The organism is Serratia sp. BIGb0163 (genome assembly GCF_024809935.1).
Taxonomy (GTDB): Bacteria; Pseudomonadota; Gammaproteobacteria; order Enterobacterales; family Enterobacteriaceae; genus Serratia; species Serratia quinivorans.
The window spans coordinates 1-45321 of sequence record NZ_JANUDZ010000013.1 but is presented as its reverse complement, the minus strand read 5'-3'; the positions used below and the strand labels follow the sequence as shown (position 1 = coordinate 45321).

The 45321-nt window shown below is 56.4% G+C and carries 42 protein-coding genes; 9 read left to right on the top strand and 33 right to left on the bottom strand.

The annotated features are described in order from the left end of the window. Positions 1-87: 87 nt before the first annotated feature. The 5 genes from hemG to M2406_RS26040 form a co-directional block, all read right to left on the bottom strand. Positions 88-621: a menaquinone-dependent protoporphyrinogen IX dehydrogenase gene (gene hemG / locus M2406_RS26060; protein ID WP_126501219.1), complete on the bottom strand. Its 534-nt coding sequence runs from the start codon at positions 619-621 to the stop codon at positions 88-90. Between the two features lie 22 nt (positions 622-643). Continuing rightward, positions 644-2095, bottom strand: a complete 1452-nt coding sequence (gene trkH / locus M2406_RS26055) for a Trk system potassium transporter TrkH (RefSeq protein ID WP_012004734.1) — start codon at positions 2093-2095, stop codon at positions 644-646. Between the two features lie 34 nt (positions 2096-2129). After that, on the bottom strand, positions 2130-2744 hold the full coding sequence (locus tag M2406_RS26050; protein ID WP_115183416.1) for an IMPACT family protein: 615 nt from the start codon (positions 2742-2744) through the stop codon (positions 2130-2132). Further along, positions 2744-4075, bottom strand: a complete 1332-nt coding sequence (pepQ, locus tag M2406_RS26045) for a Xaa-Pro dipeptidase (RefSeq protein WP_259191902.1) — start codon at positions 4073-4075, stop codon at positions 2744-2746. Before pepQ ends, M2406_RS26050 begins: the two co-directional genes overlap by 1 nt. A gap of 117 nt (positions 4076-4192) precedes the next feature. Next, positions 4193-5389 carry an MFS transporter gene (locus M2406_RS26040; protein WP_259191901.1) on the bottom strand — a complete coding sequence of 399 codons (1197 nt, stop codon included), beginning with the start codon at positions 5387-5389 and terminating at the stop codon, positions 4193-4195. A gap of 233 nt (positions 5390-5622) precedes the next feature. Between M2406_RS26040 and fadB the strand changes: the two genes are divergently transcribed. Further along, a complete protein-coding gene (gene fadB / locus M2406_RS26035) occupies positions 5623-7812 on the top strand; it encodes a fatty acid oxidation complex subunit alpha FadB (RefSeq protein WP_012004730.1) in 2190 nt (729 codons plus the stop codon). Between the two features lie 10 nt (positions 7813-7822). Continuing rightward, positions 7823-8986, top strand: a complete 1164-nt coding sequence (gene fadA / locus M2406_RS26030; protein WP_012004729.1) for an acetyl-CoA C-acyltransferase FadA — start codon at positions 7823-7825, stop codon at positions 8984-8986. A gap of 170 nt (positions 8987-9156) precedes the next feature. Here fadA and fre read toward each other — a convergent pair whose 3' ends face one another. From fre to pepE, 3 genes are all read right to left on the bottom strand, one after another. Then, on the bottom strand, positions 9157-9858 hold the full coding sequence (gene fre, locus M2406_RS26025) for an NAD(P)H-flavin reductase (protein ID WP_259191899.1): 702 nt from the start codon (positions 9856-9858) through the stop codon (positions 9157-9159). Between the two features lie 50 nt (positions 9859-9908). Then, complete coding sequence (gene ubiD / locus M2406_RS26020; protein ID WP_115184902.1) at positions 9909-11405, bottom strand: 4-hydroxy-3-polyprenylbenzoate decarboxylase; 1497 nt, start codon at positions 11403-11405, stop codon at positions 9909-9911. An 88-nt stretch (positions 11406-11493) separates the two neighbouring features. After that, positions 11494-12219 (bottom strand): dipeptidase PepE, encoded by a 726-nt coding sequence (gene pepE / locus M2406_RS26015; RefSeq protein ID WP_012004726.1) that lies wholly within the window; start codon positions 12217-12219, stop codon positions 11494-11496. A 244-nt stretch (positions 12220-12463) separates the two neighbouring features. Between pepE and rfaH the strand changes: the two genes are divergently transcribed. Continuing rightward, positions 12464-12952, top strand: coding sequence for a transcription/translation regulatory transformer protein RfaH (gene rfaH / locus M2406_RS26010; protein ID WP_012004725.1), 489 nt, complete (start codon positions 12464-12466; stop codon positions 12950-12952). Between the two features lie 46 nt (positions 12953-12998). On the opposite strand, the gene hemB is transcribed toward rfaH, so the two are convergent. The 12 genes from hemB to udp form a co-directional block, all read right to left on the bottom strand. Further along, entirely contained in the window at positions 12999-14021 is a 1023-nt protein-coding gene (gene hemB / locus M2406_RS26005; protein ID WP_012004724.1) for a porphobilinogen synthase, read from the bottom strand. 14 nt (positions 14022-14035) lie between these two features. After that, complete coding sequence (gene tatD, locus M2406_RS26000) at positions 14036-14818, bottom strand: 3'-5' ssDNA/RNA exonuclease TatD (protein WP_259191897.1); 783 nt, start codon at positions 14816-14818, stop codon at positions 14036-14038. A gap of 52 nt (positions 14819-14870) precedes the next feature. Continuing rightward, complete coding sequence (gene tatC, locus M2406_RS25995) at positions 14871-15641, bottom strand: Sec-independent protein translocase subunit TatC (protein ID WP_012004722.1); 771 nt, start codon at positions 15639-15641, stop codon at positions 14871-14873. A gap of 3 nt (positions 15642-15644) precedes the next feature. After that, positions 15645-16211, bottom strand: coding sequence for a Sec-independent protein translocase protein TatB (gene tatB / locus M2406_RS25990; protein ID WP_115183420.1), 567 nt, complete (start codon positions 16209-16211; stop codon positions 15645-15647). 3 nt (positions 16212-16214) lie between these two features. Further along, entirely contained in the window at positions 16215-16478 is a 264-nt protein-coding gene (gene tatA, locus M2406_RS25985; RefSeq protein ID WP_006323098.1) for a Sec-independent protein translocase subunit TatA, read from the bottom strand. An 80-nt stretch (positions 16479-16558) separates the two neighbouring features. Further along, positions 16559-18190 (bottom strand): ubiquinone biosynthesis regulatory protein kinase UbiB, encoded by a 1632-nt coding sequence (ubiB, locus tag M2406_RS25980; RefSeq protein WP_017891313.1) that lies wholly within the window; start codon positions 18188-18190, stop codon positions 16559-16561. After that, positions 18187-18795, bottom strand: coding sequence for an SCP2 domain-containing protein (locus tag M2406_RS25975; protein ID WP_017891312.1), 609 nt, complete (start codon positions 18793-18795; stop codon positions 18187-18189). The genes ubiB and M2406_RS25975 overlap by 4 nt, the downstream gene beginning before the upstream one ends. 13 nt (positions 18796-18808) lie before the next feature. Continuing rightward, positions 18809-19564, bottom strand: coding sequence for a bifunctional demethylmenaquinone methyltransferase/2-methoxy-6-polyprenyl-1,4-benzoquinol methylase UbiE (gene ubiE / locus M2406_RS25970; RefSeq protein ID WP_012004718.1), 756 nt, complete (start codon positions 19562-19564; stop codon positions 18809-18811). 79 nt (positions 19565-19643) lie between these two features. Next, positions 19644-21191 (bottom strand): DNA recombination protein RmuC, encoded by a 1548-nt coding sequence (gene rmuC, locus M2406_RS25965; RefSeq protein WP_115183421.1) that lies wholly within the window; start codon positions 21189-21191, stop codon positions 19644-19646. 140 nt (positions 21192-21331) lie between these two features. Beyond that, complete coding sequence (locus M2406_RS25960) at positions 21332-21862, bottom strand: DedA family protein (RefSeq protein WP_012004716.1); 531 nt, start codon at positions 21860-21862, stop codon at positions 21332-21334. A gap of 87 nt (positions 21863-21949) precedes the next feature. Continuing rightward, complete coding sequence (locus M2406_RS25955) at positions 21950-22732, bottom strand: tyrosine-protein phosphatase (protein ID WP_115183422.1); 783 nt, start codon at positions 22730-22732, stop codon at positions 21950-21952. Between the two features lie 170 nt (positions 22733-22902). Next, entirely contained in the window at positions 22903-23664 is a 762-nt protein-coding gene (gene udp, locus M2406_RS25950; protein ID WP_012004714.1) for a uridine phosphorylase, read from the bottom strand. A 506-nt stretch (positions 23665-24170) separates the two neighbouring features. Between udp and M2406_RS25945 the strand changes: the two genes are divergently transcribed. After that, positions 24171-25007 carry a dienelactone hydrolase family protein gene (locus tag M2406_RS25945; protein ID WP_017891309.1) on the top strand — a complete coding sequence of 279 codons (837 nt, stop codon included), beginning with the start codon at positions 24171-24173 and terminating at the stop codon, positions 25005-25007. Between the two features lie 104 nt (positions 25008-25111). On the opposite strand, the gene metE is transcribed toward M2406_RS25945, so the two are convergent. After that, the gene (gene metE, locus M2406_RS25940; RefSeq protein WP_218218094.1) at positions 25112-27388 is read right to left on the bottom strand and encodes a 5-methyltetrahydropteroyltriglutamate--homocysteine S-methyltransferase; all 2277 of its coding nucleotides are present in this window, start codon (positions 27386-27388) and stop codon (positions 25112-25114) included. 105 nt (positions 27389-27493) lie between these two features. Here metE and metR point away from each other — a divergent pair, with 105 nt between their 5' ends. Next, the gene (gene metR / locus M2406_RS25935; protein WP_012004711.1) at positions 27494-28444 is read left to right on the top strand and encodes an HTH-type transcriptional regulator MetR; all 951 of its coding nucleotides are present in this window, start codon (positions 27494-27496) and stop codon (positions 28442-28444) included. 33 nt (positions 28445-28477) lie between these two features. On the opposite strand, the gene M2406_RS25930 is transcribed toward metR, so the two are convergent. Further along, positions 28478-29341 (bottom strand): carboxylate/amino acid/amine transporter, encoded by an 864-nt coding sequence (locus M2406_RS25930; protein WP_012004710.1) that lies wholly within the window; start codon positions 29339-29341, stop codon positions 28478-28480. A 152-nt stretch (positions 29342-29493) separates the two neighbouring features. Here M2406_RS25930 and M2406_RS25925 point away from each other — a divergent pair, with 152 nt between their 5' ends. Beyond that, on the top strand, positions 29494-29823 hold the full coding sequence (locus M2406_RS25925) for a hypothetical protein (protein ID WP_259191895.1): 330 nt from the start codon (positions 29494-29496) through the stop codon (positions 29821-29823). On the opposite strand, the gene ugpQ is transcribed toward M2406_RS25925, so the two are convergent. The 11 genes from ugpQ to M2406_RS25870 form a co-directional block, all read right to left on the bottom strand. Then, entirely contained in the window at positions 29820-30566 is a 747-nt protein-coding gene (gene ugpQ, locus M2406_RS25920; protein ID WP_259191903.1) for a glycerophosphodiester phosphodiesterase, read from the bottom strand. The two genes, M2406_RS25925 and ugpQ, sit on opposite strands and share 4 nt — an antisense overlap. Continuing rightward, complete coding sequence (locus M2406_RS25915; RefSeq protein ID WP_012004707.1) at positions 30566-31639, bottom strand: sn-glycerol-3-phosphate import ATP-binding protein UgpC; 1074 nt, start codon at positions 31637-31639, stop codon at positions 30566-30568. The genes ugpQ and M2406_RS25915 overlap by 1 nt, the downstream gene beginning before the upstream one ends. 4 nt (positions 31640-31643) lie before the next feature. After that, complete coding sequence (ugpE, locus tag M2406_RS25910) at positions 31644-32489, bottom strand: sn-glycerol-3-phosphate ABC transporter permease UgpE (protein ID WP_012004706.1); 846 nt, start codon at positions 32487-32489, stop codon at positions 31644-31646. Further along, positions 32486-33373 (bottom strand): sn-glycerol-3-phosphate ABC transporter permease UgpA, encoded by an 888-nt coding sequence (ugpA, locus tag M2406_RS25905; protein WP_012004705.1) that lies wholly within the window; start codon positions 33371-33373, stop codon positions 32486-32488. The genes ugpE and ugpA overlap by 4 nt, the downstream gene beginning before the upstream one ends. A gap of 114 nt (positions 33374-33487) precedes the next feature. Beyond that, a complete protein-coding gene (gene ugpB / locus M2406_RS25900; protein WP_259191894.1) occupies positions 33488-34807 on the bottom strand; it encodes a sn-glycerol-3-phosphate ABC transporter substrate-binding protein UgpB in 1320 nt (439 codons plus the stop codon). Positions 34808-34998: 191 nt separating this feature from the next. After that, entirely contained in the window at positions 34999-36186 is a 1188-nt protein-coding gene (locus M2406_RS25895; RefSeq protein ID WP_017891302.1) for a PLP-dependent aminotransferase family protein, read from the bottom strand. 42 nt (positions 36187-36228) lie between these two features. Next, positions 36229-36930, bottom strand: a complete 702-nt coding sequence (livF, locus tag M2406_RS25890; protein ID WP_012004702.1) for a high-affinity branched-chain amino acid ABC transporter ATP-binding protein LivF — start codon at positions 36928-36930, stop codon at positions 36229-36231. 3 nt (positions 36931-36933) lie between these two features. Then, complete coding sequence (gene livG / locus M2406_RS25885; RefSeq protein ID WP_012004701.1) at positions 36934-37701, bottom strand: high-affinity branched-chain amino acid ABC transporter ATP-binding protein LivG; 768 nt, start codon at positions 37699-37701, stop codon at positions 36934-36936. Next, on the bottom strand, positions 37698-38981 hold the full coding sequence (locus tag M2406_RS25880) for a high-affinity branched-chain amino acid ABC transporter permease LivM (RefSeq protein WP_135314713.1): 1284 nt from the start codon (positions 38979-38981) through the stop codon (positions 37698-37700). The genes livG and M2406_RS25880 overlap by 4 nt, the downstream gene beginning before the upstream one ends. Next, positions 38978-39904, bottom strand: a complete 927-nt coding sequence (gene livH, locus M2406_RS25875) for a high-affinity branched-chain amino acid ABC transporter permease LivH (protein ID WP_012004699.1) — start codon at positions 39902-39904, stop codon at positions 38978-38980. The genes M2406_RS25880 and livH overlap by 4 nt, the downstream gene beginning before the upstream one ends. 116 nt (positions 39905-40020) lie before the next feature. Next, positions 40021-41136 carry a branched-chain amino acid ABC transporter substrate-binding protein gene (locus M2406_RS25870; RefSeq protein WP_012004698.1) on the bottom strand — a complete coding sequence of 372 codons (1116 nt, stop codon included), beginning with the start codon at positions 41134-41136 and terminating at the stop codon, positions 40021-40023. Between the two features lie 406 nt (positions 41137-41542). Between M2406_RS25870 and panM the strand changes: the two genes are divergently transcribed. Genes panM through M2406_RS25855 form a run of 3 tightly spaced genes read left to right on the top strand, consistent with a single transcriptional unit; the run spans position 41543 to position 45193 of the window. Continuing rightward, on the top strand, positions 41543-41935 hold the full coding sequence (gene panM, locus M2406_RS25865) for an aspartate 1-decarboxylase autocleavage activator PanM (protein ID WP_012004697.1): 393 nt from the start codon (positions 41543-41545) through the stop codon (positions 41933-41935). Next, the gene (locus M2406_RS25860) at positions 41932-43149 is read left to right on the top strand and encodes a DUF3142 domain-containing protein (protein ID WP_259191893.1); all 1218 of its coding nucleotides are present in this window, start codon (positions 41932-41934) and stop codon (positions 43147-43149) included. Before panM ends, M2406_RS25860 begins: the two co-directional genes overlap by 4 nt. After that, complete coding sequence (locus M2406_RS25855; protein ID WP_259191892.1) at positions 43136-45193, top strand: hypothetical protein; 2058 nt, start codon at positions 43136-43138, stop codon at positions 45191-45193. Before M2406_RS25860 ends, M2406_RS25855 begins: the two co-directional genes overlap by 14 nt. Positions 45194-45321 lie beyond the last annotated feature (128 nt).

The window sequence follows — 45321 nt, the reverse complement described above, 5'->3', positions numbered from 1 at the left end:
GTTCTCAGAAGGCCGCAACCCCTAAATGCAAAAAACTTTTCAAGCGCGGATTATTTCAACAAAGCGCTGCACAAGTCAGCGTTTTCGTCACTTTTCATACTGAATATGACCAAACTCCTGGGCAAAACGGTCCACCTGCTGCCAGTCTGTGTACTCCACTTCTTTACTGGTATCTGTTTCGCCCCCCGTCATACGCATAATAAGTTGAATCATGACTCGATCGAACCAGCGATAACGTGGATAGCGAAGCGCGCCGGCAAACACGGCACAGTGTTTGGGCTGCCAGGGAGAGGACAACAGGAACTTGCGGGTATAGGCGTTGGTCTGTGGCGAACGCTTGTCTGCCTTACGGGCGGTCAGGTTAACGCTAAAAAACGCGCTCGGCATCTGGTTCAACTGCTCAGCATGGCGCTTAACAAACTTTTCCAACGTCGGATGGAAATGGCCATAGCGTATTGAGGCACCTATCAGCACCTGCTGATACTGGCTGAGGTCGACATTGTCCGCCTGTAGTAAATCGATCACGTCACAACGCAGCGTATCCTGCAATTTGTTTGCTATATAAGAAGCAATAGAACGTGTTTGCCCATCACGGCTAGAATAAAGAATCAGTGCCTTCACGGCGTTACTCCTTCTATCAGGATCATTCACGCCAGAACGTCGGCGTAAACAGAACCAGCAGTGTAAAGACCTCAAGGCGCCCGAACAGCATCGTCAGAACCAGGATCCACTTCGCCGGTGCAGGCATAGTAGTGAAGTTATCCGCAACCACTCCCAGCCCTGGTCCAAGGTTGTTCAGCGTCGCCGTTACGGCAGCAAAGGCAGAGAAATCATCAACGCCGGTGGCGATAATTGCCAGCATGCTGACGATAAACACCAGCGCATAAGCAGAGAAGAACCCCCATACCGCCTCCAGGATACGTTCCGGCAGCGCGCGGTTACCCAACTTGATAGTGTAAACCGCATTAGGGTGCACCAGCCTTTTTAGCTCACGCGAGCCCTGTAAATACAGCAGCAGAATGCGAATCACCTTCAGGCCGCCACCGGTCGAGCCGGCACAGCCACCAATAAATGCAGAACACAGCAACAGCATCGGCAGGAATAGCGGCCATTTGGCAATGCTGTCGGTGGTAAAGCCCGCCGTTGTCGCCATCGACACCACCTGGAAGAACGCCTGATTGACCGTTTCCATTCCGGTTTTGTAGACACCATGCCCCCACAGCACGGCGGTACACACCACCACCAGCGTCAACTGCACGGCAATAAACATGCGAAACTCAGGATCACGCCAATACACTTTTAGACTGCGGCCGCTCAGCAAGGCGAAGTGCAAGCCATAGTTACAACCGGAAATCAGCAGGAAAATAGCAATGATAGTGTTGATGGTCGGACTGGCGTAATAACCGATGCTGGCGTCGTGGGTGGAGAAACCGCCAATAGCGATGGTCGAGAAACTGTGGCCGATGGCGTCAAACACTGACATGCCGGCCCCCCAAAGCGCCAGCGCACAGGCAATAGTCAACAGAACGTAAATCAGCCACAGGGTTTTGGCCGTTTCGGCAATGCGTGGGCGCATTTTATTATCTTTCAGCGGGCCTGGCATTTCTGCGCGGTACAGCTGCATGCCACCGACGCCGAGGATCGGCAGTATCGCCACTGCCAACACAATGATCCCCATCCCGCCCATCCATTGCAGCATCTGCCGATAGAACAAAATGGCTTTGGGTAGTGAGTCCAGCCCCACCAGCGTGGTAGCCCCGGTGGTGGTTAAACCGGAAAACGATTCGAAGAAGGCATCGGTCAGCGAAAGATTAGGCCGCTCCGAAAATAAAAACGGTAATGCCCCGACGCTGCCCAGCACCGTCCAGAACAGCACTACAATCAGAAAACCTTCTCGTGGCTTCAGCTCATGCTTTTGTTTACGGTTAGGCCACCACAGCATCAGGCCGATGGTTACCGCCACAAAGAAGGTCTGGCTGAATGCCCGCCCCGCCCCATCGCGGTATATCAATGCCACCAGACCAGGAATAAACATCGTCCCGGAGAACAGGATGACCAGCAAACCAACGATACGGGTTATAGCGCGAAAATGCATTTCAGCACGATCCTTAGCAATTCAGTTGGGGGAATTATTGCGAAATGGGGGTTAATTGCAAATTACCGCGACTAAGATCACGTAATTTATTCCCAAACGCTTCAACGCCGGTGACCGGTAAAGCCAAATGCAGCATGACGGAAGCACCATATTCCCCCTGCACTATCCGCCCTTCAGTTTGCTGCAATAAATTCTCTACCAATGCCAACTGCGCATAGTCACATTGCAAAGTATATTCGGCCTGCGGGATTTTGTAGCTCACGGCCAATTGCTTTAATGCCTGCTGCACGCCACTGCCGTAGGCTCTCACCAAACCACCGGTGCCCAACTTGATACCGCCGTAGTAACGCACTACCACGGCGGTGATTTCGCCGATTCCACTGCCCATCAGTTGGGCCAGAATGGGTTTACCAGCCGTGCCGGAAGGTTCGCCGTCGTCGGAAAAGCCCAACTGTTGTGAGTCAGTCGGTGATCCTGCGACAAATGCCCAGCAATGGTGCCTGGCCGCAGGGTGTTCATCACGAACCTGCTGAATAAACGCCTTTGCAATATCAACCCCACTGGTCGGTGCCAGCAGGGTGATAAAACGGCTCTTCTTTATTTCTTCGCTGACACTGACGGGGCCTGCCGGGATCGGGTAAGGCTGCATCAGGCCAGGTTCAGATCGCGCGTCATGTTCTCGATACGCTTTTCGTGGATCACGATATTGTCTTCAATACGGATACCACCATAAGGTTTCAGCGCATCGATGCGATCCCAGGCAAAATGTTGACTGAATTCGCCGCTGCGCCATGGCGCCAACAAGGAATCAATAAAATACATGCCGGGCTCAATGGTTAACACCATGCCAGGTTGCAACACGCGGGTGCAGCGCAAGTAAGGGTATTTGGAAGGGGCGGCCAGATGGGTGCCCTGTTCATCTTGCATAAAGCCGGCAGAGTCATGCACCTGCAAACCTAGCGGATGGCCCAGACCGTGTGGCAGGAATGGCGTGGTCAGCCCCTGCTCAACCATGGCCTCTTCACTGATGCCGGTCACCAGCTTGTGACTCTTGAGCAATTTGGCGACGCGTTGATGCATTTGCACATGGTAATCGGTGTAACGCACACCGGCTTTGATGGTATCCATCAGTGCCAGTTGTTCACCGTTAAGATCTTTTATCAGCTGCGCGAAATCACTGCCGCTCTGGCCAGCATAGGTGCGAGTCAGGTCGGCGGCGTAACCGTTATATTCGGCACCGGCGTCAAGCAGGAAGCTTAGCATTTCGGACGGAGGCTGATGATCCAGCGTGGTGTAATGCAGCACCGACGCATGCTCATTCAGCGCAACAATGTTGTCATAAGGTACATCGGTGTCGCGATGCCCCGTGGCGGTGAGGTAAGCCTGGTTGATATCAAACTCACTCATGCCGGACAGGAAAGCCTCATGAGCGGCACGGTGCCCCATAACAGCAGTTTTCTGCGCTTCGCGCATGCAGGCCAGCTCGTAGCCCGTTTTGATAGAGCGATGGAAATCGAGGTAATTCAATACCGCTTTCGGGTTGACGTTTTCTGCCAGGATACCGAGATCGCGGGCACGTTGCTGCGCATAACCAATATAGCCCACACGCTCACGCTGGGCAGGAAGCTGCTGCACGATATCATCAGCATTGGCCAGCGGCATCAGTTCAACGGACCTGGTCCAGAAACTCTCCGGCAGTGGCTCAACGCTATGCCAGTAATCGACCGGCGAATAGAACCACAGCTTCGGTTTGTTAACGCCATCCACCCACAGCCAGCAGTTGGGTACCGAGGTAACCGGCACCCAGGCCTTAAAGTGCGCATTCACTTTGAACGGATAGCTGCGATCGTCCTGGAATATCCGTTGCAGTTCCCCAGAGTGAATCAGCAACGCATCCAGTTTGTTGCGCGTTAACACTTCACGCGCCCGTTTTTGCAGTTCTGCCAGGTGGTCGTTATACAAAGAAGCCAGCGTTTCCATCACAATACCCTTATACATACCATTAGAACGGAATGAGTCATCTTAGCACACCGTTCAGGTGCACCAACCCCATCAGCTCTGGCATGCGGAGCGGTTCGCAAATCGCTGTAAACGTCGTTACATCCTTAGCTTAACAATTAACCAGGCGATCAGACCAAGCAACGCGATAGCAGCCGCCCACAGGCCGTGATGTTCGAGTAGAACCGCGCCGGCTGCAGCTATGCCTGCCAGACACTGTTGCAGAAAGCCGCATAACGCCATGGCGTAGGCGCCCTGCTGTTTAACATCGCTGACCGCCATCGCCATGCTATTGGGAAACAACACCGCCTGGCCAAAAATCGTCAAACAATACAAAGCGATGAAGACTGTCGTACCGGAAAGCCCCACCAGTACACCGCTCCACCACAGCACCATTATTGCAGCAGTGGCAACGGCAACGATACTCGTCCCCGCCTGCATCAGCCGCTTACCGCCAAAGCGCGCAACCGTCCGGTTTACCGTCATTGCTCCAGTAAAGTAAGCCACGCCGATCACCAGCCCCAGAGCCCCAAAGGCGGTAACGTTCAGGCCAAACCCCTGCTGCATGATAAACGGACTCACTTCCTGCAGAGTGACGGTGGTAGCAAACCCCAATCCACCGACAATGGCAGGCCAGAAGAACCCCGGACGACGCAGAATGTGCCAATAGGTTGCCGCCATGGCCGGGCGCCTGCCTGCTCCGCGGCCCGCTTCCAGTGGCAACGTCAGCATCAGTAACCATATCGCCAGCCCGGTCAGCCCCATCACCACAAACCCCATTTGCCAGTGCGAATACTGACTGAGCAGCCCACCGATAAACTGCCCACCGCCCAACGCGGCGATAAAGGCTATCGACAGCACCGAAAGGCGCCTTGCCAGCTCATCACCGCTCCAGTTATCACGAACAATAATGCGCGCGATGATTGCAGCACCACCGGCGGCAACCCCCTGCAGTGCCCGCAGCACTAATAACTGAGTACCGTTACTGCAAAATGCCAGCAGAGCACTGCAACTGATAAACAACGCCAGAGACAATGTCAGCGGCAGGCGACGGCCAAAACGATCGGCCGCAGCCCCCCAGAACAACACCGGCAAGGCGGCTCCTATCACGAATATCGATATAGAAAGTTCGGTGGCGCGGCGCGTCATTGCCAGTTCCTGCATCACCGTCGGTAATGAAGGCAAATACACCGTCGTCGCCATCTGAGCCATAAACACCAGCAGACAAGCCAGCGTCATGGTTCTGGCGGGAATACTCCAGAAACCACTGTGTTTTACACATACCGCTTTACTCATTTCACACCTCTGCGTGGGCAGCGCTTTGCTCTGGCAAGTGTATGAGTGCTTTTACACGCCGACAAATCACCATAAAGCATAAAATATAACTTCGTTTTAAATCAAAACACTAACTCAGAGTCATGTGATCAGACCAGCAAAAATGCAATCTCTTGTTTGCATATTGTTAACATAAAAACCACACTCCTCATCATCTGGTCATACCAGATCAAACGCTGATTCAGGAGATAGACATGCTCTACCAAGGCGAAACATTACAACTGCACTGGCTCGACAACGGCATCGCCGAGCTGGTGTTCAATGCCCCAGGCTCGGTAAACAAGCTCGATACCCGCACCGTTGCCAGCCTGGGCGAAGCGCTCGCGGTGCTGGAAAAGCAGACCGAGTTGAAAGGCCTGCTGCTGCGTTCTACCAAGGCCGCCTTTATTGTCGGCGCCGACATCACCGAATTCCTTTCGCTGTTTGCTGCCCCGGCTGAAAAGCTGCAGGAGTGGCTGAACTTCGCCAATGCGATCTTTAACCGGCTGGAAGATCTGCCGGTGCCGACCATTTCGGCCATTAACGGCTATGCACTCGGCGGCGGCTGCGAATGTATTCTGGCGACCGACTTCCGCGTTGCGTCTCCGGATGCGCGTATCGGCCTGCCGGAAACCAAACTGGGTATTATGCCGGGCTTCGGCGGTTCCGTTCGCTTGCCACGCCTTTTGGGTAACGACAGCGCACTGGAAATTATTGCCGCCGGTAAGGACGTCAGTGCCAAAGATGCACTGAAAGTCGGCCTGGTGGATGCGGTCGTCGCACCAGAAAAGTTGGTGGAAGCCGCGCTGAAAATGCTGCAACAGGCGATTGAGGGCAAACTGGACTGGCGCGCCTATCGCCAACCAAAGCTCGAGCCGTTGAAACTCAGCCCAATCGAAGCGGCCATGAGCTTCACCACCGCCAAAGGCATGGTGATGCAAACCGCTGGCAAACATTATCCGGCGCCGATGACCGCGGTCAAAACCATTGAGGCCGCCGCCAGGCTGGGCCGTGATGAAGCACTGAAACTGGAAACCGCCAGCTTTGTGCCATTGGCCCGCTCCAAAGAGGCGCGCGCGCTGGTCGGCATCTTCCTCAATGACCAGTTTGTGAAAGGTCAGGCGAAGAAGCTGGCGAAGGGTATTGAAGCACCGAAACAGGCTGCGGTGTTGGGCGCCGGTATCATGGGTGGCGGTATCGCCTACCAGTCGGCTCTGAAAGGCGTGCCGGTTGTCATGAAAGACATCAGCGACAAATCCCTGACTCTCGGTATGAATGAAGCCGCCAAACTGCTGAACAAGCAGTTGGAACGCGGCAAGCTGGACGGCATGAAGATGGCCCAGGTGCTATCGACCATTCAACCGACGCTGGATTACGCCGGTATCGAACGCGCTCAGGTGATCGTCGAAGCCGTGGTCGAGAATCCAAAGATTAAGGCGGCAGTATTGTCCGAAGTGGAAGGCCTGATCGGTGAAAATACCGTACTAGCGTCCAATACCTCGACCATTCCGATTAATCACCTGGCGAAATCGCTGAAGCGCCCACAGAACTTCTGCGGCATGCACTTCTTTAATCCGGTACACCGCATGCCACTGGTGGAAATTATCCGTGGGGAGCAGACCAGCGACAGCACCATCGCGGCCGTGGTGGCCTATGCCAGCCGTATGGGCAAAACGCCGATTGTGGTTAACGACTGCCCAGGGTTCTTCGTCAACCGTGTACTGTTCCCGTATTTTGCCGGTTTCAGCATGTTGCTGCGCGACGGTGCGGACTTCCGCCAGATCGACAAAGTGATGGAAAAACAGTTTGGCTGGCCAATGGGCCCGGCTTATCTGCTCGACGTCGTGGGGATTGATACCGCGCACCACGCCCAGGCGGTGATGGCGGCCGGTTTCCCTGAGCGCATGGGTAAAGATTACCGCGACGCCATCGACGTGATGTTCGATAACCAGCGTTTTGGTCAGAAAAACCAGTTGGGCTTCTATCGTTACAGCCAGGACAACAAAGGCAAGCCGCGTAAAGACAACGATGAGCAAACCGATGTGCTGCTGGCCGAAGTCAGCCAACCGCGTCAGACCATCAGCGACGAAGAAATTATCGCCCGCATGATGATCCCGATGATTAACGAAGTGGTGCGCTGTCTGGAAGAAAACATTATTGCCAGCCCGGCCGAAGCCGATATGGCGCTGGTCTACGGCATCGGTTTCCCTCCGTTCCACGGCGGGGCGTTCCGCTATCTGGATACGCTTGGCACCGCCAATTATGTCGAACTGGCCCAGCGTTATGCGCATCTCGGCGCTTTGTATCAGGTGCCTGCCGGCCTGCGCGCCAAAGCCGAACATAATGAAAGCTACTACCCGGTGGCAGCGCCGCTGTCCGATGTCTCCACTGGCCAACCGGCATGAGGTCATAAAGATGGAAAACGTAGTTATTGTTGATGCCGTACGCACGCCGATGGGCCGCTCCAAGGGCGGCGCCTTCCGCCAGGTACGTGCTGAAGATCTTTCCGCTCACCTGATGCGCGCCGTACTGAGCCGTAATCCGTCGCTGGATGCCGCCGAAATTGACGACATTTACTGGGGTTGCGTGCAGCAAACGCTGGAGCAGGGCTTTAACATTGCCCGTAACGCTTCGCTGCTGGCCGAGATCCCGCACAGTGTTCCGGCGGTCACCGTCAACCGGCTGTGCGGCTCCTCCATGCAGGCACTGCACGATGCCGCACGCGCCATTATGGTCGGCGATGCACACGTCAGCCTGATTGGTGGCGTAGAACATATGGGCCACGTACCGATGAATCACGGTGTGGATTTCCACCCGGGTCTGAGTCGCAGCGTGGCAAAAGCCGCCGGAATGATGGGGCTGACCGCCGAGATGCTGGCCAAGATGCACAATATCAGCCGCCAGATGCAGGATGAGTTCGCAGCACGCTCGCACCAACGCGCACATGCTGCCACCCTGGCCGGCTATTTCAAGAATGAAATCATCCCAACCACCGGCCACGACGCCGACGGTGTGCTGACCCGCTATGACTTCGACGAAGTCATCCGCCCGGAAACCACCGTTGCCAGCCTGGCAGCACTGCGTCCGGCCTTCGATCCGGTCAACGGTACCGTGACCGCCGGGACTTCTTCGGCATTGTCCGACGGTGCCTCTGCCATGCTGTTGATGAGTGAATCACGCGCCAAAGCGCTTGGCCTGAAAGCCCGTGCCCGCATTCGTTCAATGGCCGTTGTCGGTTGTGACCCTTCCATCATGGGTTACGGCCCTGTGCCTGCCAGCAAGTTGGCGCTCAAACGTGCCGGCCTGAGCGTACAGGACATCGACCTGTTTGAACTGAATGAAGCCTTTGCCGCCCAGTCACTGCCGTGCATCAAGGATTTGGGACTACTGGACAGCATCGACGACAAAATCAACCTGAACGGCGGCGCCATTGCTCTGGGCCACCCATTAGGCTGCTCGGGCTCACGTATCTCGACTACCCTGCTGAACAATATGGAACGCCGCGACGTACAGTTTGGTTTGGCGACCATGTGTATCGGTTTGGGTCAGGGGATTGCTACCGTTTTTGAACGCGTTTAGCTGTGTCTATTAGGGATGACTGCGTCAACACTTCAAACCGCAGCATTCCACCAAGTTTAGTTGCCGTACTTCCCGCCTGTCAGGGGCGGGTTTTTTTATGCCTGAATTCTACTGACGCCCCAATAAAAAGGGGCAGCCATTGGCCACCCCGTTTGCTACTGCTTCGCGCCTCAGATAAACGAGAAGGCGTCGCCAAACATATGCGCTTCCAGCGCGCCACGTTCGGCGCAGAAACGTTCGCGAGCGATTTTGGCCATCTCGAAGCGGCCGGCAATATAAATGTCGTGCTCTGCCAGCGTGCCGAAGTCCTGCAGCACCGCGCTGAGCACTGTGCCGCTGCGGCCGCGCCACTCCTCTTCCGGCTGTTCAACCACCGGAATGACTTTCAGATTAGGATGCCGTAACGACAGCGCTTCCAGCTCGCTCAAGTCATACAGATGCTTCAGTTCGCGTCCGCCCCAGTAGATGGAAATATCACGATCCGGCTGCTGCTCCAGCGCGGCCAACAGAATCGAGCGCGCGTAGGAGAAACCAGTACCGCCGGCGATCAACACCAGCGGACGGCTGCCTTCTTCACGTAGCCAGGCGTCACCGTGTGGGATATCAACGGTAATCGCCTGCTCTTTCAGAATGCGATCCATTACCGCCATGGCGTACAGATTCAGCTCCGAAGCGCCAATATGCAGCTCAATGTAATCCTGGTCTGACGGAATGGAGGCCAGTGAGAACGGACGCTTGTCGCGCTCATCCATCACCACCATCAGATACTGTCCTGCCTTGAAAGAAAACGGTGCCTCAGGCACCAAGCGTACCCGATAAACCGTATCGGTAATGGCCTCTACGGAGGTCACTTTACAGCTCAATATTGTCATGCGTTCCCTCTGTCGGGTCATCAATGCAAAACTGAGAACAAAGCCTGGCGCTAAAGCGTCGGTTCTCTGTCACTGAAAATTGCGAGCTCATCCCAGATTTCATCGACGCGCGCACGCACCTTTTCATCCATCTGAATCGGACGGCCCCATTCGCGCTGGGTTTCACCCGGCCATTTATTGGTGGCATCCAGCCCCATCTTCGATCCCAAACCGGAAACCGGTGAGGCGAAGTCCAAATAATCGATCGGCGTATTCTCCACCAAAACGGTATCCCTTGCCGGATCCATTCGGGTGGTGATCGCCCAAATCACATCATTCCAGTCGCGTGCGTTGACGTCATCATCGCAGACGATCACAAACTTGGTGTACATAAACTGACGCAGGAACGACCAGACCCCCATCATTACGCGCTTGGCGTGACCGGCATACTGTTTCTTGATAGTCACCACTGCCAGGCGATATGAGCAACCCTCAGGCGGCAGATAGAAATCGACAATTTCCGGGAACTGCTTTTGCAGGATAGGAACGAAGACTTCATTGAGCGCCACGCCCAACACCGCCGGCTCATCCGGCGGACGGCCGGTATAGGTCGAGTGATAAATGGCATCACGACGCTGGGTGATGTGGGTGATGGTGAATACCGGGAAGTGGTCAATTTCGTTGTAGTAACCGGTGTGATCGCCATACGGGCCTTCAGGCGCCATTTCTCCCGGTTCGATATAGCCTTCCAATACGATTTCCGCGCTGGCGGGCACTTCCAGATCGCAGGAGATACACTTGACCACTTCGGTTTTGTTGCCGCGCAGCAGCCCGGCAAAGGCATATTCAGACAGGGTATCCGGCACTGGCGTGACCGCGCCGAGAATGGTGGCGGGATCTGCGCCCAGCGCAACCGCAACCGGGAAACGCTCACCGGGATGCGCCTGGCACCATTCCTGGTAATCCAGCGCGCCGCCGCGGTGCGACAGCCAACGCATGATGACTTTATTCTTGCTCAGCACCTGTTGGCGATAAATACCCAGGTTCTGCCGCTCTTTTTGTGGCCCGCGGGTCACGGTCAGGCCCCAGGTGATCAAGGGTGCGGCGTCTTCCGGCCAGCAGTGCATCACCGGGATACGGCTGAGATCGACGTCATCCCCCTGCCATACCTGCTCCTGACAAGGCGCTGAACCCAACACCTTGGTCGGCATGTTCAGCACTTGCTTGAACTTCGGCAGTTTATCGAACAGATCGCGAAAGCCCTTTGGCGGCTCCGGCTCTTTAAGGAACGCCAGCAACTTGCCGACCTCGCGCAACGAGCTGACGTCTTCCTGGCCCATCCCCATCGCTACGCGACCAGGAGTACCGAACAGATTGCACAGCACCGGCATGTCGTACCCTTTCGGGTTTTCGAACAGCAACGCCGGGCCGCCCGCACGTAAAGTACGATCGGCAATTTCTGTCATTTCCAGATAGGGATCAATCGGCTGGCTGATGCGTTTTAGTTCCCCTCTCTTTTCCAGCAACGAGAGGAAATCGCGTAAGTCACGGTATTTCATGCTGATCATTATAACGGCCAGTGAGAAGGGCATTATAAGCCCTCTTCACGGTTGTTGCTGCACTTTTGTTAAACACCGGTAAAGACCTTACCGGCACTCAGTGGCACGTGAACGGCACCAGCGGGCGTAATGCCTGCGTATCCTGATACTCTTGGGTCTCTACGCCGTGGCGGAACACCTTGAAGCCTTGGTCTCTGGCACTGAAATAACGCAAGTCATTGCCCTCAACGTGCAACAGACTGCCCTCGCGCAGCGCCACCACAGATTCGCTCGGATTAACTGCACAGAACTCCGCCAGGCGCTCATCACGGGTTTCGCCCATGTGGCCACTGATATGGGCGTCAATGTAATGCGGGTTAATCTGCACCGGGAACAGGCTCAACGCCGGCAACACTACGCTGTTGCGTACCGGCATATCATTGGTGGTACGGATACTTGGCGTAGCCACGTTACAACCGGCGCTCCAGCCAACATAGGGGACGCTACGTTCACGAACAGCCCGCTGGATCGGGACAATCAGGCCCTTTTCATGCAGCATTTGGTTCAGCATCCAGGTATTGCCGCCGCTGACCAGGATACATTCCGCCTGTTCAATCGCCGCAGCTGGGGACTCGGCATGGTGAATGCTGGTGACCTTGATGCCCAGAGTTTGCGCCAGTTCCTGCGCGCGCTGATCGTAATCACTACGGATCATGGCATAGGGGATAAAGACGGCGGACGTGATGCCACGGCGGGCGATCATCGCCAACAGATGGCTCTTGGCATAGCCCAGCAGTTCACTCTCACCGGACAGTTTGCCGTTGCTCAACAGAAATAACTCCATTTCTCCCCCTCAATCAAAAACGATGAATACCGTCACATCAGGCGACAGCGCCCCAAGGCATACTGCGACGGTAGCAAATTTTTAGCCCTCTGTTATACCCAAGCCGTGCGGATAAGTGTGTGACCCCTCGCTAATTGCCAAAGATTCATGCAGATAGCGGCTGTTACATGCTGAAACTTGCATCACTATGTATCCGTAATGGCTTTTGATATGCTTACCGGCTGACAGAAAGGCATGTGAAATTATGGAATCCTGGTATCTATTGTATTGCAAACGCGGCCAGCTCTTACGGGCGCAGGAACATCTCGAGCGGCAGGAAGTGAACTGCCTTAGCCCGATCATTACGCTGGAAAAGATCGTTCGCGGCAAACGCATCGCGGTCAGCGAGCCTCTGTTCCCCAACTATTTGTTTGTGGAATTCGATCCGGAGCGTATCCATACCACCACCATCAGTGCAACACGTGGTGTCAGCCACTTCGTGCGCTTTGGTTCGACGCCGACCACTATCCCGCAGAAGGTAATCGAAGAGTTGCAGACACACACCTGCGAAACCTATGTCGACCCGGAAACGCCGCAACCCGGCGATAGTGTGTTGATCGTCGATGGGGTGTTCGAAGGGCTGCAGGCGATTTACACCGAGCCGGACGGCGAAGCGCGCTCAATGCTGTTGCTCAACCTGATCAACAAACAGGTCAGCCAAAGCGTGGACAACCGACAGTTCCAAAAACTGTAATGTAAAAAAGGCGCCCAAGGCGCCTTTATCATTGGATACTCGCGCCTTAGCGCTGCATCGCGTCGTCATGCATCCACTGAGCTACCCGCTTGGCGAAGTAGGTCAGCACACCATCGGCACCGGCACGCTTGAAGCACATCAACGACTCCATCACCGCCGGTTGTTCCTGCAACCAACCGTTTTGAATCGCCGCCATGTGCATCGCATATTCGCCGGACACCTGATAGGCGAAAGTCGGCACACCAAAGGTGTCTTTCACCCGGCGTACCACGTCCAGATACGGCATGCCCGGCTTCACCATTACCATATCTGCGCCTTCCTGCAGATCCTGCGCAATTTCCTGCAGCGCTTCGTCGCTGTTGGCAGGGTCCATCTGGTAGGTTTTCTTGTTGCCACCTTTCAGATTGCCGCTGGAACCAAGCGCATCACGGAACGGGCCATAGTAGCAAGACGCATATTTGGCAGAGTAAGCCATGATCTGAGTGTTAATCAGGCCCTGATGCTCCAGTTGATCGCGGATCGCACCAATACGGCCATCCATCATGTCGCTTGGCGCCACGATTTCCGCACCGGCTTCAGCATGGGACAGTGCCTGACGCACCAAAATCTCTTTGGTGATGTCGTTAATAACATAACCTTGCTCGTCAATGATGCCGTCCTGACCGTGGGTGGTGTAAGGATCGAGCGCCACATCAGTCAAAATCCCCAGCTCTGGCACCGCGTCTTTCAACGCACGTACCGTACGCTGCACCAGACCGTCCGGGTTATAAGCTTCTTCTGCGTGCAGTGACTTCAGGCCAGGCTCAATCACCGGGAACAGGGAGATCACCGGCACGCCCAGCTTGGCGATGGCTTCCGCTTCTTTAACCAGCAGGTCGATGCTCATGCGCGATACGCCAGGCATGGATGCCACGGCTTCCTGACGGTTACTACCTTCCATGACAAATACCGGGTAGATCAGGTCGTTAACCGTCAGTTGGTTCTCCGCCACCAGGCGACGACTGAAATCATGACGGCGCACGCGGCGCATACGGCGACCTGGGAAGGTGCCCGGAAATGCATAGCTCATAGTTTTCTCCTAACTCATTCCAGCCGGAATAGCCGGCGGGCGTTCTCATCGATTTTTTGCCCCAGCCATTCGGGATCTTCTTGTCGCCAGGCGGCCACCTGCCGGACGATATGAGGCAAAAAACAGGGTTCGTTGCGGCGAGATGTGGGTTTCGGAAGTAAATCCCGGGGCAACAGATAGGGGGCGTCGGTCTCCAGCAACAGACGGTCCGCCGGGATCTGCGGCAGCAACGCGCGCAGTTCCAGGCCACGCCGCTCATCGCAGACCCAACCGGTAATACCCACCGACAGGCCTAACGACAGGCAGCTTTCCAATTCTTCGGCGGTGCCGGTAAAACAGTGCACCACGGCCGCGGGCAGTTTATCCAACCACGGCGCCAGCAGCGCTGCAAAACGTGCGTGTGCATCACGACAATGAAGAAAAACCGGCATCGACAACTCTGCCGCCAGCGCCAGCTGTGCACTGAATGCCGCCTCCTGCTGCTCTGGAGTAGAGAAGTTGCGGTTGAAATCCAGTCCACATTCACCAATAGCCACGACCTGTGGCCGGGAGGCTAACTCGCAGATTTGTTCTGCGACTCGCTCGTCCCAACTGCTGGCATGGTGAGGATGCACACCGGCGGTGGACCAGCAAAAACCCGCATGCTGTTGCGCCAGTTCACTGGCAGCCAGGCTTTCCTGCAGATCGGTACCGGTAATCAGCAGCCCTGTTACTCCTGCAGCACGGGCGCGCTCCACCACCGCCGGGCGGTCTTTGGCAAATTGTGAGCTGGTGAGGTTTACGCCGATATCAAACATGATGTTCCCAAAGTAAAAGCCGCCCATCGGGCGGCTTAGAAACAAACAGAAATTAAGGTGCCGGGGGTTCGTCACCCTCGTCTTCTTCTTCTGGCTGCGGACGACGCTTACCGGTGTAGAAGCGGGCAAAGAACACGCCCACTTCAAACAGCAGATACATCGGGATCGCCAGCAGGGTCTGCGAGAACACATCCGGCGGGGTCAACAGCATACCGACCACGAAAGCGCCGACCAGAACATAAGGTCGTTTCTTTTTCAGATCTTCCGGTGAAGTGACGCCACTCCAGCACAGCAGAATAATGGCAACCGGCACCTCAAAGGCCACGCCAAACGCCATAAACAGCGCCATGACGAAATCGAGATAGTTATTGATGTCGGTCGCTATCATTACCCCGGCCGGTGCGGTCTTGGCAAAAAAGCCGAACGCCAGCGGGAAAACGATAAAGTAGGCAAACGCCATGCCGAGATAAAACAGCAGGCTGCTGGAGACCAGTAAAGGCATCATCAGGCGACGTTCATGTTTGTATAACGCCGGTGCGATGAAGGACCACACCTGATACAGGATCACCGGAGCAGACACAAACACCGAAACGATCATGGTCAATTTGATCGGGGTAAAGAACGGTGAAGCCACGTCGGTGGCGATCATGCTCGCCCCGGCGGGCAACTGCTTGATCAGCGGTGCTGACACCAGTTGGTAAATATCATTGGCGAAAAAAACCAGCACCAGGAAGATCGCCAGTATGCTGATAATCGAGTTTAACAACCGCTTACGCAGTTCTATCAGGTGACTGATAAGGGGTTGGGTATCTTCAACAGCCATGTTTTAACGATCGCCACTAGGTTGGTGAGACGCTGGGGTTTTATCCGCAACAGGTTCTGGGGTTGCCTGAACGCCCGAAACGACCGGTTGTTTAACCGGCTCGACCACGGGTTGTGCAACCGGCGGCGTTACCGAAACCACCGGCTCCGGCACGACAGCCGGGGACGATGCCACGGCCGCAGCCTCTGCCGGCGTCACGCCGTCATGAATGGCTTCAGGATCGGTGACCAGAGGGTTATGGATGGTGTGAGCAGGTTCGGTTTTGTTGTCACTGTCACCCAGATAAGAACGTTTCAGCGATTCCGCCGCGTCTTTCAGCTCATCCATCGACGCCTTCAGCTCCGGCGACAAATTCTGCATGCCCGCCTTCTCTACCTTTTTCAGGCTGTCCTGCAATTCCTGCAGCTTCAGTTCCTGAGAAAGTTCGTTCTGCACCGAAGCCGCAAGCGAACGCAGCGCGCGGATCCAGCCCGAAACTGTTCTTACCGCTACCGGCAACCGTTCCGGCCCGAGTACCACCAGGCCGATAACCAGAACCAGCAGCAGTTCACTAAACCCAATGTCAAACACGGTTTATACCTGCTCTTTGTTCTTCGACTCTTCCGTTTTCACTTCCGGCTGCTTATCGGTGATAGGCTTGGCCGTGAAGTCAGCGTCATCCAGGCTGCTTTTTTCAGCCGTGTTGGTCGGCGGCGTGTTGTCATCGCCGATAGCCTTTTTGAAACCTTTGATTGATGCACCGAGATCAGAGCCCAGCGTACGGAGCTTTTTGGTACCAAACAGCAGCACCACGATCACTGCGATGATCAACAATTGCGTAATACTAATACCGCCCATTGCAATTACCTCTATTTTTACAGGGTTTTTTCAAAATCCGTCGCATTATACGGCAGATTTTACCAGAGTTTCGAATCAATTCAGGTGGTTCGCTTCCAGCCAATCACCCAGGATACGATACCGGCCGCTATCAGCCACGCAGGGAACACTTCAACATCCCCCAACAGCAAAATCGTACCGCTTACTAACAGTGTAGCGCCAACGCCAAACAAATAACGCGATTGTCCCTGGCGAACGCGCTGGGCCTGCATCTGATTGGTCAGCTTATCAACGCTTTGTTGCAACAGTTTATGCTGCTGCAGGCTATCGTAAAATAATTCAGGCAGTTCGGGCAGTTTCTCGGCCCAAAACGGCGCTTTTTCTTTCAGTGCGCGGATCACTGCCGGTATACCGACCTGATCGCGCATCCAACTTTCCAGGAACGGCTTCGCAGTGGTCCACAAATCCAGCTGTGGATAGAGCTGCCGGCCCAGACCTTCAACATACAGCAAGGTCTTCTGCAATAACACCAGTTGGGGCTGCACTTCCATATTGAAACGGCGTGCGGTATTGAACAGGTTCAACAGCACGTTGCCGAACGAAATTTCCGACAGTGGCTTTTCGAAGATGGGTTCACACACCGTGCGAATAGCGAATTCGAAATCTTCCACGTTGGTGTCGCGCGGTACCCAGCCAGAATCAACGTGCAGTTCTGCAACCTTGCGATAGTCACGATTGAAGAAGGCAATAAAGTTTTCCGCCAGATAGCGTTTATCGTCTTTGTTCAACGAGCCGACAATACCGCAGTCAATGCCGATATAGCAGGGATCTTCAGGATGCTCATAGCTGACAAAAATATTACCGGGATGCATGTCCGCATGGAAGAAGCTATCGCGGAACACCTGGGTAAAGAACACCTGAACCCCGCGTTCGGCCAACAGTTTCATGTTGGTGCCCTGCTTTTCCAGCGTTGGAATATCCGAAACCGGAATTCCGTAGATGCGCTCCATGACCAACACGCTTTCGCGGCAGTAATCGGAGTAAACCTCCGGCACATACAGCATCGGGCTACCGTCGAAATTGCGTCGCAGCTGGATGGCGTTGGCCGCTTCACGCAGCAGGTTCAACTCGTCCAGCAAGGTCTTTTCATATTCGCGCACCACTTCACGCGGACGTAAACGACGGCCGTCCGGCATCAGCTTTGGCACCCAGGCCGCCAAACGATACATCAGGCGGACGTCAGCCTTGATGATCGGCCGAATATCGGGCCGAATCACCTTCAGAACCACTTCCTGCCCGGTCGTTTTTAGCCGTGCGGTATGCACCTGAGCTATCGATGCCGAAGCCAGCGCCTGCTGGTCAAAATCATCAAACCAGGTTTCCAGCGGGCCGCCCATCGCCAACTCAATATGCTTGCGCGCCAGTGCACCATCGAAGGGGGCAACCCGGTCCTGCAACAGAGTCAGTTGATCGGCGATCTGTGGTGGGAACAGATCGCGGCGTGTTGACATCATCTGGCCAAACTTGATCCATACCGGCCCCAGTTCCTGCAAGGCCAAACGCAGACGTTCACCCAGCGGTTTGTCTGCATGGCGGTTTGGCATCCAGAACAGCAGACGGCGCCCCACGCGCAGCGGCAACGTCAAGCGCATCTGGGGGATCAGTTCATCCAGGCCATAGCTGAGAAAAACGCGGACGATCAAATACAGGCGGCGTAGTTCGCCAGGGGTCATCGTTTACCCTCCAACTTGTCCATGCGAGCAATCAGCGCTTCGAGGTTGCGAACGGTGGCATCAACTTCCTCGTTAAACCACACAACTTCCAGTGGGCCTGGCGCCACGCGCCACTCTTCCGTCAGCGTTTCCGCTACATAATGCTGTTGACGCTGAAAGCCTGTCTTCAGCAGATTCGCGCCCTTACCGAGCGCCTGCGTGATACCCTGCGCGGCAATATCGCCGATGTAGGGGGCCAACCATTCAGCCGGATCCCACTCTGCCAGATCGAGCAGCCCAACCAGTTGTTGAACCACCTGAATATCACCTTCGACAATCAGTTCACCGCTGCGCATCAATGGCGAAAGTTGCTGGCGATCCCGCAGCTTCAGCAACACCGAGATGCGGCTGCGCACCGTGCAGTCAGCAGTATCTTCAGACTGACCAAGCACATCGACACGCTGCTCACTGAACAGCAACACCAACGGTGAGGAAAGCTCCTGCAATTCAATACGCAGAACCTTACCCGCCAGGCGCAAACGGGCGGCTTTCATGCTGCGATCGCGGAACAGCAGGCTGTTGAGCGATGTTTCCAGCACGCCGGTCAACAACGGGGTTAACAGCATCGGCATGTCCATATCAGAACTTGAAGCCGCGATGCAGGGCCACAATGCCGCCGGTCAGGTTAAAATAGGTCACGTTGTCAAAGCCGGCAGCCCCCATCATACCTTTCAGGGTTTCCTGATCGGGATGCATGCGGATAGACTCAGCCAGATAACGGTAACTTTCCGGATCCTTCACCACCAGCTCCCCGATTTTCGGCAGCACGTGGAACGAGTAGGCGTCATAGGCTTTACTTAACGGCGCCAGCAGCGGCTTGGAGAACTCCAGCACCAGCAAACGGCCGCCCGGCTTAAGCACGCGGAACATGGAACGCAGCGCCTTGTCTTTGTCGGTCACGTTGCGCAGGCCGAAGGAAATGGTAATGCAGTCAAAATAGTTATCCGGGAACGGCAGCGCTTCGGCATTGGCCTGCACATAGTTGACGTTACCGATAATGCCGCGGTCGCGCAGCTTCTCGCGCCCCATCTTCAGCATGGAATCGTTAATGTCCGCCAGTACCACCTGCCCCTGCTCACCGACCATGCGGGAGAACTTGGCGGCCAGGTCACCGGTACCACCGGCCAGATCCAACACCCGCTGCCCACGGCGAACGCCGCTGCAGTCAATGGTAAAACGCTTCCAGATACGGTGGATACCAAACGACATCAGGTCGTTCATCACGTCATACTTTGCAGCTACCGAATGAAAAACATCTGCCACCATGGCCTGCTTCTCGTCTCTAGCTACGGTGCGAAAACCGAAGTCGGTGGTTTCCTGCGGTTGATCTGCCATTGTCCTGCCTGCTATTCAGTCAATTTAGTGTGGATGAGTGTACCAGAACCCTACGCAATACCCCACCTCGCAGCCGCTGTCATGCCTGCGATGCGGAGCGGGGTTCCTCTGCGGAGTCGTCGTCTTCCGCCCCGGGCAACGCGTCAACTTCATCAAAGCCCGTCGCCTCGCATTCTTCATCATGCTGCGCACTGGCCTGCTGAGCCAGCAGCGGGTTAATCGGTCTTTTCACCTCAACCCCCAAAGCGCGGAACCCCTCGGTCTGGCCGATAAGATTACCACGGCCTTCGCTCAGTTTATTCATCGCCTGGCGATAACTCCCCTGGGCCTTGTCCAGGCTCTGCCCCAGCGCCGACATATCGTCAACAAACAGCCGCATTTTGTCATACAACCGCGCCGCTCTGTCGGCAATGCGTTGGGCATTCTGGCTCTGATGCTCATAGCGCCAAAGATTGGTGATGGTGCGCAACGCCACCAGCAAGGTCGTCGGACTGACCAGCATGATGTTGTGTTTGAGCGCTTCGCTGATCAGCTCCGGCTCACGGTCGATGGCCAGCAGGAAAGCCGGCTCGACCGGAATAAACATCAGTACGTAGTCCAGCGAACGCAGGCCGGGCAACTGCTGGTAATCCTTGCGTCCCAACAGGCGGATATGGCCACGCAGCGAGCCAATATGCTCACTCAGCGCCGCCTCGCGTTCCACTTCATCTTCACTGTTGAAGTAACGTTCGTAGGCCACCAGCGACATTTTCGCATCGATGACCACGTCCTTACCCTGCGGTAAACGAACGATGACGTCGGGCTGCATACGGCTCTGATGATCCAGCCGCACATTGACCTGGGTTTCGTATTCGTGTCCTTCGCGCAGGCCGGAGGCTTCCAGTACCCGACTTAACACCACCTCACCCCAGTTACCCTGAGTTTTGTTATCCCCTTTCAGGGCCTTGGTGAGGTTAATCGCCTCGCGTGCCATTTGTGCATTGAGCTGCTGCAGGTTACGTATTTCGTGGGTCAGCGTATGGCGTTCACGCGCTTCCTGGCCAAAACTGTCCTGTACCTGGCGGCGGAAACCATCGAGTTGCTCACGTAGCGGCAGTAACATGCGGTCCAGGCTTTGCTTATTCTGCTCGTCAACCTTGCGCCCGCTGTGTTCAAAAATGCGGTTGGCCAAATTTTCAAACTGGGTGGTGAGGCGCTGTTCGCTGTTAATCAGCAGACGCTGTTTCTCTTCTGCCGCCATACGGGTCTCTTCCAGGCGGATAGTCACCTCACGCAGCTCGGCCTCCTGAGCGCTGTTAACCTCACGCTGGGCGCGCAGTTCCTGATTCAGCAACTCGCATTCGTTGCGCCAGTGATTGAGCTGTTGAAGTTTTTCGTGCCCGGCGGCCAGCTGGCTGTGCAAATTGCGCAGTTCCAGATCGGTCTGTCGCATTTGTTGTTCATTACGCTGCAGCGTTTCTTGCCGGGCTGCTGTTTCCTGCTGCGCCTGCTGTAGCGATTGTTCCAGCAGCCGTTGCTCGGTTTCATGCTGTGCCTGCGCCTGCTGCACACGCAAACTGGCAATTAGCCACCCCAACAGCAGGCCAATTGCCACCCCGCCCATACCGTAAACCAAACTGGTATCCACCCTGCCTCCTGTTACACCTGACCGTTCCGGCGTTTTATGCGCCTGTTGCCCGTCACGTTAAGGGGATGCTGTATGGATGTCCAGTCTGTTTTTGCCCCAACGGCGCAAAATTGCGAAACGCTACGCAAGTCAGACCAGAACTAGCCAAACCACTGGCTTAACCACTTGATGCCAAACGCCCCCGGCGCGAGAATGCCAAACGCCCAGATCATCGCTGAAGTGATATTCGCCACCTGGAAATAACGCTGGGGCATGCCGCAAATGCCACCAACCAATGGCACCACGGCGCGCAACGGGCCGAAGAAGCGGCCGATGAAAATGCCCAGTACGCCCCAGCGTTCAAAAAACGCATGGCCACGCGTGAGTAGCTGTGGATTGCGGGAAAGGGGCCACATATGCGCCACCCGGTCTTGATAGTGATAGCCAATCCAGTAAGAGAGCCAGTCGCCGAAAAAGGCCCCGGCTGCGGCGGCGGCCCAGATAGGCCAGAATGCAATGCCGCTTTCGCCTATCAAGGCTCCCAGCGCCAGCAGAATCACCGTGGCCGGCAACAGCAGCGACAGAAATGCCAGCGATTCACCGAACGCCAGGAAGAAGATAATCGGGATGGCCCAGGCTTCATGCTGCCGCACGGTGTCGCTGACCCAGTGGATAATGTCATTGAGGCTCAATATGGGCTCCTGATGCGGGATTTATGGCCCCAAGGATACGCAATGCCGGCCGGGGCCGATTAAACCCCGGCTAAACACCCGTGCAGTTTACTCGAGGTAGAACGCCTGCAGTGCTTCACGCTGGTTTTGGCCCAGTCCGTACTCGGCCTCCAGCCAGCGATCGGTTGAACCATATTGGTCACGGATGCAGTTCAGGGCGGTCATCAGGAATTCTTCACGGGCGCTGAGCACATAGGCAAATTGCCCCAGTGCCGAAGCGTTAAGGCGAATCGACAGTTGATCCAGCATCTGTTCGCGGAAGGTCGCCAGCGTGGTTTCGGTCAGCAGGTAATCTTCCACTACCGTCGCTTCATCTGCCCCCAGCGCAAACAACACCAGCGCCGAACCGACCCCGGTACGATCCTTGCCTACCGCGCAGTGCTGGACGATGGCACCGTTATCGACATTGCTCAGCAATTGGGCCAACTGCTTATACGCCGCATTACCGAAAGGCAGTCGACGGTAAAGTTCCAGCATAAAGGCCTGTGCGTCGAAACCGGCCAGCGTTTCGCTGGTCAGTTTTTCCAGGTTGGCATTCACCTCATTGCTCAACGGATTGGCCGGGAAATGATGATAATCGGCGCCGTTCCACAGGACATCAGGCTTGGCCTGAACTTCATCGGCGTCACGGTAATCCAGCACCGAACGCACCGGCACACCGGCCAGGAAGGTGCAGTCGTCTTCGGTCAGACGCTCCAGCGAGCCTGAGCGGAACAGCAGACCACGCTTGATACGGCGGCCATCGGCGACGCTATTGCCGCCAAGATCGCGAAAGTTAATGCCGCCATCAAGCGGCGCCAATGAAGGATGAAGCAGGATCTGGGCAGTCATAGACGTCCTCGTGGTTATTGTCTGAAAAACGCAACCTGAGAGCAGCGGAAAAACCGGGCTCAACGGGTAAAGAGGCGGCCAGAAAGATGGCGCTGATGAGGTTAACCGTAACAGATTACGGCCGAATGGAGAAACGGGCCGCGTCGGCGACCCGTTGAACTGCGAGGTAATTACAGCAGGCGGCGCGCTGCATCAACCACGATCTGCACCGCTTTGCTTTCGGTGTTTTTCATGGTTTCTGCGTTCGGGATTTCCTGCTGGGTGCGGTTAACAATCACACCGGCAACCATACCGGCACGCAGGCCCTGGCTGGCACACATGGTCAGCAAGGTAGCGGATTCCATTTCATAGTTCATCACGCCCATCGACTGCCATTCTTCCATCGAGCCTTTGAAGCGGCTGACGACGCGGCCGGAGAAGGTATCGTAACGTTCCTGGCCAGGGTAGAAGGTATCAGAAGACGCGGTCACGCCAATGTGCGTGGTGGCGCCGGCAGCCTTGGCGGCTTCGACCAGTGCCGTGGTACAGGCAAAGTCAGCCACGGCCGGGAACTCCATCGGTGCGAAGTGCAGGCTGGCACCGTCGAGACGAACCGCGGCGGTGGTGACCAGGACATCGCCGACATTGATGTTCGACTGGATCGCACCGGTGGTGCCGATACGCAGGAAGGTACGGATCCCCAATTGCGCCAGTTCTTCAACGGCGATAGAGGTAGACGGGCCACCAATGCCGGTAGAGCAGACGATCACCGCCTTGCCGTCCAGCTCTGCACGCCAGGAGGTAAATTCACGATGGGAAGCCAGATGCACCGGATTTTCCATCAGCTTGGCAATTTTCTCTACGCGCTGTGGATCGCCAGGAACGATGGCAAGCTGGGCCCCTTGTAAATCTTTTTTAGTGAGGCCGAGATGAAAAACGTCAGATTGGGACATGCGAGACTCCTCATGGATCATGTTTATTGGGAGGAACAAAAAAGTACTCTACTGAAAATTGCCATTCAATTTCGTGACAACCATCACTATGAATAAAGAAACAGAATGCAATCTACATAACTTTTGTGATTAAAGTCACAAAAACACACCAGAAGCTGGAATGGTTGTCTCAGATGCCCCAAGTCTAGTCGACAAAATGCACCGCCGTTTTTCACCCTGTCTCCTGAGCGCAGAGCTGATTTCCTGATGAAACTATTGACGCCGCCACAGAAAATAACCTTATTTTATCGGTGACTTAGCCACAATAAAGGGAGCTAACGCACCTTATGGTATTAATGCAGGTCAACATGCGTAATAGCATGATAAAAAGGCAACAAAAACGCGCTAAAGCCAGATAATTATTCGTTTTTTACAGACTTGGCCGAAAATGCTCCACCCGGTGCCAATAACGGGTAATCTTTCCTATAGTTAATCTCAGCGCTTTTCTCGATTGCACGGAGACCGCAATGAAAACCGATCAAGTGATGACATTAAAACAGGCCCAGGGGGGATTCACCCCGGCCGTTACACCCTTGGCTGCTTCAACCATTATCACCGACGAACAAGGCATTCATGCCGGGGAAACCACCATTCCTTCACAGGGTGACAATCTGCCGGCCTATATCGCCAAACCTGCCGATAGCAGCGGCCCCTTCCCGGTGGTGCTGGTGGTACAAGAGATTTTTGGCGTGCATGAGCACATTCAGGACGTGTGTCGTCGCCTGGCCAAACAGGGCTATCTGGCGATAGCACCGGAACTGTATTTCCGTCAGGGAGATGCCCGGGATTACACCGACATCGGCGAACTGTTCCAAAAGCTGGTGACCAAAGTGCCGGATCGTCAGGTGCTGGCGGATCTGGATCATGCCGCTCATTGGGCCACGCGCCACGGTGGCGATGCCGGCAAGCTGGCGATTACCGGTTTCTGCTGGGGCGGGCGTATTAGCTGGCTGTATGCGGCACATAATCCGCAGTTGAAAGCGGCCGTCGCCTGGTACGGCAAACTGGTGGGCGAAAAAACGCTGAACTCGCCAAAACATCCGATCGATGTCGCTACCCAACTCTCTGCGCCGGTGCTGGGATTATATGGCGGGCAAGACACAGGTATCACGCTGGATACGGTGGAAAGCATGCGTCAGGCGCTGCGTGCGGCCAACGCCGATGCCGAGATCGTGGTCTATCCCGACGTCGGCCATGCCTTCAATGCCGACTACCGGCCAAGCTATGATGCCGAAGCGGCCGCCGACGGTTGGCAACGCATGCTGGCATGGTTCACCCAACATGGCGTTCCGGGCGTTAAGTAAACCTCACCTCACGGCTGCCTGACCAGACAGCCGCCTGCGACATAAAAAAGGGCGCCGAAGCGCCCAGATTGTCAGATCAAAACATCATTGCACCACGGCGGCAATCAGGCCTGCTGCTCGCGCAGGCGCTGTGCAGCCAGCACCATGTTGGCCAGCGACTGACGGGTTTCCGGCCAGCCACGGGTTTTCAGGCCGCAGTCCGGGTTAACCCACAGGCGTTCTGCCGGGATGTTCTGCGCGGCTTTACGCAGCAGCGCTTCGATCCATTCCACACTTGGCACGTTTGGCGAGTGAATGTCATACACACCCGGACCGATTTCGTTCGGGTATTCAAACTCTTTAAAGGCTTCCAGCAAATCCATATCGGAACGCGAGGTTTCGATAGTGATCACGTCAGCATCCAGCGCCGCAATCGAATCCATGATGTCGTTGAACTCGCAGTAACACATGTGGGTGTGGATCTGAGTATCATCCTGCGCCACGGCGGCATTCAATTTGAACGCGTCCACCGCCCAATTCAGGTAGGCAGCCCAGTCGGATTGACGCAGCGGCAGACCTTCACGCAGTGCCGGTTCGTCAATCTGGATGATGCCAATGCCGGCTTTTTCCAGATCTTCCACTTCATCACGCAGCGCCAGGGCGATTTGTTTGGCAATCACTTCACGGGTCACGTCTTCACGCGGGAATGACCAGCAAAGAATGGTTACCGGGCCGGTCAACATGCCCTTCACCGGCTTGTCGGTCAGCGACTGAGCATACTTCGCCCACTCTACGGTGATGGCTTCCGGTCGGCTGATATCGCCGATGATCACCGGCGGTTTTACGCAGCGGGAACCGTAGCTCTGTACCCAGCCGTTTTGGGTGAAGACGAAGCCGTCGAGGTTTTCACCGAAGTATTCGACCATGTCGTTACGCTCGGCTTCACCATGCACCAATACGTCCAGCCCCAGACGCTCTTGCTCAACGATCGCCTGTTTGATGTGCTCGCTAATGCTGGTGCGGTAGTTGTTGCCGTCCAAACGCCCCTGCTTGAAGTCCAGACGCAGGCCGCGAATTTCGGTGGTTTGCGGGAATGAACCTATGGTAGTGGTCGGCCAGGCCGGCAGGTTAAAGCGTTCACGCTGTGCCTGAGCACGCTCGGCGTAAGGACGCTGACGTTCGCTGTCCTGCGCGGTAATAGCAGCCAGGCGTTGACCGACCTGCGCATTATGCACACGGCTGGACTGACGACGGGCACGGATTGGCGCGCTGTAGGCGTCCAGTTCAGCCTGTTTTGCTGCGCCCGGTGCGTTCAACGCCGCACTCAGCAACGCCAGTTCGCCGCATTTTTGCAGGGCGAAGGCGAACCAACTCTTCACTTCTTCGTCCAGCCGGGTTTCCACACTCAGATCGATCGGGCTGTGCAACAGTGAACAGGAAGTGCCGATCCACAGCGGGCGACTGCCCACTAATGGCTGCAAACGTTCAAACCAATTGCTCAGGTCGGCACGCCAGACGTTGCGACCGTTGATTACCCCCAGTGACAGCAGCCACTCTTTCGGCAGTGCCTTGTTCAATACCGCGATATCGTCGTGACCGCCAACCAGGTCAACGTGCAGCCCCTGCACCGGTAACTCACGGAGAGTGTCAAGATTGTGGCCAACGCTGTCGAAATAGGTAGTCAGCAGCAGTTTTACCTGGCCCTGCAGCGCGTCATAAGCCGGTTTGAAGGCGTTCAGCCACGCCTGCGGCAATTCCAGCACCAGCGCAGGCTCGTCGATCTGCACCCATTCAACGCCGCGTTTTGCCAGCTCGGCCAGCACCTGCTGATAAACCGGCAGGATATCGTTGAGCAGCGACAGGCGGTCAAACGGCTCACCCTTCACTTTGCCCAGCCACAGGTATGTGACCGGCCCCAGCAGCACGGGTTTGATTTTGTGGCCCAGCGCCAGCGCTTCGTCAACTTCGTCCAGCAATTGGGTCCAGCCCAGTTTGAACTGCTGGCCCTTATGGAATTCCGGCACCATGTAATGGTAGTTGGTGTTAAACCATTTGGTCATTTCCGCCGCTGCTGCCGGTTCACCGGTCGGTGCGCGGCCACGGCCCAGGCGGAACAACGTATCGAGATCGATTGTGCCGTCCGCATTTTGATGACGCGCCGGCACGTTGCCGAGCAGCAGACTGGTGGTCAATACATGGTCGTACCAGGCGAAATCGCCGACCGGCACCAAATCCACCCCGGCCTGTTGTTGCTGTTGCCAATGGCGAGCGCGCAGCTCGCGGCCAACTGCCAACAGTTCTTCCTGCGTTGAGTTACCTGCCCAGTAGCTTTCCTGAGCTTTTTTCAGTTCACGTCGTAGCCCAACGCGAGGAAAACCCAGTGTGTGATTTAGAATTGCCATCGTCATATTCCCCATTTAGCCGTCCAGATGTTTACACATCCATAATCCGCAGGTACTGTATTAACCACAAGCGCAATTTATTCACTGTCACTGTGAAGGACTCTCATGATCGAACTGAAACACTTACGGACGCTGCAGGCTCTGCGCAATACCGGTTCGCTGGCGGCCGCGGCGGCCCAACTCCATCAGACGCAGTCTGCTCTTTCGCATCAGTTCAGCGATCTGGAGCAGCGCCTGGGCTTCAAGCTGTTCGTTCGTAAAAGCCAACCGCTGCGCTTTACCGCGCAGGGAGAGATCCTGTTACAGCTGGCAGAGCAGGTTCTGCCGCAAATTCAGCAGGCATTGCAGACGTGCCACGAACCGCATCAGGCCACGCTGCGTATCGCCATTGAATGCCACAGCTGTATTCAATGGCTGACACCGGCGCTGGATAACTTCCGTCAGAGTTGGCCGCAGGTGGTGATGGACTTTAAGTCCGGCGTCACCTTTGATCCGCAACCGGCCTTACAGCAAGGCGAGCTGGATCTGGTGCTGACCTCCGATATTCTGCCGCGCAGCGGTCTGCATTATTCACCGATGTTTGATTTTGAAGTGCGACTGGTGCTGGCGCCGGATCACCCGTTGGCCAGCAAGCTGCATATTGAACCCGAAGATTTGATCGATGAAACGCTGATGATTTATCCGGTACAGCGTCAACGGCTGGATATCTGGCGTCATTTCCTGCAGCCGGCGGGCATCAGCCCGGCGCTGAAAAACGTCGATAACACCCTGCTACTGATCCAGATGGTGTCCGCGCGGATGGGGATTGCGGCGTTACCGCATTGGGTGGTGGAGAGTTTTGAGCGCCAGGGATTGGTGGTGACCAAAACCCTGGGCGATGGCCTGTGGAGCCGTCTGTATGCCGCAGTTCGCGATGGTGAGCAGCGCCAGGCGGTAACCGAAGCCTTTATCCGTTCGGCACGCCAGCACGCCTGCAATCATCTGCCGTTCGTCCGGGACGCCGCCCGCCCAAGCGCCGGTGTTGCCAGCGTCAAACCGCTGGCCTCACAACCCTGACGACCAGGGCTGCCTGCGCTTGGGCGGCCCGGTTTATTTACTGATTATTTTGGGTGCCACCCAACGGCGATGTACCCACAGCGAAGCAACAATCACCGCCCCACCGATAATAAAACTTGGCCAGTGCGGCTGTTGCTGCCAGATGGCCAGATTCACCAGCAGCCCGGCAGGCACATGCATGTTATTCATGATGCCCAGCGTGCCGGCATCCACCTGCGTGGCACCGTAGTTCCACATGAAATATCCCAGCCCGGAAGCGACCACGCCCAGCCACACCAGAATGCCCCATTGCAGATTGGTGGTCGGCAACTGTTGCGGGTTGCCCCACAGGCACCAGGCCACCACCGCCACCACCAACGCGCCCAGGTAGAACCAGGAAAACGCGGTGTGCTGTGGCAACGGATGCACTTCCATCAGCCGCTTGTAACCGACCATGCCAATGGCGAAGCTGATATTCGCCGCCTGCACCAGCAGCAGCCCCAGCCAGAAATGCTCGCTAAGTTGGTGGTAACGGATGATCGCCGCCCCCAAAACGGCCAGCAACGCACTGAATACGTAGCTCCAGCGCAGGCGCTGCCCACTGATCAGGTCATAAATCAGCGTGACGTAAAGCGGCGTCAGCACGGTAAACAGCAGGAATTCCGGCACCGTCAGGTACATATAAGCACGGAAGCTGAACAGGTACATGATGCCGAGCTGGCAAGCCCCCACCAGCATGTACATCAGGATCACTTTCAGCTTGATATTGCGCCAGCGCAGAAAAGGCAGGAACACCAATGCCGCCAGACCAATGCGCATCAGCACCGAGAACCAGCTGTCGACCTGGCCCGCCAGATATTCGCCAATCAGGCTGAAAGAGAACGCCCACAAAATGGTAGTAATCACCAGAAGCAGCACGATGGGTTCATCCTAAAAATTCACAAAGGGCGATTGTAACGGAAGGCGGGATAGGTCGTGACGAAAAGGCAGTTTACATCTGTGCGAAATACAAACTATCGGCAAAAAATTCACCGGTGGGTTAGGCTTAATAAAAAAGCGAGGTAAACATCATGAAGACTTATCATCTGCTCTACGGTCTGTTGTTGCTGTCCGGGTTGGCTACTGCGGCCAACGGGGTTACCGAGCTTAGCTCGCAGCAGCAGTTTCTCAACCAACGCAGTCAACAGGCGCAGCAACAGCGCATGCTGAATAACCAGCAGTTGGATCAGCGCCGTCTGCAACAACAGCGGCAGTTCGACAATAACCAGCAACAACTGCTGCGAAATTCGCCGAACGGCGGGCAACTGCTGCCAAATGGCAACCAACCACGCAATCCGTTCGATCGCACCACGCCTGCGGTACCTCAGGCGCCGCTGCCGACGCCGGTCAACCGAGGTTAGCCATTGGGAAAATCGGGGCCAATCAAATCTATTCGGTCCGTGCAAATGCAGTCAACGCCCCAGTTTAACAACAAGCGCGCCCGCGCCGGCTGGTTAACGGTATAAACCAGAATGCGTAATCCCGCCGCTTTCAGTGCTGCCACCCGTTCGGCGGTCAGTTCTTTATGGTTGATGTGCAAAGACACACAATCCAGACGTTCGGTCAGCGCCAGCCAGTTGTCATCCCACTGATCGAGCAACAGGCCACGCGGCAATTCAGGCACGGTACGTTTTGCTGCTGCGAGCGCTTCAACCGAGAACGAAGAGAGCAGCGGATCGGTCTGCCCCTGCCACAGCAGGCGTGCCGCCAGCGCCACTACCCGGCCGGTTTCGTCATCACTACCGGTGGTGGGCTTGATTTCAATGTTCGCCATCATACCGTGCTGCAGGCAGCGTTCCGCGACCTCCGCCAGCAAGGGTAAGCGTTCGCCTTTGTAGGCGGAGTTATACCAGTTGCCGGCATCGAGCTGCACCAGCTTGTCCCACGGCAACTCGCCCGCTACGCCCCAGCCGTTGCTGGTGCGATCCAGAGTATCGTCGTGCAGCAGAAAAATCTGCCCGTCCTGCGCCAGCTTGGCGTCGAACTCAATCATTTTGTGGCCGTGACGTGCGCCAACGTCGATCGCCGCCAGGGTATTTTCCGGTGCCAGAGAGCCACCGCCGCGGTGGGCAACAATATGAGGGTAAGGCCAGGCTGTGGTCATCATTCCATCCGTAATCCGCTATCGGTATCAAAAAAGTGCAGCGCCTGTGCAGGCAGTTGTAAATATAGCGTGCTGCCTGCCGTCGGCATAGTTTCATGCGATAGCCGCGCAATGACCCCGTGGCCGCCCCACTGCCCGTGCGCCAGATTATCCGCGCCCAGCAGCTCCAGCGTTTGCAGCACCAGCGGCACGCCACCTTGCCCATCGGGGAGCAGTTGAATATGCTCGGGACGAATACCCAGCGTCAGCCGGCGTCCGCCCCAGTGCGCCTTCGCCTGCGGTAAATTCAAGGTCATACCGTCCGCCAGTTGCAGTTGGCTGCCGTCGGCGCTCAGGGTGCCTGGCAACAGGTTCATCGCCGGTGAACCAATGAAACTGGCGACAAACAGCGACGCCGGGCGTTGATAGACCTCACTCGGGGTGCCAATCTGCTCTGCCACGCCCTTGTTCATTACGATCACCCGCTGCGCCAGCGTCATCGCCTCCACCTGATCGTGCGTTACGTACAGGCTGGTGGTTTTCAATCGGCGATGCAGCTGTTGTAATTCCAGACGCATCTGTACCCGCAGCTTGGCGTCGAGGTTGGACAAGGGTTCATCAAACAGGAACACCGCCGGTTCACGCACGATAGCCCGCCCCATCGCCACCCGCTGACGCTGGCCGCCGGAAAGCTCACGCGGCTTGCGCTGCAACAGCGGCTCCAGCTCTAAAATGCGCGCCGCTTCTTCTACCCGCTGCTGGATATGCTGTTTGCCGAAGCCGCGAATTTTCAAGCCATAGGCCATGTTGTCATACACGCTCATGTGCGGATACAGCGCGTAGTTCTGAAACACCATCGCAATGCCGCGATCTTTCGGTTCCATATCGGTCACGCGTTGGCTGTCGATATAGATATCGCCGCTGGTGGTACGTTCCAGCCCGGCGACCATGCGCAGCAGCGTCGATTTACCGCAGCCGGACGGGCCAACCATCACGATAAACTCACCGTCCGCCACGTCGAGATCGATCTGCTTAATCACCGGCGTTTTACCGTCGTAGGATTTGGTGACTGCCTGTAGTTTTAAACCTGCCATTTCGTTACTTCTCGCTATCAACCAGGCCGCGTACAAACCAGCGCTGCATCAGAAGAACCACCGCCAGCGGTGGGATTAAAGTCAGAATCATCGCCGCCATCACCTGATTCCACTGGGTCGGCGCGCCGGAGGTGGAGATCATGCTTTTGATGCCCGCCACCGCAGTGCCCATTGAGGCATCGCTGGTGATCAGGATCGGCCACAGGTACTGGTTCCAGCCGTAGATAAAGGTGATGACAAACAGCGCCGCCAGGTTGGTCTTCGACAGCGGCAACACGATGTCCCAGAAGAAGCGCATCGGGCCGGCACCATCAATCCGCGCGGCTTCCAGCAGTTCATCCGGCAAGGTCATAAAGAACTGGCGCAACAGGAAGGTAGCGGTTGCCGAGGCCATCAACGGCAGCGTCAGACCGGTGTAGCTGTCCAGCAGGTTGAGGTTGGATATCACCTCCACCGTGGGGAAAATACGTACTTCCACCGGCAACATCAGCGTCATGAAAATCAGCCAGAAAAACAGGCTGCGCAGCGGAAAACGAAAATAAACGATGGCATAGGCCGACAACACCGATACCACTATTTTGCCGCAGGTAATGGCCAGCGCCATGATCACGCTATTGAGCAGCAGCAGCGAGAATGGCACCTTGAGGTTGCCCACACCGCCCTGCCAGATATTGCTGATGTTTTCCCACAGGTGGCCGCCCGGGATCAGGGTCATCGGCACCTGAAACACCTGTTTGTCATCCAGCGTGGCGGCGACAAAGGCCACGTACAGCGGGAACAACACCACCAGCACGCCGATAATCAGCATTACGTGGCTGAAGATATCCAGCCCGCGTCGGTTCTCAATCATTGGTAACGCACCTTACGTTCGACAAAACGGAACTGGATCACCGTCAGGCCAATCACCAGCAGCATCAGGATCACCGACTGCGCCGCAGAGCTGGACAAGTCCAGACCGGCAAAGCCTTCGCGGTAGATCTTGTAGATCAACGTGGTAGTGGACTGCACCGGCCCGCCGCCGGTCGCGGCATCGATCACCGGGAAGGTGTCGAAGAAGGCGTACACCAAATTGACCACCAGCAGGAAGAAGCTCACCGGCGTGATCAACGGCAGCACCAGATTGAAGAAACGCCGCACCGGGCCGGCACCGTCGATGGCCGCCGCTTCCACCAGCGATCGGGGAATGGACTGTAATGCCGCCAGGAAAAACAGGAAGTTGTAGCTGATTTGCTGCCAGACCGAAGCCAGCACCACCAGGAACATCGCTTGCCCACTGTTCTGTGCGTGGTTCCAGTTGTAGCCCAGTCCGTTAAGGAAATGAGTAATCAGCCCCAGGCCGGGGTTGAACAGGAAGATCCACAGTACCGCCGCCACCGCCGGAGCTACCGCATAAGGCAAGATCATCAGCGTCTGGTAAATCCGGCTGCCGCGCAGCACGTAATCCACCAGCGCAGCGAAGAACAACGACACTACCAGCCCGATACCCGCCACCAGGAAACTGAAAATCAGCGTGGTGTAAAACGAATCGAGGTAGTAAGGATCCTGGAACAGCTGGGTAAAGTTATCCAGGCCGACAAACTGGCTGGACAGACCGAATGGATCGAGGCTCTGCACCGAATACCACAGCGCTTCGCCGGCAGGCCACAGGAAAAAGATTGCGGTGATCAACAGTTGCGGCAGCACCAATACATAGGGCAGCCAGCTACAGCCGAAACCGGGACGGGAAGATGACATAGGGGTTAACCGTTAATGTGGGGAGAGGGCTGACTGAGCCCCTCACCCCGGCCCTCTCCCAGGGGAGAGGGGGTGAAATCGGTGTCGTTCGCCGGAACGGAGTCCCGGTTGACGCTACTTGGTCTGGGACTCGAAGCGACGCAGCAATACGTCACCGCGCTGCACGGCGGCATCCAGCGCCTGTTGTGGCGTTTTCTTGCCGGTCCACACGCCTTCCAATTCTTCATCCACCACGGTACGGATCTGCGGCATGTTGCCCAAACGCAGGCCCTTGGTGAATGGCAACGGCGGCTTGTTCAGCATCTGACGCGTCGCCACATCGGCGCCCGGGTTCTTGTCGTAGAAGCCCTGTTGCTTGGTCAGATCGTAGGCCGCGGTGGTGATCGGCAGATAACCGGTCTTCTGGTGCCATTCAGCGGCAATTTCCGGCTGGGCCAGATACTGCAGGAACTCGGCAACCCCTTTGTAGGTGGCGGTATCTTTGCCGTTCATCACCCACAGGCTGGCACCGCCAATGATGGCGTTCTGCGGTGCATTTTTGGCATCCGCATCGTACGGCATCATGCCCACGCCGTAGTTGAACTTGGCGTAATGCTTGATATCCGCCAGAGAGCCGGATGACGCAGTAGTAATGGCGCAATCACCGCTATAGAACTTCTCGGTGGATTCGTCTTTACGGCCGAAATAGGTGAAATTACCCTTCTTGTTCATCTCTTCCAGCAGTTGGATGTGCTTGACCTGCAGCGGCTTGTTGAACTCCAGCTTGGCGCTGGCTCCCCCGAAACCGTTGTTCTCCGTGGCGAACGGTACCCCGTGCCAGGCGCTGAAGTTCTCGAGCTGGATCCAGCCCTGCCAGCCACTGGCGTAGCCACACTTCATACCGGCTGCACGCAGTTTGGCGGTGTCCGCCGCCAGTTCCTGCCAGGTTTTTGGCGGCTGGTCCGGGTTCAGGCCGGCTTTTTTGAAGGCGTCCTTGTTGTAATACAGCACCGGAGTGGAACTGTTGAACGGCTGAGACAGCAGGTGACCGCTCTTGTTGTCGGTGTAGTAACCGGCCACCGTCGGCACGAACACCGACTCGTCAAAGTTGATACCGGCATCTTTAAACACTTCATACACCGGCTTGATCGCCTTACTGGCCATCATGGTTGCCGTACCCACCTCGTACACCTGCAAAATTGCCGGCGCTTTGCCTGAGCGATAGGCCGCAATGCCCGCCGCCAGGCTCTGTTCGTAGTTACCTTTATAAACCGGGACAATTTTGACGTCGGTGTGAGACTGGTTAAAGCGATCCGCCAGGGAATCCACTTCTTTACCCAATTCACCTTCCATCGAATGCCAGAACGGGATCTCGGTTGCCGCCAGTGCCTGAGTGCTGACCGCCAGGGTCAACGCGACGCACAGCGTAGTTTTGCGAATAGCGTAGGTGAGCATGCCTAACTCCTGAAAAAAGCTGGTGTAATAAGCGCGTGAGCGAAAAGAATCAGTTTTTTGTTCGGTAGCTAACATGCCATGCTCGGATGACAGAAATATAACTGCCAGATGACAGCCGTGTGACGGGAGAGTGAAGTGCAGATTGCTGTTTGATGTCGGCGGCAGGGAGAACTGCCCCGCCGCCGTGGGTATTACAGTGAACGACGCAGTCGAGCGACCGCTTCCTGCATTTGCTGTTCGGTCGCGGTGGCGAACGACAGGCGGAAAGTCGAACGATCCGGGTTGTCTGAGAAGAAGTATTCCCCCGGCACGAATACCACGCCCTGCTGCAGGGTGGTTTTCAGCCATTCGGTAGCGTTAAACGGCTGACGGAAACGCGCCCACAGGAACATACCGCCCTTCGGCATATCGAAGCTGATATGGTCGCCCAACTCTTGTTCCACCAGCCCGGCCAGGATCTCGCCCTTGTGCTTGTAGGCCGCGCGGATCTTTTCGATCTGCGCCGGCAGACGATCCAACCCCAGGTAGCATTCGACGATGCTCTGCGACAGCGCACTGGCGTGCAGATCCGCCGCCTGCTTGATGATCGCCACTTTATGCAGCAGGAACTCAGGCAAAATTGCCCAGCCCAGGCGCAGGCCCGGTGCCAGGATCTTGGAGAAGGTCGAGGTGTAGATAATGTTATCGGTATGACCCAGCACCTGCTGCGAAATCTGGTGCAGCGTGGCGTTGCGCTCTTCGGTAAAGCGCAGTTCGCCGTACGGGTCATCCTCGATGATCAGGAAATTGTGCTCGGCCGCCAGTTTCACCAACAGTTCGCGGCGCGGTGCGCTCAGGGTGATACCGCTGGGGTTGCCGAAGTTCGGCACCACATACACGCCCTTGATGCGCTGGGTTTTCAGCAGTTCGGCCAGCTCTTCGACCACCATGCCATCGCTGTCAGACGACACCGACATGATGTTGGCTTCCGCCAACTCCAGCGTCTGTAACGCCGCCAGATAGGTCGGACGCTCCACCACAAACACATCGCCCGGGTTGACGATGGCACGCATCACCAGATCCAGCGCCTGCTGGGAACCGGCCGTGACCATCACTTCTTCGGCAGTGGCAGAAACACCACGCTGGGCGCACAGTTCGCAGATGCGCTCACGCAGCACCGGACTGCCTTCGGTCAAACCATATTGGAAAGCGCTTTTCGGCTGCTCGGTGATCGCCTGATGAGTAGCGATGCTCAAGCCTTCGAAATCAAACAGGGCATCAGAGGGGATGCCGCCCGCCAGCGAAATGACGTTTTCCATCTTACTGTGCTTGAGCAATTCACGAATTGCCGAGCTTTTTACTTTTACGATGCGCTGCGCGAGTAACCCTTCTGTGTTCATTTCTTCTTCTCATTCCTGATTATTATTAGTTACTGGGACAAACTATCCACCGAGATAAGCGGATCGAACTGCTTCGTTTGCTAACAATGCGGCTCCCGTATCTTCCAACACCACGCGGCCGTTTTCCAGTACATAACCACGATCGGCCAGTTTCAGCGCCTGATTGGCGTTTTGCTCCACCAGGAAGATGGTCATTCCCTCTTCGCGCAGTTGCTCAATAATGTCAAAAATCTGCTGAATAATGATCGGCGCCAGCCCAAGGGAAGGTTCGTCGAGCAACAGCAACTTTGGCTGGCTCATCAGCGCACGGCCGATAGCCAACATCTGTTGCTCACCGCCGGACATGGTGCCGGAACGTTGGGCACGGCGCTCCAGCAGGCGCGGGAACAGGCCGAAAACCCTTTCGATACGCTGCTGATACTGCTGACGATCGGCAAAGAAACCGCCCATCGCCAGGTTTTCTTCCACCGTCATGCGCGAGAATACCCGTCGCCCTTCCGGCACAATAGCCACCGCCTCACGCATGATGCGCGAGGTCTGCCACTGGGTAATATCCTGATCGAGGAAAGTGATGCTGCCCTCGCTGGCACGGGGTTCACCGCACAGCGTGCCGAGCAGCGTAGTTTTACCGGCGCCGTTAGCACCGATCAGCGTGACTATCTCACCCTGCTTAATATTCAGGCTGACCTGATGCAGCGCCTGGATTTTGCCGTAATGGGCGGATACCTGATTAAATGACAACATAATTTATTCGCCCAGATAAGCCCGGATCACGTCCGGGTTGTTGCGGATTTCTGCCGGAGTGCCCTGCGCCAGCGGCGTACCCTGGTTCACCACGTAGATGCGGTCGGAAATGCCCATCACCAGCTTCATGTCGTGTTCGATCAACAACACCGATACCTTATGCTGATTACGCAGCTCGACAATCAAATGATCCAGCTCGTCGGTTTCCTTCGGGTTCAAACCCGCCGCAGGCTCGTCGAGCATCAGCAGCTCCGGCCGGGTAACCATGCAACGCGCAATCTCCAGCCGCCGCTGCTGGCCGTATGCCAGGTTGCCCGCAGAGCGGTTAGCCATCTCCAGCAGGCCAACCCGCTGCAGCCACACCGCCGCACGTTCCAGCGCGTCGGCTTCGGCGCGACGGAAGGCCGGCGTTTTCAACAGCCCGGCGAAAACGCCGCTTTTCAGATGCTGGTGCTGCGCAACCAGCAGGTTTTCGATCACCGTCATTTCACGGAACAGCCGCACATGCTGGAAAGTCCGCACTACGCCCATGCGAGCGATGTTTTGGCCGGATAGCCCTTCCAGATGACGTTCGCGCAGTTTAATGGTGCCGCCGGTTGGGCGGTAGAAACCGGTCAGACAGTTAAAGACCGTGGTTTTTCCGGCACCGTTCGGGCCGATCAGCGAAACGATCTCGCCTTCATTGAGTTCCAGCGCCACGTTATTGACCGCCAGCAGGCCGCCGAAACGCATCGATAACCCTTCGACCTTCAGCAAAGGTTGCATACTCATGCCTGTTCCCCCTTGCCCGCGTGGATATCCGCCGCTTTCAGCTTCAGCTGTGGCCGCTTCATCGGCAGCAACCCTTGCGGCCGCCAAATCATCATCAACACCATCAGGGCGCCCAGCAGCAACATGCTGTATTCGTTCAGATCGCGCATCATTTCACGCGATACCACCAGCAGAATAGCCGCCAGGATCACGGCAAACTGCGACCCCATACCACCCAAAACCACGATCGCCAACACGAAGGCCGACTCGACAAAGGTAAAGGATTCCGGGCTGACAAAACCCTGACGTGCGGCAAACAGCGTACCGGCAAAACCGGCAAAGGCGGCGCTGATGGTAAAGGCGGTCAGCTTGATTTTGGTCGGGTTAAGGCCCAGTGAACGGCAGGCGATTTCATCTTCGCGCAGCGCTTCCCAGGCACGGCCCAGCGGCATGCGCAGCAGGCGGTTGATCACAAACAGCGTCAGTACCACCAGCAGCAGTGCCACCAAATACAAAAACACAATGCGATCGCTCGGATCGTATTTCAGGCCAAAGAAGTTGTGGAAGGTGTCCCAGCCGCCGTCGCGCAGGCTGCGGTTGAACTCCAGCCCAAAGAAGGTCGGTTTTGGGATCTGGCTGATACCGTTCGGCCCGCCGGTGATCTCGGTATTGTTCAGCAGCAGGATACGCACGATCTCACCAAAGCCCAGGGTCACAATCGCCAGGTAATCGCCGCGCAGACGCAGCACCGGGAAACCGAGCAGGAAACCGAAGATGGCGGTGACGATGCCCGCCAGCGGCAGGCTTTCCCAGAAGCCGAGGCCATAGTAATGGTTCAGCAGCGCATAGGTGTAGGCGCCGATGGCGTAAAAACCGCCGTAACCCAGCACCAGCAGGCCGGACAACCCGACCACCACGTTCAGGCCCAGACCCAGCATCACGTAGATCAACGTCAGGGTGGCGATATCCACCGTGCCGCGCGATACCAGGAACGGCCAGGCGACCGCCGCGACAATGATCGCCGCGGCCAGCAGCTTCTGGCGCGCGGTGGTGCCATCAAAGCTCGGTAAGACGAATGACGGGCCGGAGATTTTTTTCAGCCCTTGCTGCATCAACGGACGCAACAATTGGAAGAAAAACACGATGACACAGCCAATGCCGATCCACATCCAGCGAACTTCCGCCGCGCCATGAACCACCAGTTTGGTTCCGTCGAGACTCAGTTGCATCCCCATCAGGAACGAAGCCATCACAAACAGCACCAGCGTGGCGATCAACGCATTGAGCAGATTGAGTTTCATACCTTCTCAACCTCCGGACGCCCAAGGATGCCGGTTGGCATGATCAGCAACACCACGATCAGCAGCGCGAACGACACCACGTCTTTATATTCGGTGCTCAGATAGGCCGAGGTCAGCGCTTCCGCCACGCCCAGTACCAGGCCGCCAATCATTGCGCCGGGAATGCTGCCGATCCCGCCCAGCACCGCCGCGGTGAAGGCTTTCATGCCTGCCATAAAGCCGATGTATGGGTTAATCACTCCGTAGAACTGGCCCAGCAGCACGCCGGCCACTGCCGCCATCACCGCGCCAATCACGAAGGTCAGCGAGATAACCCGGTCAGTATTGATGCCCAACAGGCTGGCCATTTTCAAATCTTCCGCGCAGGCACGGCAGGCGCGGCCCATGCGGGAATAACGAATGAATATCGTCAGCGCCAGCATCGCCAGGAAGGTGACGACCCAGATAATCAACTGCATGGTAGTGATGGTGGCGGCAAAACCGTTACTTTCACCCAACACCCATTGGCCGGTGACCAGGCTAGGCAGCGCCAAATCGCGCGAGCCTTGCGTCAGGCTGACGTAGTTTTGCAGGAATATCGACATCCCGATGGCGGAGATCAGCGCGATCAGACGCTTTGAGTTGCGCACCGGCTTGTAGGCTACCCGCTCAATGCTCCAGCCGTAGGCGCTGGCAATGACGATCGACACCAGGAACCCGGCGCCAATCAGCAACCAGCTCACGTCGATGCCCACCATCATCAGGGCGGCGATAACAATAAAGGAGACATAGCTGCCGATCATATACACCTCGCCGTGGGCGAAGTTGATCATGCCGATGATGCCGTAGACCATGGTGTAACCGATGGCGATCAATGCATAGGTGCTGCCCAACGTGACGCCGTTGAACATCTGCTGCAGAAAATAGAGAACCTGCTCTGACATACTCTAACCCTTGGCTGCGAAACCTGAATGCGAAGAGCATTCAGGTAAAGGGATACGGAGCCGGCAAGCCGGCCCGCGGGCGCAGCAGAACTGCACCCTACCCTGATGATTATGGCTTATTTGATTGGTGTTGATGTGCCGTCTGCATGCCATTCAAACACGCCGAACTCGAAGCCTTTCAGATCGCCCTTGTCATCCCAGCTCAGCGGCCCCATCACGGTGTCCACCGGCTTGCCGGTTTTCAAATCCTTGACGATATCGGCCGGCTCTTGGCTGCCACTGCGCTCCATCCCGGTGGTCAGAGATTGCAGTGCGGCGTAGGTGGTCCAGACAAACGGCCCGGTCGGATCCAGTTTCTTGGCTTTCAGCGCATCAACCACAGGTTTGTTGGCTGGAACCTGATCGTAGCGTTTCGGCAAGGTCACCAGCATGCCTTCGGAAGCCGCACCGGCGATGTTAGACAGTGAGGAGTTGCCCACCCCCTCTGGCCCCATAAAGCGGGTGGTCAGCCCGGCCTGTTTGGCCTGGCGCAGGATCTGGCCCATTTCCGGGTAGTAGCCGCCGAAATAAACAAAATCGACGTTCTCTTTCTTCAGGCGTGCCACCAGAGTGGAGAAATCTTTATCGCCGGCGGTGATACCTTCAAACATCACCACGTCGGTACCCTGTTTTTTCAGACTGTCGCGTACCGAGCGTGCCAGGCCTTCGCCATACTGCTGCTTGTCGTGGATCACGGCAATGCGCTTGGGTTTGATTTCACTGAGGATGTACTTGGCTGCGGTCGGGCCCTGATCGGAGTCCAGGCCGGTGGTACGCATGATCATCTTGTAACCACGGGTGGTCAGATCGGCGTTAGTGGCCGCCGGGGTAATCATGATCACGCCTTCATCTTCATAAATATCGGAAGCCGGCTGCGTCGAGGAAGAACACAGGTGGCCGATCACATAACGGATACCGTCGTTGATCACCTTGTTGGCCACCGCTACCGCCTGTTTCGGGTCACAGGCATCGTCGTATTCCACACCAACCAACTTATCGCCCTTGATGCCACCCTTGGCATTGATATCGGCAATTGCCTGACGGGCACCGGTAAACTCCATATCGCCATACTGTGCGACCGGGCCGGACATCGCCCCGACGATCGCCACCTTAATGTCTTTTGCCATTGCCGCATGCCCGATTGCCATCGCGATACAGCCAGCCAACAATGCCTTACCTTTTGTTAATTTCATCCGCAAATCCCCATCTGTCGTTGTGAACGTACCTGTTGTGTTTGCCTGCACCTGACCCTTATTTACTGCTTTTATTCATAAGTAATAATGATTTAGGTGTTTTCGCGGCAATATTTTCTAATAAGACTTTATTTTTCATGCCATTAAACAGGAATTTTCTGCTGCAAATCAACTTGCACAATCAGGAACAAGCGGTGTAAACAGCATAAAATCCGGATTAAATCTGCGCTGTTTTGCATCAGGCGCAGCGCGTTATGCTGGTTCCGGATCGCTTTACTACATATTTACTCGGAAAATGCGTCTTGCAAAAAACATTTCGCGCAGTAATCGTACAGAAAAACTTACACAACGCTCTGTGCAAGATCTATTACACTGTCGGCATCGATTAGCCGTTCGGAAATCCTGCATGAAATTAACTATAGAACGATTAACCACACTGTCCCCGCAAGACCTTATCGATCTTGGCAAAATCTGGCCGCATCAGCAGCCGGAGCAGTGGCAAAGCGGGTTGAGCGGCGATAAAGCCCTGTTCGCAGCCCGCTTCAACGAACGGCTGCTCGGTGCGGTGAAAATCGAGCTGAACGGTAAGCATGCCCAACTGCAAGATTTACTGGTGCGTGAGGTGACACGCCGTCGCGGCGTTGGTCTGTATCTGGTACAGGACGCCCAGCGTCAACTGCCGCAGATAACGCACTGGCAGCTTTCAACCGCCGGTCTGACAGCGCGCGAACGCGGTGAAGTGGATAACTTTATGCGCGCCTGCGGTTTCACTCAGCAAGGCGAACTCTGGCAGCAATGAAACGCGGGCTAATGGCGCTATTAATGCTGGTACTGGCATTCATCGCCTGGTTCGGTGGCCGCCAGCAGGCACTGCAACTGCAGCAAGCCTGGGATAACCAGGCCTACGTTTGGCAACGGGTCTGGACGCCGCAACATGCTGCGGCATTGGCGCAAAGCCGCGATCTTTTCTCTGCGTTGCGGGTGCTGGGCTTGCAGGTACATCCGCGCGAAGGCTGGCGTGAAATCCCGGTTAATCTCCCATTATTGAAACAAGATGGCCGCCCGCTGTGGCTGGTCGTGCGTCTGGATGGGCAGTTGGCGCAGTTGGACGAATCCGCCATTCGCCAGCGCCTGCTAAAGCAGGTGCAGCAGTGGCAGGCCGCCGGGTTGCAGGTCATCGGCGTTGAAATAGATCACGACGCCGCCACCGCTCGCCTGCCCGACTATCAGCATTTCCTCCAACAACTGCGCCAGCAGCTGCCTCGCTCATTGCAACTGGGTATTACCGCCTTACCGACCTGGATCGGCTCAGCGACGCTGCCCGGCGTATTACAACAGGTGGACAGTTCGGTACTGCAGGTACATGCGGTGCTGTCGCCGCAGCAAGGGTTATTTTCCGGCCCGCTGGCACTGCGCTGGGTAAAGCAGTACGCGAAAATGACGCCGAAGCCCTTCCGGGTGGCCTTGCCCGCCTATGGCATGGGTCTGGTGGGGTTTGATGAGCAGGGCGCGCAGGTTGAAAGCGAAACCTCGCTGCGCGTGGCCGGGACTTCGCGAGAGCTGACGGTCGCGCCGCAGCAGATAGCTGATTTTCTGCATCAATTGAACGCGCAAACCACACCGCACCTGCGTGGCATTATCTGGTTCCGGCTGCCGCTGGCGGACGATCGTCGCGCCTGGTCATTGACGACGCTGCGGGCAGTGATTGAAAACCAACCGCTCAGCGTCAACTGGCTGGTAAAAATTAGTCCTCAGCCACAGCAAAATGGGCTCAATGATCTGATACTTCACAATAATGGGCCGATTGATGCCCCGCTGCCCCATGAAATTGTCATCACCGCCAGCGACTGTCTGGCGGCGGATGCCGCGGGCAACTACCGGCTGGAAAGTGAGCCTCAACGGCAACGCTTTGTCCTGATTAGCGGCGACCAATTACGTGCCGGGCAATCCCGGCCACTGGGCTGGCTGCGCTGCCAACAACTGACGCCAGGAGGCACCCTTGTCACACCTTAATGCTCGCACTCTTCCACTGGCGGCCCTGATCGGCTCAGCATTGGCGCTGCCGATTAACGGCTACGCCTGCGGGCCGGATTTCCCTAACCGGTTGCTGGTCGATCGCAATGGCACACTGCTGTATATGCCGGAAGGCAATTTTGCCTTTGAAGCCGGCCGCCTGGTCGCGATAGATAAGCAACTACCGCAATGGAAAGCGCCACCGCCGCCCATGCCGCCGAAACCGATGCCCCTGTCGCCAGAAACCATCATCATCGGCAAAATGCGCGCGGCAAAAACCGTTGAAGAGGCCGATGCGGTCAATACTCAGGGGTTGTCTGATGCCGCTCGCCTGTACCAACTGGGCGCAGTGGCCTTTGCCGGCCAGGATCCGCGGGCCGGCGAATACTTCCAGCAGGTATTGGCGCTACCCGCTGCAGAACAGGGCGATTGGGGGCTACGAGCGCAATACTCACTCGGCCGACTGCTGATGGGCGATCACGGCACGCCAGAGAACGAAAGTGGCGAACCGGCTGCGACGGCCAAACACCCGGCAAAACCGCAGCTGGAGCAAGCGCTGGCGGCTTTCCAGCAGGTGATTGAGCGAGTGAAAAGCGGCACGGCCGATCCGGATCAACTGGCGCTGAGCAGTCTCGGCCAGCAGGCACGTATCCACCTGTGGCTCAATGACGTGACTCAAGCGGCGCGGCTGTATGCCCAGCAGGCGGCTCAGGGCGATCAAAACGGCGGACTGTCGTTGCAGTACGTTTCCAGTTATCTGGTCAATCCTGACCACTTCGATACGCTAAAACAGGCGATTACCGATCCGCTGATCCAGCAATTGGTCACTATCGAACTGTTCGCCCGCAGCAGTAATCTGCAAATGGCCGACACCGACGGCACCGGTAGCCGCTCAACGCAGATTATCAGCCAAATTCTGACGCTGTTGGACGCCTCGGTGAAAAACGGTTTCAGCGGCAGCGACCGGTTGGCAGCATTGGCCTACCGCACCGGGCAATATCCGATGGCAGCCAGCCTGCTGAAACACGCCGGTGACAGTGGCCTGGCCTGGTGGCTACGCGCCAAGATGGCGCTGCGCGACGGGGATGTTAAAGCCGCCACCGCAAACTACGCCAAAGCGGCGGCCGCTTTCCCATCCAGTGAAAGCTGGGGCGAGCAACGCAATGCCGACTTTGTGCAAGAAACCATTGTGCCCGAGTGTCGGGTGGCGGGTGAGCAGGCGATCCTGGCACTTGATCGCGGTGACTATCTACAGGCAATGGATTTCCTGTATCGCGGTAAAGAGATTTATTGGGCTGACGTCGCCGACGTAGCCGAACGGGTGCTGACCGTCGACGAGCTGAAAGGCTTTGTCGATAAACATGCGCCAGCACCAACTACGCCGCTAAAACCGGTCAATCCGGACGAGTACAACGGTCAGCCACTTACGCCGGAAGTACAACTGCGTGAACTGCTGGCGCGGCGTCTGATGCGCGCCGGACGTCCTCAAGAGGCCATGGGCTATTTCGACATCCCTAACTATCGTCAGGTGGCGCAGCAGTACGCCGATACGCTGAAAACGGCGCAGGACAAAACCGCCGACAAACTGGCGCGCGCCGAAGCCTATTATCAGGCGGCCACGCTACTGCGCACACAAGGGCTAACCTTCACCGGCTATGAGATGACGCCGGATTACGCGATTTATGACGCAGGTTATTCCTATCTGGGAGATGCGTTTGATACTCGCGAACTCAAACATAAGAGTTGGATCAGCAGCGCGGAAGCGGCACGGGCCAAAGCAGCACTGCCGCCACAGGACAATCGCTTCCTGCACTATCGTTGGCAGGCCGTCACCCTGGCCCAGCAGGCTGCCGATTTGCTGCCGCCAAAAAGCCAGGCCTATGCCGCCGTGCTGTGCAATGCCGCCGGTTGGGTGATAAAACGTGATGCAAAAACCGGTCAGGCACTGTATCAGCGCTATATCAACACCGGGTCTCGTTATCCCTGGGCCAACAAGTTTGGCTATAGCTGCCCGGCGCCAGACTTCGCTGCCGTTACGCCATAGCGCCGAATTTCAGGCACAAAAAAGCCCGGCTAGTGAACTGCACCCCAAAAGTTGGACACCCAACTGAATAAGGTGCAGTTTTTTATGGCAAAACCAAAATACTCCCTCGAAACCAGACTGGCAGTGGT

What these genes read in the sequence shown, in the direction of transcription:
- ugpQ (WP_259191903.1), bottom strand. Translation starts at nt 30,566, where the DNA reads ATGACCACAGCCTGGCCTTACCCTCATATTGTTGCCCACCGCGGCGGT.
- tatC (WP_012004722.1), bottom strand. Translation starts at nt 15,641, where the DNA reads ATGGCTGTTGAAGATACCCAACCCCTTATCAGTCACCTGATAGAACTG.
- ugpE (WP_012004706.1), bottom strand. Translation starts at nt 32,489, where the DNA reads ATGATTGAGAACCGACGCGGGCTGGATATCTTCAGCCACGTAATGCTG.
- M2406_RS25880 (WP_135314713.1), bottom strand. Translation starts at nt 38,981, where the DNA reads ATGAAACTCAATCTGCTCAATGCGTTGATCGCCACGCTGGTGCTGTTT.
- M2406_RS25955 (WP_115183422.1), bottom strand. Translation starts at nt 22,732, where the DNA reads ATGACTGCCCAGATCCTGCTTCATCCTTCATTGGCGCCGCTTGATGGC.
- livG (WP_012004701.1), bottom strand. Translation starts at nt 37,701, where the DNA reads ATGAGTATGCAACCTTTGCTGAAGGTCGAAGGGTTATCGATGCGTTTC.
- tatD (WP_259191897.1), bottom strand. Translation starts at nt 14,818, where the DNA reads ATGTTTGATATCGGCGTAAACCTCACCAGCTCACAATTTGCCAAAGAC.
- panM (WP_012004697.1), top strand. Translation starts at nt 41,543, where the DNA reads ATGAAATTAACTATAGAACGATTAACCACACTGTCCCCGCAAGACCTT.
- M2406_RS25860 (WP_259191893.1), top strand. Translation starts at nt 41,932, where the DNA reads ATGAAACGCGGGCTAATGGCGCTATTAATGCTGGTACTGGCATTCATC.
- fadA (WP_012004729.1), top strand. Translation starts at nt 7,823, where the DNA reads ATGGAAAACGTAGTTATTGTTGATGCCGTACGCACGCCGATGGGCCGC.
- ugpA (WP_012004705.1), bottom strand. Translation starts at nt 33,373, where the DNA reads ATGTCATCTTCCCGTCCCGGTTTCGGCTGTAGCTGGCTGCCCTATGTA.
- M2406_RS26050 (WP_115183416.1), bottom strand. Translation starts at nt 2,744, where the DNA reads ATGCAGCCTTACCCGATCCCGGCAGGCCCCGTCAGTGTCAGCGAAGAA.
- M2406_RS25945 (WP_017891309.1), top strand. Translation starts at nt 24,171, where the DNA reads ATGAAAACCGATCAAGTGATGACATTAAAACAGGCCCAGGGGGGATTC.
- tatA (WP_006323098.1), bottom strand. Translation starts at nt 16,478, where the DNA reads ATGGGCGGTATTAGTATTACGCAATTGTTGATCATCGCAGTGATCGTG.
- M2406_RS25895 (WP_017891302.1), bottom strand. Translation starts at nt 36,186, where the DNA reads ATGAACACAGAAGGGTTACTCGCGCAGCGCATCGTAAAAGTAAAAAGC.
- trkH (WP_012004734.1), bottom strand. Translation starts at nt 2,095, where the DNA reads ATGCATTTTCGCGCTATAACCCGTATCGTTGGTTTGCTGGTCATCCTG.
- livF (WP_012004702.1), bottom strand. Translation starts at nt 36,930, where the DNA reads ATGTTGTCATTTAATCAGGTATCCGCCCATTACGGCAAAATCCAGGCG.
- pepQ (WP_259191902.1), bottom strand. Translation starts at nt 4,075, where the DNA reads ATGGAAACGCTGGCTTCTTTGTATAACGACCACCTGGCAGAACTGCAA.
- ubiD (WP_115184902.1), bottom strand. Translation starts at nt 11,405, where the DNA reads ATGATCAGCATGAAATACCGTGACTTACGCGATTTCCTCTCGTTGCTG.
- metR (WP_012004711.1), top strand. Translation starts at nt 27,494, where the DNA reads ATGATCGAACTGAAACACTTACGGACGCTGCAGGCTCTGCGCAATACC.
- ubiB (WP_017891313.1), bottom strand. Translation starts at nt 18,190, where the DNA reads ATGACCCCTGGCGAACTACGCCGCCTGTATTTGATCGTCCGCGTTTTT.
- M2406_RS25915 (WP_012004707.1), bottom strand. Translation starts at nt 31,639, where the DNA reads ATGGCAGGTTTAAAACTACAGGCAGTCACCAAATCCTACGACGGTAAA.
- rfaH (WP_012004725.1), top strand. Translation starts at nt 12,464, where the DNA reads ATGGAATCCTGGTATCTATTGTATTGCAAACGCGGCCAGCTCTTACGG.
- fre (WP_259191899.1), bottom strand. Translation starts at nt 9,858, where the DNA reads ATGACAATATTGAGCTGTAAAGTGACCTCCGTAGAGGCCATTACCGAT.
- ubiE (WP_012004718.1), bottom strand. Translation starts at nt 19,564, where the DNA reads ATGGCAGATCAACCGCAGGAAACCACCGACTTCGGTTTTCGCACCGTA.
- M2406_RS25870 (WP_012004698.1), bottom strand. Translation starts at nt 41,136, where the DNA reads ATGAAATTAACAAAAGGTAAGGCATTGTTGGCTGGCTGTATCGCGATG.
- ugpB (WP_259191894.1), bottom strand. Translation starts at nt 34,807, where the DNA reads ATGCTCACCTACGCTATTCGCAAAACTACGCTGTGCGTCGCGTTGACC.
- hemB (WP_012004724.1), bottom strand. Translation starts at nt 14,021, where the DNA reads ATGAGCTATGCATTTCCGGGCACCTTCCCAGGTCGCCGTATGCGCCGC.
- livH (WP_012004699.1), bottom strand. Translation starts at nt 39,904, where the DNA reads ATGTCAGAGCAGGTTCTCTATTTTCTGCAGCAGATGTTCAACGGCGTC.
- udp (WP_012004714.1), bottom strand. Translation starts at nt 23,664, where the DNA reads ATGTCCCAATCTGACGTTTTTCATCTCGGCCTCACTAAAAAAGATTTA.
- M2406_RS26040 (WP_259191901.1), bottom strand. Translation starts at nt 5,389, where the DNA reads ATGAGTAAAGCGGTATGTGTAAAACACAGTGGTTTCTGGAGTATTCCC.
- metE (WP_218218094.1), bottom strand. Translation starts at nt 27,388, where the DNA reads ATGGCAATTCTAAATCACACACTGGGTTTTCCTCGCGTTGGGCTACGA.
- fadB (WP_012004730.1), top strand. Translation starts at nt 5,623, where the DNA reads ATGCTCTACCAAGGCGAAACATTACAACTGCACTGGCTCGACAACGGC.
- M2406_RS25975 (WP_017891312.1), bottom strand. Translation starts at nt 18,795, where the DNA reads ATGCTGTTAACCCCGTTGTTGACCGGCGTGCTGGAAACATCGCTCAAC.
- M2406_RS25925 (WP_259191895.1), top strand. Translation starts at nt 29,494, where the DNA reads ATGAAGACTTATCATCTGCTCTACGGTCTGTTGTTGCTGTCCGGGTTG.
- pepE (WP_012004726.1), bottom strand. Translation starts at nt 12,219, where the DNA reads ATGGAGTTATTTCTGTTGAGCAACGGCAAACTGTCCGGTGAGAGTGAA.